The sequence below is a fragment of the Synechococcus sp. CCAP 1479/9 genome (assembly GCF_019038535.1).
Lineage (GTDB): Bacteria > Cyanobacteriota > Cyanobacteriia > PCC-6307 > Cyanobiaceae > Cyanobium.
The window spans coordinates 109,824-163,090 of record NZ_JAFKRK010000021.1 but is presented as its reverse complement, the minus strand read 5'-3'; the positions used below and the strand labels follow the sequence as shown (position 1 = coordinate 163,090).

At 68.0% G+C, this 53,267-nt stretch carries 67 protein-coding genes and 1 pseudogene (1 of these 68 only partly in view); 29 read left to right on the top strand and 39 right to left on the bottom strand.

All coding sequences use genetic code 11. The features are described 5' to 3' along the window. The 3 genes from KUG38_RS08370 to KUG38_RS08360 all read left to right on the top strand — a co-directional run. Positions 1-46: the 3' portion of an MSMEG_0567/Sll0786 family nitrogen starvation N-acetyltransferase gene (locus tag KUG38_RS08370; RefSeq protein ID WP_216920586.1), read on the top strand. Its footprint begins 587 nt before the window's first position; only the last 46 of its 633 coding nucleotides appear in the window; the start codon falls outside the window, past its left edge; it ends in the stop codon at positions 44-46. Beyond that, entirely contained in the window at positions 43-1,041 is a 999-nt protein-coding gene (locus KUG38_RS08365; protein ID WP_216920584.1) for a sll0787 family AIR synthase-like protein, read from the top strand. Before KUG38_RS08370 ends, KUG38_RS08365 begins: the two co-directional genes overlap by 4 nt. Before the next feature lie 61 nt (positions 1,042-1,102). Next, complete coding sequence (locus KUG38_RS08360) at positions 1,103-1,378, top strand: MSMEG_0570 family nitrogen starvation response protein (protein ID WP_216920582.1); 276 nt, start codon at positions 1,103-1,105, stop codon at positions 1,376-1,378. A 13-nt stretch (positions 1,379-1,391) separates the two neighbouring features. Here the strand turns inward: KUG38_RS08360 and KUG38_RS08355 are convergent, their stop codons facing one another. Then, on the bottom strand, positions 1,392-1,967 hold the full coding sequence (locus tag KUG38_RS08355; RefSeq protein ID WP_216920580.1) for a TMEM175 family protein: 576 nt from the start codon (positions 1,965-1,967) through the stop codon (positions 1,392-1,394). A gap of 184 nt (positions 1,968-2,151) precedes the next feature. Here KUG38_RS08355 and KUG38_RS16925 point away from each other — a divergent pair, with 184 nt between their 5' ends. Further along, entirely contained in the window at positions 2,152-2,529 is a 378-nt protein-coding gene (locus tag KUG38_RS16925) for a CsbD family protein (RefSeq protein WP_286195789.1), read from the top strand. A gap of 64 nt (positions 2,530-2,593) precedes the next feature. After that, entirely contained in the window at positions 2,594-2,740 is a 147-nt protein-coding gene (locus KUG38_RS08345) for a lmo0937 family membrane protein (RefSeq protein ID WP_216920578.1), read from the top strand. A gap of 19 nt (positions 2,741-2,759) precedes the next feature. On the opposite strand, the gene KUG38_RS08340 is transcribed toward KUG38_RS08345, so the two are convergent. Then, positions 2,760-3,566 carry a sigma-70 family RNA polymerase sigma factor gene (locus KUG38_RS08340; protein WP_216920576.1) on the bottom strand — a complete coding sequence of 269 codons (807 nt, stop codon included), beginning with the start codon at positions 3,564-3,566 and terminating at the stop codon, positions 2,760-2,762. Between the two features lie 183 nt (positions 3,567-3,749). Between KUG38_RS08340 and KUG38_RS08335 the strand changes: the two genes are divergently transcribed. Both KUG38_RS08335 and KUG38_RS08330 read left to right on the top strand, forming a co-directional pair. Next, on the top strand, positions 3,750-3,941 hold the full coding sequence (locus tag KUG38_RS08335; RefSeq protein WP_216920574.1) for a Thivi_2564 family membrane protein: 192 nt from the start codon (positions 3,750-3,752) through the stop codon (positions 3,939-3,941). 127 nt (positions 3,942-4,068) lie between these two features. Beyond that, positions 4,069-4,416, top strand: a complete 348-nt coding sequence (locus KUG38_RS08330; protein WP_353617753.1) for a DUF421 domain-containing protein — start codon at positions 4,069-4,071, stop codon at positions 4,414-4,416. On the opposite strand, the gene KUG38_RS08325 is transcribed toward KUG38_RS08330, so the two are convergent. Further along, the gene (locus KUG38_RS08325) at positions 4,404-4,940 is read right to left on the bottom strand and encodes a DUF3122 domain-containing protein (RefSeq protein ID WP_216920571.1); all 537 of its coding nucleotides are present in this window, start codon (positions 4,938-4,940) and stop codon (positions 4,404-4,406) included. The genes KUG38_RS08330 and KUG38_RS08325 overlap by 13 nt on opposite strands. Before the next feature lie 127 nt (positions 4,941-5,067). On the opposite strand from KUG38_RS08325, the gene psbA reads away from it, so the two are divergent. Together psbA and KUG38_RS08315 are read left to right on the top strand one after the other, a co-directional pair. Continuing rightward, on the top strand, positions 5,068-6,147 hold the full coding sequence (gene psbA / locus KUG38_RS08320; protein WP_216920569.1) for a photosystem II q(b) protein: 1,080 nt from the start codon (positions 5,068-5,070) through the stop codon (positions 6,145-6,147). 108 nt (positions 6,148-6,255) lie between these two features. Continuing rightward, on the top strand, positions 6,256-6,789 hold the full coding sequence (locus KUG38_RS08315; protein ID WP_216920567.1) for a cytochrome b/b6 domain-containing protein: 534 nt from the start codon (positions 6,256-6,258) through the stop codon (positions 6,787-6,789). Here KUG38_RS08315 and KUG38_RS08310 read toward each other — a convergent pair. The 4 genes from KUG38_RS08310 to KUG38_RS08295 are packed head-to-tail and all read right to left on the bottom strand — an operon-like array spanning position 6,783 to position 7,938. Continuing rightward, positions 6,783-7,037 carry a Txe/YoeB family addiction module toxin gene (locus KUG38_RS08310; RefSeq protein WP_216914013.1) on the bottom strand — a complete coding sequence of 85 codons (255 nt, stop codon included), beginning with the start codon at positions 7,035-7,037 and terminating at the stop codon, positions 6,783-6,785. The genes KUG38_RS08315 and KUG38_RS08310 overlap by 7 nt on opposite strands. Next, positions 7,034-7,300, bottom strand: a complete 267-nt coding sequence (locus tag KUG38_RS08305) for a type II toxin-antitoxin system Phd/YefM family antitoxin (protein ID WP_286195788.1) — start codon at positions 7,298-7,300, stop codon at positions 7,034-7,036. The genes KUG38_RS08310 and KUG38_RS08305 overlap by 4 nt, the downstream gene beginning before the upstream one ends. A gap of 40 nt (positions 7,301-7,340) precedes the next feature. Next, positions 7,341-7,709, bottom strand: a complete 369-nt coding sequence (locus KUG38_RS08300; RefSeq protein WP_216920564.1) for a hypothetical protein — start codon at positions 7,707-7,709, stop codon at positions 7,341-7,343. A 52-nt stretch (positions 7,710-7,761) separates the two neighbouring features. Beyond that, positions 7,762-7,938 carry a hypothetical protein gene (locus tag KUG38_RS08295; RefSeq protein ID WP_216920563.1) on the bottom strand — a complete coding sequence of 59 codons (177 nt, stop codon included), beginning with the start codon at positions 7,936-7,938 and terminating at the stop codon, positions 7,762-7,764. Between the two features lie 56 nt (positions 7,939-7,994). On the opposite strand from KUG38_RS08295, the gene KUG38_RS08290 reads away from it, so the two are divergent. The 6 genes from KUG38_RS08290 (at position 7,995) to KUG38_RS08265 (ending at position 11,640) form a co-directional block, all read left to right on the top strand. Further along, positions 7,995-8,213: a CopG family ribbon-helix-helix protein gene (locus tag KUG38_RS08290; RefSeq protein ID WP_216920561.1), complete on the top strand. Its 219-nt coding sequence runs from the start codon at positions 7,995-7,997 to the stop codon at positions 8,211-8,213. Beyond that, a complete protein-coding gene (locus tag KUG38_RS08285; RefSeq protein WP_216920559.1) occupies positions 8,210-8,623 on the top strand; it encodes a putative toxin-antitoxin system toxin component, PIN family in 414 nt (137 codons plus the stop codon). Before KUG38_RS08290 ends, KUG38_RS08285 begins: the two co-directional genes overlap by 4 nt. After that, positions 8,620-9,291, top strand: coding sequence for a pyridoxamine 5'-phosphate oxidase (gene pdxH / locus KUG38_RS08280; protein WP_216920557.1), 672 nt, complete (start codon positions 8,620-8,622; stop codon positions 9,289-9,291). The genes KUG38_RS08285 and pdxH overlap by 4 nt, the downstream gene beginning before the upstream one ends. Positions 9,292-9,405: 114 nt before the next feature. Continuing rightward, positions 9,406-9,858 (top strand): DUF4079 domain-containing protein, encoded by a 453-nt coding sequence (locus tag KUG38_RS08275; protein ID WP_216920555.1) that lies wholly within the window; start codon positions 9,406-9,408, stop codon positions 9,856-9,858. A gap of 51 nt (positions 9,859-9,909) precedes the next feature. After that, the gene (locus KUG38_RS08270) at positions 9,910-11,031 is read left to right on the top strand and encodes a rhodanese-like domain-containing protein (RefSeq protein ID WP_216920553.1); all 1,122 of its coding nucleotides are present in this window, start codon (positions 9,910-9,912) and stop codon (positions 11,029-11,031) included. Between the two features lie 57 nt (positions 11,032-11,088). After that, the gene (locus tag KUG38_RS08265; RefSeq protein WP_216920551.1) at positions 11,089-11,640 is read left to right on the top strand and encodes a rhodanese-like domain-containing protein; all 552 of its coding nucleotides are present in this window, start codon (positions 11,089-11,091) and stop codon (positions 11,638-11,640) included. On the opposite strand, the gene KUG38_RS08260 is transcribed toward KUG38_RS08265, so the two are convergent. Further along, positions 11,626-12,273, bottom strand: coding sequence for a methyltransferase domain-containing protein (locus KUG38_RS08260; protein WP_216920550.1), 648 nt, complete (start codon positions 12,271-12,273; stop codon positions 11,626-11,628). The two genes, KUG38_RS08265 and KUG38_RS08260, sit on opposite strands and share 15 nt — an antisense overlap. A 31-nt stretch (positions 12,274-12,304) precedes the next feature. Between KUG38_RS08260 and KUG38_RS08255 the strand changes: the two genes are divergently transcribed. Together KUG38_RS08255 and KUG38_RS08250 are read left to right on the top strand one after the other, a co-directional pair. Beyond that, on the top strand, positions 12,305-13,468 hold the full coding sequence (locus tag KUG38_RS08255) for an exonuclease SbcCD subunit D (RefSeq protein WP_216920548.1): 1,164 nt from the start codon (positions 12,305-12,307) through the stop codon (positions 13,466-13,468). After that, positions 13,465-16,485 carry an AAA family ATPase gene (locus KUG38_RS08250; protein WP_216920546.1) on the top strand — a complete coding sequence of 1,007 codons (3,021 nt, stop codon included), beginning with the start codon at positions 13,465-13,467 and terminating at the stop codon, positions 16,483-16,485. The genes KUG38_RS08255 and KUG38_RS08250 overlap by 4 nt, the downstream gene beginning before the upstream one ends. 28 nt (positions 16,486-16,513) lie before the next feature. On the opposite strand, the gene KUG38_RS08245 is transcribed toward KUG38_RS08250, so the two are convergent. Next, a complete protein-coding gene (locus tag KUG38_RS08245) occupies positions 16,514-17,101 on the bottom strand; it encodes a hypothetical protein (protein WP_216920545.1) in 588 nt (195 codons plus the stop codon). Between the two features lie 185 nt (positions 17,102-17,286). Here KUG38_RS08245 and KUG38_RS08240 point away from each other — a divergent pair, with 185 nt between their 5' ends. Together KUG38_RS08240 and KUG38_RS08235 are read left to right on the top strand one after the other, a co-directional pair. Continuing rightward, positions 17,287-19,020 (top strand): mechanosensitive ion channel family protein, encoded by a 1,734-nt coding sequence (locus KUG38_RS08240; RefSeq protein ID WP_216920543.1) that lies wholly within the window; start codon positions 17,287-17,289, stop codon positions 19,018-19,020. 54 nt (positions 19,021-19,074) lie between these two features. Beyond that, the gene (locus tag KUG38_RS08235; RefSeq protein ID WP_216920541.1) at positions 19,075-19,935 is read left to right on the top strand and encodes a dienelactone hydrolase family protein; all 861 of its coding nucleotides are present in this window, start codon (positions 19,075-19,077) and stop codon (positions 19,933-19,935) included. Positions 19,936-19,953: 18 nt separating this feature from the next. Here the strand turns inward: KUG38_RS08235 and glmM are convergent, their stop codons facing one another. Beyond that, positions 19,954-21,354, bottom strand: a complete 1,401-nt coding sequence (gene glmM, locus KUG38_RS08230) for a phosphoglucosamine mutase (RefSeq protein ID WP_216920540.1) — start codon at positions 21,352-21,354, stop codon at positions 19,954-19,956. Positions 21,355-21,402: 48 nt separating this feature from the next. Further along, positions 21,403-21,627 (bottom strand): hypothetical protein, encoded by a 225-nt coding sequence (locus KUG38_RS08225; RefSeq protein ID WP_216920539.1) that lies wholly within the window; start codon positions 21,625-21,627, stop codon positions 21,403-21,405. Positions 21,628-21,680: 53 nt separating this feature from the next. Here KUG38_RS08225 and KUG38_RS08220 point away from each other — a divergent pair, with 53 nt between their 5' ends. Further along, the gene (locus KUG38_RS08220; protein ID WP_216920538.1) at positions 21,681-23,720 is read left to right on the top strand and encodes a lytic transglycosylase domain-containing protein; all 2,040 of its coding nucleotides are present in this window, start codon (positions 21,681-21,683) and stop codon (positions 23,718-23,720) included. 1 nt (position 23,721) lies between these two features. Here the strand turns inward: KUG38_RS08220 and KUG38_RS08215 are convergent, their stop codons facing one another. Further along, positions 23,722-24,189 carry a hypothetical protein gene (locus KUG38_RS08215; RefSeq protein WP_216920537.1) on the bottom strand — a complete coding sequence of 156 codons (468 nt, stop codon included), beginning with the start codon at positions 24,187-24,189 and terminating at the stop codon, positions 23,722-23,724. Then, a complete protein-coding gene (locus KUG38_RS08210; RefSeq protein WP_094584454.1) occupies positions 24,186-24,596 on the bottom strand; it encodes an NIL domain-containing protein in 411 nt (136 codons plus the stop codon). Before KUG38_RS08210 ends, KUG38_RS08215 begins: the two co-directional genes overlap by 4 nt. Positions 24,597-24,715: 119 nt before the next feature. Between KUG38_RS08210 and KUG38_RS08205 the strand changes: the two genes are divergently transcribed. The 3 genes from KUG38_RS08205 to KUG38_RS08195 are packed head-to-tail and all read left to right on the top strand — an operon-like array spanning position 24,716 to position 27,174. Next, a complete protein-coding gene (locus tag KUG38_RS08205; RefSeq protein WP_216920536.1) occupies positions 24,716-25,300 on the top strand; it encodes a thioredoxin domain-containing protein in 585 nt (194 codons plus the stop codon). Positions 25,301-25,333: 33 nt separating this feature from the next. Beyond that, positions 25,334-26,059: an FAD-dependent thymidylate synthase gene (thyX, locus tag KUG38_RS08200; RefSeq protein WP_216920535.1), complete on the top strand. Its 726-nt coding sequence runs from the start codon at positions 25,334-25,336 to the stop codon at positions 26,057-26,059. Then, complete coding sequence (locus tag KUG38_RS08195; RefSeq protein ID WP_216920534.1) at positions 26,059-27,174, top strand: substrate-binding periplasmic protein; 1,116 nt, start codon at positions 26,059-26,061, stop codon at positions 27,172-27,174. The genes thyX and KUG38_RS08195 overlap by 1 nt, the downstream gene beginning before the upstream one ends. Here the strand turns inward: KUG38_RS08195 and KUG38_RS08190 are convergent. From KUG38_RS08190 to KUG38_RS08150, 9 genes are all read right to left on the bottom strand, one after another. Next, positions 27,122-27,853: an esterase/lipase family protein gene (locus tag KUG38_RS08190; RefSeq protein WP_216920533.1), complete on the bottom strand. Its 732-nt coding sequence runs from the start codon at positions 27,851-27,853 to the stop codon at positions 27,122-27,124. The genes KUG38_RS08195 and KUG38_RS08190 overlap by 53 nt on opposite strands. After that, positions 27,850-28,491 carry a hypothetical protein gene (locus KUG38_RS08185; RefSeq protein WP_216920531.1) on the bottom strand — a complete coding sequence of 214 codons (642 nt, stop codon included), beginning with the start codon at positions 28,489-28,491 and terminating at the stop codon, positions 27,850-27,852. Before KUG38_RS08185 ends, KUG38_RS08190 begins: the two co-directional genes overlap by 4 nt. Positions 28,492-28,500: 9 nt before the next feature. Next, the gene (locus KUG38_RS08180) at positions 28,501-28,995 is read right to left on the bottom strand and encodes a VOC family protein (protein ID WP_216920529.1); all 495 of its coding nucleotides are present in this window, start codon (positions 28,993-28,995) and stop codon (positions 28,501-28,503) included. Positions 28,996-29,165: 170 nt separating this feature from the next. Then, positions 29,166-29,741, bottom strand: coding sequence for an antibiotic biosynthesis monooxygenase (locus KUG38_RS08175; protein ID WP_216920526.1), 576 nt, complete (start codon positions 29,739-29,741; stop codon positions 29,166-29,168). Continuing rightward, complete coding sequence (locus KUG38_RS08170) at positions 29,738-30,643, bottom strand: SMP-30/gluconolactonase/LRE family protein (RefSeq protein ID WP_286195786.1); 906 nt, start codon at positions 30,641-30,643, stop codon at positions 29,738-29,740. Before KUG38_RS08170 ends, KUG38_RS08175 begins: the two co-directional genes overlap by 4 nt. Positions 30,644-30,786: 143 nt before the next feature. Continuing rightward, a complete protein-coding gene (locus KUG38_RS08165) occupies positions 30,787-31,716 on the bottom strand; it encodes a helix-turn-helix transcriptional regulator (RefSeq protein WP_216920523.1) in 930 nt (309 codons plus the stop codon). A gap of 104 nt (positions 31,717-31,820) precedes the next feature. After that, positions 31,821-32,576 (bottom strand): class I SAM-dependent methyltransferase, encoded by a 756-nt coding sequence (locus tag KUG38_RS08160; RefSeq protein ID WP_216920522.1) that lies wholly within the window; start codon positions 32,574-32,576, stop codon positions 31,821-31,823. A gap of 10 nt (positions 32,577-32,586) precedes the next feature. Then, positions 32,587-32,832, bottom strand: a complete 246-nt coding sequence (locus tag KUG38_RS08155; protein ID WP_286195785.1) for a hypothetical protein — start codon at positions 32,830-32,832, stop codon at positions 32,587-32,589. Positions 32,833-33,119: 287 nt separating this feature from the next. Then, positions 33,120-33,599 carry a cupin domain-containing protein gene (locus KUG38_RS08150; protein ID WP_286195784.1) on the bottom strand — a complete coding sequence of 160 codons (480 nt, stop codon included), beginning with the start codon at positions 33,597-33,599 and terminating at the stop codon, positions 33,120-33,122. Positions 33,600-33,634: 35 nt separating this feature from the next. Between KUG38_RS08150 and KUG38_RS17140 the strand changes: the two genes are divergently transcribed. Next, positions 33,635-34,327: a helix-turn-helix transcriptional regulator gene (locus tag KUG38_RS17140; RefSeq protein WP_216920520.1), complete on the top strand. Its 693-nt coding sequence runs from the start codon at positions 33,635-33,637 to the stop codon at positions 34,325-34,327. Between the two features lie 96 nt (positions 34,328-34,423). Beyond that, positions 34,424-36,904 carry a glycoside hydrolase family 9 protein gene (locus KUG38_RS08140; protein ID WP_216920519.1) on the top strand — a complete coding sequence of 827 codons (2,481 nt, stop codon included), beginning with the start codon at positions 34,424-34,426 and terminating at the stop codon, positions 36,902-36,904. A gap of 8 nt (positions 36,905-36,912) precedes the next feature. Here the strand turns inward: KUG38_RS08140 and KUG38_RS08135 are convergent, their stop codons facing one another. The 3 genes from KUG38_RS08135 to KUG38_RS08125 are packed head-to-tail and all read right to left on the bottom strand — an operon-like array spanning position 36,913 to position 38,328. Further along, entirely contained in the window at positions 36,913-37,254 is a 342-nt protein-coding gene (locus KUG38_RS08135; protein WP_216920518.1) for a type II toxin-antitoxin system PemK/MazF family toxin, read from the bottom strand. After that, positions 37,242-37,481, bottom strand: a complete 240-nt coding sequence (locus tag KUG38_RS08130) for an AbrB/MazE/SpoVT family DNA-binding domain-containing protein (RefSeq protein WP_353617752.1) — start codon at positions 37,479-37,481, stop codon at positions 37,242-37,244. The genes KUG38_RS08135 and KUG38_RS08130 overlap by 13 nt, the downstream gene beginning before the upstream one ends. Before the next feature lie 22 nt (positions 37,482-37,503). Then, entirely contained in the window at positions 37,504-38,328 is an 825-nt protein-coding gene (locus tag KUG38_RS08125) for a CPBP family intramembrane glutamic endopeptidase (protein ID WP_216920514.1), read from the bottom strand. A 119-nt stretch (positions 38,329-38,447) separates the two neighbouring features. Between KUG38_RS08125 and KUG38_RS08120 the strand changes: the two genes are divergently transcribed. Beyond that, positions 38,448-39,032, top strand: a complete 585-nt coding sequence (locus tag KUG38_RS08120) for a hypothetical protein (protein WP_216920512.1) — start codon at positions 38,448-38,450, stop codon at positions 39,030-39,032. Between the two features lie 21 nt (positions 39,033-39,053). On the opposite strand, the gene KUG38_RS08115 is transcribed toward KUG38_RS08120, so the two are convergent. The 9 genes and pseudogenes from KUG38_RS08115 to KUG38_RS08075 all read right to left on the bottom strand — a co-directional run bounded on the left by KUG38_RS08115 (position 39,054) and on the right by KUG38_RS08075 (position 45,052). Further along, complete coding sequence (locus KUG38_RS08115; protein WP_216920511.1) at positions 39,054-39,512, bottom strand: hypothetical protein; 459 nt, start codon at positions 39,510-39,512, stop codon at positions 39,054-39,056. Positions 39,513-39,582: 70 nt separating this feature from the next. Then, positions 39,583-40,035: a GNAT family N-acetyltransferase gene (locus tag KUG38_RS08110; protein ID WP_216920509.1), complete on the bottom strand. Its 453-nt coding sequence runs from the start codon at positions 40,033-40,035 to the stop codon at positions 39,583-39,585. Between the two features lie 20 nt (positions 40,036-40,055). Next, the gene (locus KUG38_RS08105) at positions 40,056-40,418 is read right to left on the bottom strand and encodes a hypothetical protein (RefSeq protein ID WP_216920507.1); all 363 of its coding nucleotides are present in this window, start codon (positions 40,416-40,418) and stop codon (positions 40,056-40,058) included. A gap of 49 nt (positions 40,419-40,467) precedes the next feature. After that, positions 40,468-40,695: pseudogene (locus tag KUG38_RS08100) on the bottom strand (tautomerase family protein); the annotation flags it as partial. A 169-nt stretch (positions 40,696-40,864) separates the two neighbouring features. Continuing rightward, a complete protein-coding gene (locus KUG38_RS08095) occupies positions 40,865-41,539 on the bottom strand; it encodes a DUF429 domain-containing protein (protein ID WP_216920503.1) in 675 nt (224 codons plus the stop codon). A gap of 34 nt (positions 41,540-41,573) precedes the next feature. Further along, positions 41,574-42,947, bottom strand: a complete 1,374-nt coding sequence (locus tag KUG38_RS08090) for a flavin monoamine oxidase family protein (protein ID WP_216920501.1) — start codon at positions 42,945-42,947, stop codon at positions 41,574-41,576. 60 nt (positions 42,948-43,007) lie between these two features. Beyond that, entirely contained in the window at positions 43,008-43,628 is a 621-nt protein-coding gene (locus KUG38_RS08085; protein ID WP_216920500.1) for a GNAT family N-acetyltransferase, read from the bottom strand. 27 nt (positions 43,629-43,655) lie between these two features. Beyond that, complete coding sequence (locus KUG38_RS08080) at positions 43,656-44,144, bottom strand: DUF2721 domain-containing protein (RefSeq protein WP_094584429.1); 489 nt, start codon at positions 44,142-44,144, stop codon at positions 43,656-43,658. Next, positions 44,141-45,052, bottom strand: coding sequence for a sterol desaturase family protein (locus KUG38_RS08075; RefSeq protein WP_216920498.1), 912 nt, complete (start codon positions 45,050-45,052; stop codon positions 44,141-44,143). The genes KUG38_RS08080 and KUG38_RS08075 overlap by 4 nt, the downstream gene beginning before the upstream one ends. Positions 45,053-45,201: 149 nt before the next feature. Between KUG38_RS08075 and KUG38_RS08070 the strand changes: the two genes are divergently transcribed. After that, the gene (locus KUG38_RS08070; protein WP_216920497.1) at positions 45,202-45,855 is read left to right on the top strand and encodes a TetR/AcrR family transcriptional regulator; all 654 of its coding nucleotides are present in this window, start codon (positions 45,202-45,204) and stop codon (positions 45,853-45,855) included. Between the two features lie 150 nt (positions 45,856-46,005). Beyond that, complete coding sequence (locus tag KUG38_RS08065) at positions 46,006-47,241, top strand: alpha/beta hydrolase family protein (protein ID WP_216920495.1); 1,236 nt, start codon at positions 46,006-46,008, stop codon at positions 47,239-47,241. A gap of 88 nt (positions 47,242-47,329) precedes the next feature. On the opposite strand, the gene KUG38_RS08060 is transcribed toward KUG38_RS08065, so the two are convergent. The 5 genes from KUG38_RS08060 to KUG38_RS08040 form a co-directional block, all read right to left on the bottom strand. Beyond that, positions 47,330-48,055 (bottom strand): PaeR7I family type II restriction endonuclease, encoded by a 726-nt coding sequence (locus KUG38_RS08060; protein WP_286195782.1) that lies wholly within the window; start codon positions 48,053-48,055, stop codon positions 47,330-47,332. Positions 48,056-48,063: 8 nt separating this feature from the next. Then, entirely contained in the window at positions 48,064-49,734 is a 1,671-nt protein-coding gene (locus tag KUG38_RS08055) for an Eco57I restriction-modification methylase domain-containing protein (RefSeq protein ID WP_353617751.1), read from the bottom strand. A gap of 281 nt (positions 49,735-50,015) precedes the next feature. Continuing rightward, positions 50,016-50,882 (bottom strand): hypothetical protein, encoded by an 867-nt coding sequence (locus KUG38_RS08050; RefSeq protein ID WP_216920491.1) that lies wholly within the window; start codon positions 50,880-50,882, stop codon positions 50,016-50,018. Positions 50,883-51,137: 255 nt separating this feature from the next. Next, the gene (gene dcd, locus KUG38_RS08045; protein WP_094584423.1) at positions 51,138-51,731 is read right to left on the bottom strand and encodes a dCTP deaminase; all 594 of its coding nucleotides are present in this window, start codon (positions 51,729-51,731) and stop codon (positions 51,138-51,140) included. 4 nt (positions 51,732-51,735) lie between these two features. Beyond that, positions 51,736-52,335 (bottom strand): cob(I)yrinic acid a,c-diamide adenosyltransferase, encoded by a 600-nt coding sequence (locus tag KUG38_RS08040; protein WP_216920483.1) that lies wholly within the window; start codon positions 52,333-52,335, stop codon positions 51,736-51,738. Between the two features lie 163 nt (positions 52,336-52,498). On the opposite strand from KUG38_RS08040, the gene rph reads away from it, so the two are divergent. Continuing rightward, complete coding sequence (rph, locus tag KUG38_RS08035) at positions 52,499-53,251, top strand: ribonuclease PH (protein WP_216920480.1); 753 nt, start codon at positions 52,499-52,501, stop codon at positions 53,249-53,251. Positions 53,252-53,267 lie beyond the last annotated feature (16 nt).

Sequence of the window (53,267 nt, the reverse complement as noted above, 5' to 3'; positions counted from 1 at the left end):
CTACCAGCCCGGCCACGAACGGCGCCCCCTGGCGGCGGCGGCGTGAGTCGCCCCGGGCCGCGGGGTCCTGATCTGGCGGCCCTGGCCGCCCGGTTGCGCCAGCTCAGCGGCCTCACCGGCAAGACCGACATCCAGTCCCCGGCGGCCACCTTCCCCCACCAGCCCTTTCCCGCCCTGGGGCCCGCCGCCGCCCTCGGCGACGACGCCGCCCTGCTGCCGGCGGTGGCCACGCCGCTGCTGCTGGCCAGTGAGGGCCTCGACCCGGCCCTGGTGGCCAACGACCCCTGGTTCGCCGGCTGGTGCGGGGTGCTGGTGAACCTCAGCGACATCGCGGCCATGGGCGGCACCCCGATCGCGGTGGTGAACAGCCTCTGGTGCCGCAGCCCCGCCCAGGCGGAACAGGTCCTGGCGGGCCTGCGCCGGGCCTCGGAGGTGTTCGGGGTGCCGGTGGTGGGGGGCCACACCAACCTGCACAGTCCCTACGACGCCCTGGCGGTGGCGGTGCTGGGCACGGCCGCCGGCCCGGTGCTCTCAGCCCGCGCCGCCCGTCCCGTCGACCACTGCCACCTGCTGATCGACCCCAACGGCGGCTTCCGCGGCGCCTCCCTCTGCTGGGATGCGGCCACCAACGCCGAGCCCGCCCGGCTGCGGCGCCAGCTGGCCCTGATGGCAGAACTGGCGGCCGACGCCAGCGTCCACGCCGCCAAGGACATCAGCATGGGCGGCCTGGTGGGCACCGCCGCCATGTTCTGCGAGGCGGCCGGCTGCGGCCTGAGCCTGGATCTGGCGGCGATCCAGCCCCCCGATGGGGTGGAGCTGGAGCCCTGGCTGACCTGCTTCCCCAGCTTCGGCTTCCTGCTGGCCGCCCGGCCCGATCAGGAGAACCGGCTGGCGGAGCGGGTGGCCGCCTGCGGCGGCCTGCTGCTGGCGCGGATCGGCACGTTCACGGCGGAGCGACGGCTGGTGCTGGAGGCGGAAGGCCGGCAGGAGACGATCTGGCGCGGTGAGGCGCCGCTCACCGGTTTCGGGGCGCTGTCGTGATCGCCACCGCAGCCGGGGCGGCCCCGGCGCACAATGATCCCAATGGGTGGTGGGGGGCGCCATGCCGGAAGTGGAGCTGACGCTGGAATGGCCGGATGGGGGCAGGAGCCGCCTCTATTCCCCGTCCACCGTGATTCTTGAGCACCTGGCCCCGGGCCAGACCGTGACGGTGGCGGAGCTGCGCAGCAAGGGCACCCTGGCGCTGCGGCAGGCCTCCGAGCGGGTGCGGGCCCGCTACGGCTTCGCCTGCACCCGGGCCGATGAGGAGGAACGGCGCCTGCTGGAGCAGGCGGCAGCCTTCGCCGCCGAGGAGCTGGTGAGCGTCCAGGCCGCCTAATTGGCCGGAGCGCCTAGTCGGAGAGCACCCGCTCGATGCGGCGATCGGGGATCAGCCACATCAGGGCCACCAGCGCATAGACGGCCTGGCCAACGGCCGGAGAGAGCAGGCTGGCCAGCATCGCCACCAGATAGAGGCTCAGGGATGTGTGCCCCTTCCAGTCGCGGCCCACGGCCCGGCGCAGCAGGGAGTCGGGGCCCTGGCTGGCGATGATCCGGCCCTGAAGGATGAAATAGGCCATGGCCGCCATCACCATCACGGCGCCATAGAGGAACGCAGGGGCGATCGCCCGATGGTTCTGGCCCATCCAGCCGGTGGCGAAGGGCACCAGCGACAACCAGAACAGCAGATGCAGGTTGGCCAGCAGCACCGGGCCGCTGACGCGCTGCAGGGTGTGGAGCATGTGGTGGTGGTTGTTCCAGTAGATGCCGATATAGATGAAGCTCAGCAGATAGCTCAGGAAGACGGGGATCAGGGGCACCAGGGCCGCCGGTTGGGTGTCGTGGGGCACCTTGATCTCCAGCACCATGATCGTGATGACGATGGCCAGCACACCGTCGCTGAAGGCCTCCAGGCGGGTGGTGTTCATGGGGGCCTGTGGGTGGATCTGGCTGCTTATGGCAGAAACGACGCAGAGTGCTGCAGAAAGGACATGAATCGCTACATCGTCCAGACAGCCTGGCACCACTCAACAGGTGAGGGATGCCGCCTCCTGCCGCCGCAGATGGGGAGAAAAGAAATCTTCGCGGGGCACCGCGCTCAATAGAGAAGGGTTGACCACCTCGAAGCAAGATCCGATGAGATTTCGCATCCGCAGACGCCTGTTGTCGCTGGCCTCCATGGCCGCCCTGGTTGTCTCCCTGATGATCCAGTGGCCAGCCACGGCCATGGCCAGCCATGCCCCCTCTCTCACCCCCATCACCATCGCCGCCATGACAGACAAGATGTCCGCCAAAGCCAAGGAAGCCGAAGGCAAGATGCAATCCGCCTATGGCGAAGTCACAGGTGACACAGGCCAACAGATCAAGGGCAAAGCCAAGCAGGTTCAGGCCTCCGCCATGAACACGGCCGAAGCCGTCAAGGACGGCACCAAGTCCGCGGCCCGCAAGGCCAGTGATGCCGCCGACAAACTGGCCGACAAGATCAAGTAACCGGCCCATTCACCCACGCGTCCCTGACGCGTCACCAACGCATCACCATTGAAAGGAGGACCCCATGCTGGAATCACTCGCCGTCATTCTGGTGATTCTCTGGCTGCTCGGATTGGTGACGTCCTACACCTTGGGCGGCCTGATCCATCTGCTTCTGGTCGTTGCCCTGATCGTGATTGCGGCCCGACTGATCAGTGGTCGGACCGTATGACGTGCCCTCGGCGCGCGGATCAGGGTTCCTCGGCCAGACATCGGCGCAGCTTCAGCAGGGCCTTGCGCTCCACATGCTGCACCTTGTGCTTGGACAGTCCGATGCCCTCGCCGATCTTCGCCAGCGACGGAGAATCGGCGCCTGCATAGCGAAGCCGCAACACCCGGCGCTCCAGAGGGGTCAACTGGAGCAGGGCACGGTGCAGCCACAGGTAATCGTCCTGAAGGCCGGGCTCGCTGGGATCGCCGATCAGATCCGTCAGACTCACCTCCCCGTCAGTGCTCCCCAGGGTCTGGTCGAGGGAGAGGGTCTGCAGGTCATGGGAAGCCTGAAGCACGGTCTCCAGCCGTCTCGGGCTCTCCCCCAGCTGGACGCCGATCGCGGCCAGCGTCAGGGGATCCGGGGAGGCATGGCGCAGGGCATGCACCTTGCGGGCCAGGGCCGCCATCTGGGGCGGGATCCGGATCAGACCGGCCGTTTCCTGGAGATGGCGGTGCACCGCCTGGCGGATCCACCAGGAGCCGTAGGTGGAGAACCGGTAGCCGCGCTCCGGCAGGAAGCGCTCCACCGCATGGATCAGGCCGAGGTTGCCGGCCTGCACCACATCCATCGGATCCAGATGCATCTGGCGGATGCGGTTGTGCTGCTGCTTGCAGAGCGACACCACCAGGCGCAGGTTGCCCGTCACCATGCGGGCAAAGGCACGTCGCCCCCGCCGTTCCTCGCGGGGGGCCGGGGCCGGCTGGGAGCGCCAGTCCTGAACCAGGGCGCCGAGGTGCAATTCCTCGGCAGGCGTGAGCAGGGGGATGCGGCCGATGCTGCGCAAATAGTCCCCAAAACAATCTGACATGGCAACCAGAAAAGAGGGGCGCCTACGAGTTTAGGAATGGCAGAGACATCGCCACGATCGACATTCGATTCTGCGGCAGATCTGCAGCATCCAGGTGCATGAACCGATAGAGACGTAGCCTGGCTTTTGTATCCGTTGCAACCCACAGGAGAACACATCATGTCGCTGATTTCGCTCATCATCACCCTGATCGTCGTCGGGGTTCTGCTGTGGCTCGTCAACAACTACATCCCCATGGACGGGAAGATCAAACGCATCCTGAACATTGTGGTGGTGGTCGCCGTTGTGGTGTGGCTCCTCAACATCCTGGGCCTGATGGATTCGCTGCGCAGCATCCGCATCGGCCGATGAGATGGCGCATCTGTCCATCCCCATCTGGGAATTCGTCTTTCGTGGTGCCGTTGTCTATCTCTTTCTGCTGTTGCTCCTGCGGCTGACAGGGAAACGCCAGGTCGGCCAGCTCGCCACCTTTGATCTGGTGCTGCTGCTGATCCTGTCGAATGCCGTGCAGAACTCCATGAACGGCGGCGACAACTCGCTGGTCGGAGGTCTGATCTCCGCCGTCACGCTGATTGGCCTGAACCATCTCGTTGGGGCGGCGACCAGTTCCAGCAAAGCCATCGAGATGTTCGTGGAGGGTCGACCCCAGGTGCTGGTCCACAACGGCAGGGTCTATGGCGACGTGCTCCGGCGCTCGCAGCTGACCCGGAATGAACTGGATGCGGCGATCCGATCGGCCGGCTGCACCGCTGTGGACAACGTGCACCTGGCCATCCTGGAGAACAACGGCTCGATCACGGTGCTCCCCAGATCTCACCCCTCCTGAGCCGTGGCCGCGGGAATGGACGCGGCGTGCAGGGCCAGGGTCTCCTCCGGGCCCAGCACCAGCTCCGCTGACGCCTCTCCCGCCAGAGGCAGGCTGAGGACCAGGGGCAGGGCGTCGCTGGGGCGGGGCAGCAGGTCGGCCAGGTCGAACTGGGCCGAGCTCTCCGGCAGGGCCCCGGCCCCGGCCGCCACCAGCTCCTCGCTGCGGTTGGCCAGGGTCCACGAGCCGCCGACGCCGTCGCTGAGCAGCAGGGGCCGGCTGTGGTCGACGGCGATCCCCGGGGTGAGGGCGCTGAGGCGCAGGCGCTCGCCACTGGGGTAGGCGGGATCGGGCTGCTCAAAGATCCTCATCGACCAGCGGTTGTCGCCCCGGTCGCGCAGGCTCCAGCGCTGGCCGTCGTCGGCCCGGGCCAGGCCAGGCGCCAGGGTCAGCAGCAGCACCAGCAGCAGGGCCGCCAGGGCCGCCGCCCAGGGCCGGGCGCCGCTGCCGGGGGAGCCCGGAACAGGTTGAGCAGAAGCACGCATGGGGAGCAGTCCCGCCACGGGGTCATTCAACGTTATCGTTTTATCGTCCGGCAGCGGCAAGCGGCATGGCCGCAAGGCGATCTCGCCGCCCGTCGCTCCCGGTCTGTCCATCTTCGGATGTCCTGCCATGACTCTCACCACCCTGTCGCGTTCCGGGGTCCATCCCTGGGATCGCTTCAAGAACTGGGTCACCAGCACCAAGAACCGCCTCTACGTGGGCTGGTTCGGCGTGCTGATGATCCCCACCCTGCTCACGGCCACCGTCTGCTTCGTGATCGCCTTCATCGGAGCCCCGCCCGTCGACATCGACGGCATCCGCGAGCCCGTCTCCGGCGGCCTGCTCTACGGCAACAACATCATCACCGCCGCCGTCGTGCCCTCGAGCAACGCCATCGGCCTGCACTTCTACCCCATCTGGGAAGCCGCCAGCCTCGACGAGTGGCTCTACAACGGCGGCCCCTACCAGCTGATCATCTTCCACTTCCTGATCGGCATCTTCTGCTGGATGGGCCGGGAGTGGGAGCTCAGCTACCGCCTGGGGATGCGCCCCTGGATCGCCGTGGCCTACTCCGCCCCGGTGGCCGCCGCCACGGCCGTGCTGCTGATCTATGCGATCGGCCAGGGCTCCTTCTCCGATGCCATGCCCCTGGGCATCTCCGGCACCTTCAACTTCATGCTGGTGCTGCAGGCGGAGCACAACGTGCTCATGCACCCCTTCCACATGCTCGGGGTGGTGGGGATCTTCGGCGGCGCCCTGTTTTCCGCCATGCACGGCTCACTCGTCACCAGCTCCCTGGTGCGGGAGACCACCGAGACCGAGTCCCAGAACCGGGGCTACAAGTTCGGCCAGGAGGAGGAGACCTACAACATCGTGGCCGCCCACGGCTATTTCGGCCGGCTGATCTTCCAGTACGCCTCCTTCAACAACAGCCGCAGCCTCCACTTCCTCCTGGCCGCCTGGCCGGTGGTGGGGATCTGGTTCGCGGCTCTGGCGGTGGTGAGCTTCTCGTTCAACCTCAACGGGCTGAACTTCAACCACTCGGTCCTGGATCACCAGGGCCGGGTGGTCGACACCTGGGCCGACATCCTCAACCGCGGCGGCCTGGGCATCGAGGCGATGCACGAGCGCAACGTGCACAACTTCCCCCTCGATCTGGCGGCCGCCGCCAGCACCCCCGTGGCTCTCAGCGCACCGTCGATCGGTTAGTGGGGCTTTGAACCCCGCCCAGCCATCGGCGCCCTGAGCCCCTGCCGGGCCCGGAGAGATCCGGGCCCTTTTGCCGTGACACGCTATTGATCTTCGCCGGCTGAGTCGATGGCGCGCCCCCCCTACCAACCCTCCCTGCTGCGGCTGAGCCATGGCGTCACGGCGGTGCTGGTGCTGGCCGCCTGGCTGAGCGGGCTGTTCGTCTACAGCCGCTACGACGGCCGCTGGGGGCGGCTGCCCTTCACCCCGCCCGGCAGCTGGATCGACCTGCACGGCCAGGCGGGCTTTCTGCTGCTGCCCCTGGGCCTGGTCTTCGCCGCCTACGCCCTCACCCTGGGCCGGGCGCGCCTGCGGCGAGCCACCAACGCCATGGCCCTGGGGGCTCTGGTGCTGGCGGTGGCCACGGGCAAGCTGATGCAGGAGGACTGGCTGCGGGACGGCCAGCTGCACCACCTGGCCTACAGCCTGCACCTGGTGGCCTGGCTGCTGATCGGCCTGGCCGTGGTGCTGCACGTGGGCGACAGCCTGCGGCTGGGGGGCACGCCGCTGCTGGTCTCGATGGCCAGCACGACCCTGCGGCCAGGTGATCTGCCGGGGGACTGGCCGGGCCAGGTGCGGCGGTTTCTGAAGCGGGGTCAATAGTGATACCGAAGCTGGGCCAGCAGCAGAGCGTCACCGTCAACCTTGTAGACCATGCGGTGCTCGTCGTTGATGCGGCGTGACCAGTAGCCAGCGAGGGCGTGTTTCAGGGCTTCCGGCTTGCCGGTGCCTGAAAACGGCGTCCGAGACGCTTCCTTGATCAGTGCGTTGATGCGCTTGAGCAGGACCTTGTCGGTGGCCTGCCAGTGGAGGTAATCCTCCCAGGCCTGCTCAGCGAAGATCAACCTCATTCGCTGAGGCTCCGCTCCTGGCCCTGGCCCGCGTCCAGGCTGGCCGTCGCCTGCAGCAGACGCCTGGCATTCTCAGGGACCCGCAGCAGATAGGCGGTTTCCTCGAGGGCTTTGAAGTCCTCCAGTGACATCATCACCACGGATTTCTGTCCATTGCGGGTAATGATCAACGGCTCATGGTCGGCGCAAACCCGGTTCATCGTCTGGGCCAGGTTGGCGCGGGCCGCTGTGTAGGTGATGGCGTCCATCGGCAGACCTTTCATCATGTACGCGTTACTGTACGGCTGGCGGCCTGCCGACGCTTCACACCGGATCCCCTGGCAGGAAGCGCCGGATGAAAAGCTCCAGGGCCATCGGGCCGCAACGGGGCTGCCAGGTGGTGCCGCCCGGCAGCCGCCGCCAGCAGGCCACCTGCAGCGCGCCTCCTCCGGCCAGCAGCTGCACCCGGTAGCGGTACTCGGCATCGGCGGCCTGGGCAGGGGCGGCCAGGGGTTCGGCGCCGGGCTGGCTGGCCAGGAACGCCGCCGCAAAGGCCTCCGGCTCGGGCCGTTGGCGCAGGGCCGTGGCGAAACGCCAGGCGGCGCCGGTGGGGTAGCCGTCGTGGTGGAGATAGAGGTGGCGCTCCGGCACGCCGGGGAAACCGGTGAACGAATAGACGGCGCGGGTGGCCAAGGGGTTTGGGCGACTGCACAGGGAAGTGCCACCGGTGTCTCACACTCAGGCGTCACTGAGCCGTTCCACCTTGGGTTTGGGCGATTAAGGGGCTGGACATGTTCTGCGAGTTCAGCTCGCCGTCGTCGCCCTGCTGCAGGGCCTGCAGGCGTTCACGGCGTTCTGCGGCGCTGAGCTTCTTGTGGGTGGAACCCTTCGCAGCGCTGCCGGTGTTGCTGCGGCTGTCCACGCCAGCCGACCTCCCGTCCACCTGTGCCAGGATCTGGCACAGGTGGCAGGTGTTCCATGCGGGAAAGCATTTCCATCAGCCTGCCGGCGGATCTCAAGGACGAGCTCGACCAGGCCACGGCCGCCGAGGGGATCTCTCGCAGCGATCTGGTCCGCGACGCCCTGCGGGCCTACCTCCTGGCACTCCGCTTCAGGGCCTTGCGGGCCACCATGCGTCCGTACGCCGAGGCCCAGGGGGTCTTCACCGATGAAGACGTCTTCCGCCTGATGTCGTGAGGCTGGTGCTCGACACCAATGTGCTGCTGGCCGCCTTCCTGTCCCGTGGCGCTTGCCACGATCTGCTTGAGCATGCCCAGCAACACCATCAGATCGTGATTTCCGCCTTCATTGTTGAGGAGTTCAGCTCCAAGCTGGCCGGCAAATTTCGTGTGCCATGGCCTGTCATCGACTCCGCAACCCAGCTGCTGACGGCGACGGCGGAACTCGTTGTGCCCGTGCCTTTGGCTGCACCCGTCTGCCGCGATCCGGACGACGACTGGATTCTGGCCACGGCCCTGGCTGGTGCCTGTGGCTGTCTCGTCACCGGTGACAAGGATCTCCTCGCCATCGAGGAGCATGCCGGCTGCAGGATCCTCGCCCCTGCGGCGTTCTGGCGCTTCGAGGCCGATCAGTCAGAAGGTCAATGAGCGTGCCCCCCACCGACCCCGCCCAGCTGCGCCGCGACTACCGGCGCCAGGACCTGCGGCGGAGGGATCTGGCGGCCGATCCGGTGGCGCAGTTCCGGCGCTGGTTCGATCAGGCGGTGGCCGCCGCTCTGGACGAGCCCAACGCCATGGTGCTGGGCACCAGCGATGGCCGCCGCCCCAGCGCCCGCACCGTGCTGCTCAAGGCCTTCGACGAACGGGGCTTCGTCTTCTTCACCCACTACGAAAGCCGCAAGGCCACCGAGATCGGCGCCCATCCGGAGGTGAGCCTGCTGTTTCCCTGGTACGGGCTGGAGCGGCAGGTGGCCATCCTGGGCCGGGCCGAGCGGATCAGCGCCGCCGAATCGCTGGCCTACTTCCTCTCGCGCCCCGTCGGCAGCCGGCTGGGGGCCTGGGTGTCCCAGCAGAGCGCCGTGATCGGCTCCCGCTCGATCCTGGAGATGCAGTGGGACGCCATGAAGCGCCGCTTCGCCGATGGCCAGGTGCCGCTGCCGCCGGCCTGGGGCGGCCTGCGGGTGGTGCCGTTCGAGTTCGAGTTCTGGCAGGGCCGCAGCAACCGCCTGCACGATCGCTTCCGCTACCGGCCCGAGGGCGGGGCCAATGGGGAGGCGGGCGCCACGGCCTGGACCATCGAGCGGCTGGCGCCCTGAGAGCCGATTCCGGCCGCCGGCAATCTCCAGGTTGGCAGCGGAATCACCCCAGGACCCCCTGCCAAGAGTGAAGGGGATGCCGCCGGAGCGGATCCCCTCCCTTGCGCCGGTGCCATGCCCTTCGCCCTCAACTTCGTCCACCCCGTGCTGATGTGGGGGCTGCTGGGCCTGATGCTCTATTCGGGTTTCCTCGGCCTCAAGGCCAGCCAGATCCGCAAGGTGGGCCCGGACGATCGCAAGGCGATGCTGCCGCTGCGCTACGGCCAGCGGCACGCCCGGCTCGGGCTGGTGATCCTGGCTGTCACCCTGCTCGGGGCCGCCGGTGGGATGGGAGCCACGTTCCTGAAGAACGGCAAGCTGATCCTGGGTCCCCACCTGTTCGTCGGCCTGGCCGTCGCCGTGCTCGTGGGCGCCACCGCCTCCCTGGGACACTCCCTGCAGAAGGGCAAGGACTGGGCCCGGGGCCTGCACGTTGCCCTCAATGGGACCGTGCTGGTCCTGTTCGGCTGGCAGGCGCTCAGCGGGGTGGCCATCGTCCAGAAGCTGCTGACCCCAGCGCCCCTGTGATCTTTTCGCAGCTATGCGGCTATGCTCATAGCACTTGATGCCTGAGCACCCATGGCCGTTGCGCCCGCGCCCTCCCTCTGCCTCGCCGCCGCCGCCGGGGGAGCCCCGCTGCTGTTCCGCCAGCTGTTCGACGCCGACACCGGCACCTTCACCTATCTGCTGGCGGAGGTGGCCAGCCGCAGGGCCCTGCTGATCGATTCGGTCTTCGAGCAGCACGACCGCGACCTCTCCCTGATCCGGGAGCTGGGCCTCGAACTGGTGGCCGCGATCGACACCCACGCCCATGCCGACCACGTGACCGGCAGCTGGCTGATGCACGGGGCCACCGGCTGCGCCATCGGCCTGGCCGCCTGCGTCGGCGCCGAGAACGTCACCCGCCCCCTGAAGCAGGGCGACCGCGTCCTCTTCGGCGGCCGCCATGTGGAGGTGCGCGCCACCCCCGGCCACACCGACGGCTGCCTCACCTTCGTCCTCGACGACCACACGATGGCCTTCACCGGCGACGCACTGCTGGTGCGCGGCTGCGGCCGCTGCGACTTCCAGCAGGGCAACGCCCACACCCTCTGGGCCTCGATCACCGAACAGATCCTGACCCTGCCGGATCACTGCCTGCTCTACCCAGGGCACGACTACACCGGCCGCAGCGTCACCTCCGTCACCGAGGAGAAGGCCTTCAACGCCCGCCTCGGCGGCAACGCCACCGAGCGGGACTTCGTGGGCCACATGGAGAACATGCGCCTGCCCCACCCCCACCGGATCGCCCAGGCCCTGCCCGGCAACATGCGCTCCGGCAAACCCCGTGATGCCAGCGCCGCGCCCGCCTGGGCGCCCATGACCCGCAGCTATGCCGGACTGCCGGAACTCAGCCCGGCCTGGGTGGCCGCCCATCGCGGCGATGTCACGGTGCTGGATGTGCGCTCCGCCGAGGAATTCGAGGGGCCCGACGGCCACGTGGCCGGCAGCCTGCTGGTGCCCCTGCCGGAGCTGGAGAGCCGCTCCGGCGAGATTCCCGCCGATCGGCCGCTGGTGGTGGTCTGCCATTCGGGCAGCCGCTCGGCCCTGGCCACCCAGCAGCTGCTCAAGGCCGGCCGGACCCAGGTGGCCAACCTCCACGGCGGCCTGAGCCGCTGGGCCGCCGAGGGCTTCCCGCTGGAGGGGGTCGTCCAGGCCTGAAGCGCTTGCCAGGTGAATTCCATCCCATCCCTTCCTCCCTCCATGACCCCCACGACCATGACCAGCACACCCATGACCACCCCCAGCCGCCTGGGCGCCCACGACCTGGCCGAACGGCTGGCGGCCGGCGAGGTCACCGTGATCGATGTGCGCGAGCCGATGGAGTTCGCCACCGGCCACATCGCCGGCAGCCTCAACGTGCCCCTCTCCCGCCTGGCCCAGGCCGACCTGCCCCGCGGCCCGCTCGTGCTGGTCTGCCAGAGCGGTAACCGCAGCGGCAAGGGCCTCGCCCAGCTGCTCGGTCAGGGCCATCCCCACCCCGTCGCCGACCTGCTCGGTGGCCTGCCCGCCTGGCAGCAGGCCGGCCTGCCGGTGCGCCAGCTCAAGGGGGCGCCGCTGCCCCTGATGCGCCAGGTGCAGATCGTCGCCGGCAGCCTGGTGCTGCTGGGGGTGATCCTGTCCCAGGCCGTGGCCCCCGGCTGGATCTGGCTGAGCGGCTTCGTGGGGGCCGGGCTCACTTTTGCCGGCATCTCCGGCTTCTGCGGCATGGCCCGGCTGCTGGCCGTGATGCCCTGGAACCGGGTGTCGCTCGGCTCAGCCCGGGGCTGAGCTCCGGCGCCACAGGCCCAGCCATTCGTCCTGGCGCTGGTCCACCGAACCGCTGGCCGGCTCCCAGAGCTCGGCCACCAGGCCCGCCTGGCCCAGCTGGGTGGCCACCACCTCGGGGTCGCTGCCCCAGGGCGGACCGCCCGGGTTGCCGTGGCACCAGAACAGCCCCAGCAGCCAGCCGCCCGGCGCCAGCAGCCGGCAGACGGTGGCGATGTAGGCCTCGCGGCGGCCCGGATCGATGGCGCAGAAGCAGGTGTGCTCCACGACCCCGCTGAGGCTGCCGGGCGCCAGACCCGCCGCCTCCAGGGCCTGCTGGTCGAACAGGTCGGCCTGCAGCCAGCGCAGGCCGGGCCGGTCGTCACCGTGCCGCGCCCGCGCTTCGGCCACCGCCTCGCCGCTGAAGTCCAGGCCGATGGCAGAGAAGCCGAGCTGCTCCAGCAGGGCGGCCTCATGGCCGCGGCCGCAGCCCGGCACCAGCACCGTCCCCGGCGGCCGGGGCGCCAGCGGATGGCTGCGCAGAAACTGCTCCAACGGCGGGGCGGGCCGGCCCAGTTCCCAGGCGTCCGTGCCCTGCTGGTAGCGCTGGTCCCAGTGGCCTGGCTCAGCGGTGGAGGCCGACTTGGAGGGGTTCATGGCTCCAGCATGGCCCCCCTAGCCTGTCGCGATGCGCCTGCTGCACACCTCCGACTGGCACCTGGGCCGCAGTTTTCACGGTGCCTCGCTGCTGGAGGAGCAGGCGGCGGCGATCGAGCGGATCGCCGAACTGGCCAAGGAGCACGCCGTCGATGCGGTGCTGATCGCCGGCGACCTCTACGACCGGGCCATCCCGCCGGCCGAGGCAGTGGAGCTGTTCAACAAGGCCCTGGCCCGGCTGAGCCGCAATGGCACCGCCGTGGTGGCCATCGCCGGCAACCACGATTCCCATGTGCGGGTGTCGGTGTACGACCCGCTGCTGTCGGCCTTCGGGGTGACGGTGCGGGGCGACGTGGGCCGGGCAACCGAGCCGGTGCTGGTGACACCCCGCGACGGCGGCACGCCGGTGGCCATCTATCCCCTGCCCTACCTGGAGCCGGCGGTGGTCGGGCCCGTCCTGGCCGGGGCACCGGTGCGCCTGCGCCACGAGGAGGTGACCCGTCTCGCCATCGAGCGGATCCACGCCGATCGGCGCGAACGGCCAGCGCACCGTTCGGTGCTGGTGGCCCACACCTTCGTGGCGGGCGGCGAGACGTCGGAATCGGAGCGGGAGCTCACCATCGGCAACGTCGACCGGGTGAGCGTGGCCGCCTTCGAGGGCTTCGATTACGTGGCCCTCGGGCACCTGCACTGCTCCCAACAGCTGGACGGCCCCCGGGTGGCCTATTCAGGCACTCCGCTGGCCTATTCCTTCTCCGAGGAGCGGCAGGTCAAGTCGGTGCGGATCGTGGAGCTGGCCGCCGACGGCACGCCCAGGGTGGAGGTGGTGCCCCTGGGGGTGGGCCGGCGCCTGTGCACCCTCCGTGGGCCTATCGAGGAGCTCTGCTCAGACCCTGCCCACGCCGCCGCCAGCGAGGCGCGGGTGCGGGCGATCCTCACCGACGACACCCTGCCCCTGCAGGCCATGGCCCGGCTGCGGGCCCGCTTTCCCCACATCGCTGAGCTGCGCCACGAGCCCCCCGAGGTGGCCCGGGCCGGCGAGGCCGAGCGCCACCGCCAGGTGCGCCAGGCCCGCTCGCCGCTGGAGCTGGCCACCGCCTTCTTCAGCGACCAGCAGGGCCAGCCCCCCGGCGAGCCGGAGGCCGAGCTGCTGCGGGCGGCCCTGGCGGCGGCGGAGCGGGGAGGGGAGCGGTGAAGCCGCACCGGCTGGCGATCGAGGCCTTCGGGCCCTATGCCGATCCGGTGGCGATCGACTTCGACGAGCTGGCCGCCGAGGGGCTGTTCCTGATCCACGGCACCACCGGCGCCGGCAAGACCTTCCTGCTCGATGCCCTCTGCTTCGCCCTCTACGGCGAGGTGTCGGGCGACCGCAGCGTCAAGGGGCTGCGCTCCGACCACGCCGCCCCCGGCGCCGTGCCCCGGGTGAGCCTGGAGTTCTCCTGCGGCACCGCCCGCTACCGGGTGGAGCGCACCCCTGCCCACACAGCACCGAAGGCCCGGGGCCAGGGCACCACCGAGAAGCCGCCCCAGGCGGTCCTGTTCCGCCTGGACGCCGGGGCACCGGAGCAGCCCATCGCCGCCAAGACCACCGAGGTGACCCGGGAGGTGGAAGGCCTGGTGGGGCTCAGCGCTGCCCAGTTCCGCCAGGTGATCCTGCTGCCCCAGGGGCGCTTCGCCGAGGTGCTGCGGGCGAAGGCCGAGGAGCGCGAAGCCCTGCTCAAGACACTCTTCGACACGGTGATCTACGAGCGGGCCGGCTGGTGGCTGGAGGACCGGGCCCGGGAGGCGAAGAACCTGGCGCTGGAGCAGGCCCGGGAGCAGGAGGTGCTGCGGCGCCGGGCGGCCGACGCCTGGGGCCCCCACGCCCCCGAGCCGCCGGAGGGGACCGAGCCGCCACCACCACCCGCCGACCAGGGGGGCCTGGAAGCGCTGGTGGCGGACATCGCCGCGGTGGTGCAGGGCACCGAGGCCGCCCTGCGGTCGGCCTCCGCCAGCCTGCAGGAGGCCCAGGCAAGCCAGGCGGCCCTGGCGGCGCAGGCGGACCGGTTCGACCGGCGCGCCGCCGCCACCACCCTGCTGGGCGAGCTGGAGGCCAAAAAGGAGACGGTGGAGGCGTATCGCCAGAAGCTCGCCCTGGCGGAGCAGGCCGAACGCCTGCGCTCCAGCCTGGGGGCCGAGCAGGGGGCCCGCCAGTCCCTCGCCCTGGTGGAGCAGGGGCTGCAGGAGCAGCTGCGCGCCGCACGCCAGGCCAGGGACGTCGCCCAGGCGCTGCCGCCGACGGTGCTGGGGCTGGATCTGGTGGCCTTGCCGTCCGCCGAAGCCCTCGCGTCGGCCGGTGCCGACCTGGCCGCCCGGGGGGCCGAGGTGCGGGAGCTGGCGAAGAAGGCCGAGGAGGCCGCCCAGGCCGGGGGGGCGGCGGCCGCCGCCAGCCAGCGGGCCGGCGAGGTCGAGGCCGGGCGGGCCACGGCCGTCACCCAGCAGGGGCTCCTGGCGGCGGAGCAGGAGCGGGAACTGGCCCTGCTCAGCCAGGCCCGCAGCGCCCGCGACCAGCTCGAGGGCCTGCAGCGGGCCGCCCGGGAGGCCGAAGGCCGTGCCGTGGCCGCCGAAGCCATCGCCCCGGCCCGGGAGCGACAGCACGCGGCCGAGGTCGCCAGGAACGGGGCCGATCGCCAGGTCAACACGGCGGCCGCCGGCCTCAACGAGCTGCGGCGGCGCCAGATCGAGGGCATGGCCGCCCGGCTGGCCGGGGGTCTGGCCGCCGGAGCCCCCTGCCCGGTCTGCGGTGCCACCGACCACCCGGCACCGGCCCGGCCCTCGGCCGACGCGGTCGATGACGGGGCGATCGCCGCCGCCGAACGGACCCTGGCTGCGGCCAACCAGGCAGCACAGGCGTCTGCGGTGGCCCTGGCCAACGCCCAGGCCGCCCTCGCCGCCGTGCTGGAGAAGGCGGGCGACGGCGCCGATCCGCTCGCCGCCCGCCAGGCCGCCGGCAGCGCCGCTGCGGCCCAGCTGGCGGCCCAGGCCCTGGCCGACGGTCTGCCGGCGCTGGAGCAGCGCACCGCCGATCGGGAGCAGCAACGCCAGCAGCTGGCCAAGGCCATCGAGGCGGCCGCCACGGCCATCGCCCTGGATCGCCGGGCCGCCGGCGAGGCCAGCCAGCGGCAGCGGACCCTGGCTGAGCAGGTGGTCCGGGAGCTGGGGGAGGGGCTGGAGCCCGGTACGGTGCTGCGGGCCTTCGGGCCCCTGGAGGCCGCCCTCAAGGCCCTGGTGGCCGGGGCCGGCGCCCACACCCGCGCCAGCAGCGAGCTGGAGCAGGCGGCCCGGCGACTGGGCCAGGAGCTGGCCGCCTCAGCGTTCGCCACGGCGGCGGACGCCGCGGCGGCCTTGCAGGAGGAGAGCTGGCGCCTGAAGCTGGTCGAGCGGATCGCGGCCTACGAGGCGGCGGTGATCGAGCAGCGCAACCTCCTGGCCGCACCCGATCTGGCCGATCTGCCGGAGCAGCGCCCCGACACCGTCGCCGCCGGCGAGGCCGTGACCCGCGCCGATGCGGTCCGCACCCGGGCGGTGGAGCGCCACAGCGAAGCCCGGGCCGCCCAGCGGGAGATCACCCGCCTCACCGCGGAGCACCGGGCCGGCGCCACCGCCCTGGCGGAAAAGCAGGAAAAGGCCGAGCGGCTCAGCGCCGTGGCCAACCGCTGCCAGGGCAAGGCGGCCCCCTACATCTCCCTGCAGCGCTGGGTGCTCTCGGCCTACCTCGCCGACATCTGCGGCTACGCCAACCAGCGGCTCACCCTGATGACCTCCGGCCGCTACCAGCTGCGGCTCACCGACGAGGGCGGCCACGGCGGCCGCAACGCCGGCCTGGGTCTGCGGGTGCTGGATGCCTACACCGGCGAGGAGCGGGAGGTGAGCAGCCTCTCCGGCGGCGAAACCTTCCAGGCCTCCCTGGCCCTGGCCCTGGGGGTGGCCGACACGGTGCAGGCCCACGCCGGTGGCGTGCCCCTGGAGGCCCTGTTCATCGACGAGGGCTTCGGCAGCCTCGACCCCGACAACCTGCAGCTGGCCATGGACGAACTCGACCGCCTGCGGGAGGGGGGCCGGCTGATCGGCCTGATCAGCCACGTCGGCGCCCTGCGGGAGCGCATCCGCGGCGGCATCGAGGTGATCGCGGGCGAGCGGGGCTCGAGCCTGCGGGTGGGTGTCACCGCCTGAGGCAGGCCCGGGTGCCGGCTGGCCGGCCTCAGGCGGAGGTGTGGAACTGTTCCGCCAGCAGGCGGCGCTGATACTCCACCGAGAGCGCCTCAAGGTGGGAGCGGGCCTGCTCCTGCAGGCCAGGATCCAGCTGGTCGAGCACCAGACCCTTGGGCACCCCCATGCGCATCACCAGCGCCAGGGCGTCAAAGATGCGCACCTGGTCGCCCTGCCAGCCCTGGTACTCGGCGGCGAGGGCCATCAGGGACTCCCCCGACGCCTGGCCTTCGATCACCCGGGGGCGCAGTTCCTGCACCTGGGCCAGCCGGGCGGAGCTGATCAGGGCATGGGCGGCACCCAGGGCCGCCAGGGAATCGGCGGCTTCCCGCTTGAGCACGGTCATGTCCCGGCTGAGCACGGCGGTCTCCACCGACAGGGGCTCCCGCACCCCGGGGCAGAGGGCGGCGTCCCGATCGACCGGTGGGGCCGGAGGAGCGGGCGGGCGCACCGGCGCAGGGGCCAGGGGCGGGCTGCTGACGGCCAGCGGGGGCGGGGATGGCTCCTGCCACAGTGCGGCGGCCGCCGCCCGCAGGCGCCGTGCCAGCCATTGCCTGACGTTGGTTGCGAGGCGTGCCATGGACGTGGGCAGCTAAGTGGTTTCAATCTGCCCCTCATTCATCGGCGGGGATGACGGCAAACTCACCCGCCGGGCGACGGATTGCCGGCCCTTCCCGGGATCAGCGCGGCAGCCCCCGGGCATCGGCATCGGTGATGCGGGCGCTCTTGCCAGAGTCTGGGGGGATTGCAGCCGACGCCACCCCGATGACCCGAGCCCTGCAACCGTTGCACTCCCCCCGCCAGGGCCCGCTGGTCCGGCGGGCGATGGCCCTGCTGATGGCCCTGGGCCTGGCGCTGTCCATCGGCCTGGCGGTGCTCCAGCCCCACCCCACGGCCGCAGCGACAGCCGCCGCGGAGGCCCCCGCCGCGGTTGATACGGGCAACTCCGGCAGCTTCCGCCTCGGCACGGTGCGGATCCTGGGGGTGCCCGTCATCACCGTGGCCTCATCGGCGGTGGGTTCCGGCAGCGACAGCGGGCCGGAGGCCGCCGAGCGGGCCCGGGTGATCGAGGGCAACCTGAGCCAGCTCTACGAACCCAGCAATCCCTGCACGCCGGGGGAACGGCTCGGTGAGGCGCTGCTGGATCACCTCAGCGTCGAGGGGACCAAGGCCGCCTGTGACCCCAACCATCTGGGGCTGCAGGGGCCACCGGAGGCCCTGCGGGTGGTGGTGCTGCGGGAGCCCGGTGGAGGGCAGCGGCTGGAGGCGCTGGTGCCGGGCCGCGCCAGCCCCTTCCCCCTGCTCACGGTCACCGAGCAGGACGCCGCGTTCAACGGCCTGCCCGCCGATGCCCTGGCCGAACGGTGGCGCGGTCTGCTGGAACGCCGCCTGCGCAGCGCCCGCGGCGTGTTCGGACAGGAGCAGCTCGACAGACGCCTGCGGACCGCCCTGGTGTCCCTGGCCGGACTGGCCCTGCTGATGGCCCTGGCGGTGGTGTTGTGGCGCTTCAGCCAGCGGTCGCTGCCCCGCCTGCAACGGCGCGTCGCCGAGGGGTCGGGACGCTTCGATCGCCTGCTGCTCCAGCTCACCCACACCGTCAGCCGGCTGCTGACGGCGTTGGTGCTGCTGCTGGGGGTGGCGATGGGCGCCGTGCTGCTGCTGGCCTGGCCCGGCCAGATCCCGGCGGCCATCGATGTGCTGCTGCAGCCCCTGGTGGTGCTGATGAAAGCGCTGTCGCTGGCGGCCGTGGCCGTGGTGGTGCGGGGCCTGGTGGGGCTGCTGCTGACCCAGTGGGCCAGCCATCTGGCCGTGAACCCCGACCACCGGGCCCGACGCCGGCAGCGCTACCTCAGCCTGCTGCGGGTGCTGGGCCGGCTGGTGAACCTGGTCTGCCTGCTGCTGTTCGCGATCTGGACGGTGCTCGGGATCCCCGTGTTGCGGGATCTCTCCAGCAATGCCGTCCTGGCCAGTGGGGCCGTGCTCGGCGCCCTGGCGCTGGTGTTCCAGGGGTTGCTGCGGGATTTCGTCGCCGGGCTGGTGCTGCTGCTCGACGACCGCTACGCCATCGGCGATGTGGTGGAGATCGGTGGTCGCTCCGGCGAGGTGGTGGATGTGGGGGTGCTGAGCACGGAACTGCGCTGCGCCGATCAACGGGTGGTGGTGGTGCCCAACAGCCACTGCGAGCAGGTGGTGAACCACACCAAGCTGCGCTCGGGGGCGGAGGTGACGGTGCTGCTCTCGCGCAGCCTCACCGATCTGGCGGGCGCCATGGCCCTGATCGCCGAGGAACTGGCCGCCTTCGGTGCCGATCCACGCTGGGCCCCGAAGCTGCTGGAGCCCCCCCGCCTGCTGGGCATCGACGCGATGACCGAGGACGACCTGCAGGTGAAGGCCCTGCTGATCACCGAGGCGGGCCAGCAGGGTCCGGCCCGGCGGGAGCTGCTGGGGCGGCTGGTGCAGCGGCTGCAGGGCTGGCCGCAGCACCAGGGCAAGCCCTGAAGGATCCCGTTCCTAGGATCGCCTTTACGTACCAGCCCGATCGGGCCCTTTGCCATGGCCCCGTTCTCTTCTCTTCCCGGCACGGATCTCCGCCTCGGCCGCCGCCAGCTGTTGCTGGGAGGTGCGGCCGCCGGCTTCGCCCTGGCGGTGCGGCCGGTGGCGGCGTCCACCGTCACCACTTCCACCCAGGGGCTGACGGCCGGCTGGGTGTCGGTGCCGGCGGCGGGTGGCGCCGTGCGGGCCTATCGGGCCCGCCCCGCCAAGGGTTCGGGCTTCCCGGTGGTGCTGGTGGTGCAGGAGATCTTCGGCATCCATGCCTACATCCAGGACGTCTGCAAGCGCCTGGCCCAGCTGGGCTACCTGGCCATCGCCCCGAGCCTGTTCGATCGCCAGGGCGATGTGACCGTGCTGCCGGACATCCCCTCGATCCTGCCGCTGGTGGCGACGGTGCCCGATGCCCAGGTGATGGCTGATCTGGATGCCACCGCCGCCTGGGTGGCCGCCAGCGGTGAAGGGGACGTGGCACGGCTCGGCATCACCGGCTTCTGCTGGGGCGGACGGATCACCTGGCTCTATGCCGCCCACAACCCGAAGCTCAAGGCCGGGGTGGCCTGGTACGGGCGGCTGGTGGGCACGGCCAACGATCTCCAGCCCCTCTATCCGATTGACGTGATTCCCAAACTCAAGGCCCCGGTGCTGGGGCTCTATGCCGGCGAGGACGACGGCATTCCGATGGCGTCGGTGGAGCGGATGCAGGCGGCCCTCAAGGCGGCCGGCAGCCCCAGCCGCATCGAGGTGTTCCCTGGCGTGCCCCACGGCTTCCACGCCGACTACCGCCCCACCTACCGCCAGGCCGCCGCGGCCGCCGGCTGGAAGCAGATGCGGGCATGGTTCCGCGCCAACGGCGTGGTGTGACGAGGCACTGAGGCGACCTCAGGCCCGGTTGAGGTGCTCCTCGGCGGCGGCCGCCAGGCTCTCACTCCAGTGGTCGACCTGGCTCTGCTCGGCCGCCTCCACCATCACCCGCAGCAGCGGTTCGGTGCCGCTGGCCCGCACCAGCACCCGGCCGTGGCCCTCCATGGCCGCCTCCGCCTCGGCCACCGCCCGCCGCAGTGGTTCGCACTCCTGCCACTGCTGGCGCCGCTGCCGGTCGGGCACGGTCACGTTCACCAGCCGCTGGGGGTAGGGCTGGAAGCTGCCGTCCATCCACTCGGCCAGCTTCAGGCCGCCGCCGTGGATCAGGGTGGCCACCTGCAGGGCGGTGAGCAGGCCGTCGCCGCTCATGCCGTGGCGCGCCGAGAGGATGTGCCCCGACTGCTCGCCCCCCAGGCCAGCCCCCAGGGCCTCCATGGCGGCGTGCACGTGCTGATCGCCCACGTCGGTGCGCTCCAGCACCCCGCCGCTGGCCTGCCAGGCCCGCTCGAAACCCAGGTTCGACATCACCGTCGCCACCAGGCGGTCGTCGGGCAGCTGGCCCTCGCGGCGCAGGGCGGAGCCCCACAGATAGAGGGTGTGGTCACCGTCCACCACCCGGCCGCGGCCGTCCACCGCCAGCATCCGGTCGGCGTCGCCGTCGAAGGCGAAGCCCATGTCGGCGCCGCTCTCCAGCACCGCCCGCTTCAGGGGCTCCAGGTGGGTGCTGCCGCAGCCCTGGTTGATGCGCTCGCCATCCGGCTCGCCGTGCAGCACCAGCACCTCCGCCCCCAGGGAGCGGAACAGCTCCTCGCCGCAGGCGGTCGCCGAACCCCAGCAGAGGTCGAGCACCACACGAGCGCCATCGAGGCTCTGGCCGCCGGTGCTGGCCCGCAGAGACTCCACATAGGCCGCCAGCAGGTCGGGCCGAAGCACTTCCCGGCCGCTGCCCGCCAGCGGCGGCAGGGCGGTGCGGCCCTGGAGTCCGGCTTCGATCGCCTGCTGGCGCGCGGCCACGAGCTTGGCTCCGGTGGCGCCGAACACCTTGATGCCGTTGTCGTGGGGGGGGTTGTGGCTGGCCGAGACCATCAGGCCGCCGGCGGCCCCCTGGCGCCGGATCGTGCCCGGCACGGCCGGGGTGGGGCACAGCCCCAGCTGCCACACCTCGCGGCCGGCGGCCATCAGGCCGGCGCTGAGGGCCGCCACCAGCATCGGCCCGCTGCGGCGCGAGTCGGTGCCGATCACCACCGGCCCGTCGGCCTGGAGCACCACGCCGGTCCAGTAGCCCACCTGCAGGGCCAGGGCGGGGGTGACGCTGGTGCCGACGCGGCCGCGGATGCCGTCGGTGCCGAAGCGGGCCACTCCCTCGGCCAGGGGGGCCCCGAGGGGGAACCCCGCCGGATGCGAAGCCGCTTCTCCCATGCCGCTGCCATCACTGGCGAGCAGGCTACGTGCCGTGCCAGGAGGGGCTCAACGCCAGCGGGGCGGCCACCAGCGCCAGCGCAGCAGTTCGGCGGTGGCCCAGAGCAGCAGCAGGCCCAGGCACCAGCCCGGCAGCAGCCGGACGGGCCAGAGGGGCCGCAGCAGCAGGGCGAGCAGGGCCACCGCGCTCACCACCACGGCGCGGCGGCGCTGGCCCGCCCCGGGCAGGCGGTCGAACAGGGGCGACAGGGCGGGGAGGGAGGGCAGTCGCACCGGGGGCGGCGCAGGCGGATGCCCAGAATGCCCCGGACGCCGTCCCCCGGCCATTGGCCCGACTCCCGCTGCTGCTGTCCCTCTCCTGCCTGGGCACCGGCCTGGCACTGGTGGGGGGCCGGGCCCTGCTGGCGCGCCAGCCGGCGCCCACCCCGGCCACCGCCACCGACCGGCTGGAGTGGCTGCAGCACTGGGATGCCGATCCCTGGCGGCGCCGGGAGGCCAGCCTGCTGCTGGCGGCCCGCAGCAAGGATCCCCAGGAGCAGCGCCAGTGGCTGCGGGGCCAGGGCTGGGGTCCCGATCCCCTGGCCGCCCTGGTGCTGAAGCAGGACGCCCTGGCCGCCGCGGCCCTGGGACGCCCCGACACAGCCCTGGCCCTCTGGCGCCAGCTGCAGCGGCGCTTCCCCGGCGATCCGGCCAGCGCCGATGCCCTCTATGCCCTCGGCGGCGACGATCCGGCCAAACGCCGGCAGCTGCTGCAGCGCTTCCCGGCCCACCCAGCGGCTCTGGCCGCCGCCCTCGCCGCCGGCCCGGAAGCGGCCGAACGCCGCCGCGGCGCCCTGCACCTGGCCCGCTGGGGCGCCCGCTGGCCCGGCGCCGAGGCCCGCCTGCGGCAGGTCTGCAAGGAGGACCGCCCGGACCTGAGCGCCCAGCAGCGGGGGCAACTGGCGGAAGGCCTGGCCGAGCTGGGCGATGCCGAAGGGGCCCTGCGCTGCCTGGGTCCCACACTCAACGGCCTGGGGGCCAGCGGCCGGCTGAGCCTGGGCCGGGCCCTGCTGGCGGGGAACGGGCAGCAGCAGGGCCAGGCGGAGCGACTGCTGCTGGATCTGGTCCGCAGCGCCCCCACCACGCCCGAGGCCGAGGCGGCCGTGCGCCTGCTGGCCCAGCAGGGCAGCCCCGCCGCCGCCGCCTCCCTGGCCCGGCTGCCGCCCCGCTGGCGCGACAGTGCCCCGGTGCTGGCCCGGCGGATCCTGGAGGCCGAGCCCAAGGGGGACGGCCCCCACCCCGCCACCGACGCCGCCGCCCTCGACCTGCTGCGCCGCTGGCCCCTCGACCCCGCCAGCCGCACGCTGCAGTGGGATCTCGTGCGGGAGCGGCTGCTCGCCGGCCGCTGGCGGGCGGCCCTGGCCCTGCTGGAGGCCATCCCGACCGACCAACTGCCGCCGCCCCTGGCCGCCCGCCAGAGCTTCTGGATCGGCTTCGTGCAGCAGCAGCTCGGGGACAGCGCCGCCGCCCGGGCCACCTGGGAGGCGCTGCTGCGCCGCCATCCCGGCGGTTACTACGGCTGGCGTGCTGCGGTGCGCCTGGGCCAGGGGGATCTGCAGTTGAGCGCCGGTCCCCACCTGCCGGCCGGTGCCGACGGCCCGGGAGGGGGCAGCGGCTGGCGGCCCCTGGCCAGCGGCGACGCGACCCTCGATCGGCTCTGGCGACTGGACCAGCGCACCGAGGCCTGGGAGACCTGGCGCCACCGCCGCGGGCGCCGCGCCCCGGAGGGCAGCCGGGAGCTGCTGCTCGAGGGGCGGCTGCGCCAGGGGGTCGGCGATGACTGGACCGGCTTCGGCCTGCTGGAGCAGGCCAGCCTGAAGCTGGACGGCAACCAGTGCGCCCTGGAGCGCGAGCTGGAGCGCAGCCTGCATCCGCTGCGTTTCGAGGCGGCCTTCCGGGCGGCTGCCAACCAGGGCGGGCTGCCGATGGAGCTGCTGCTGGGGGTGGCCAAGCAGGAGTCGCGCTTCACCCCGGCGGTGCGCTCACCGGTGGGGGCCACGGGCCTGATGCAGCTGATGCCGGAGACCGCCGCCGAGCTGGCCGGTGGGCCGGTGCCGGAGTCGGTGCTGGAGGACCCGGCCGGCAACGCCAGCCTCGGCAGCCGGTACCTGGCGAAAATGCTGCGCCAGTGGGACGGCGACCCGCTGCTGGCGGTGGCCAGCTACAACGCCGGGCCCGGCGCCGTGGCCGGCTGGGTGAACCCCCAGCTGCGCAGCGACCCGGAACTGTGGGTGGAGGCGATCCCCTACCCCGAAACCCGCCTGTACGTGAAGAAGGTGCTGGGCAACGTCTGGAGCTACCAGCAGGGCAGCGAACCGGGCTGCTGAATCAGCGCACCAGCAGGCGGCCGAAGTTGGCGCCGCCGAGCACCAGCAGGGTGAGCACCCCGGCCAGCACCAGCGGCGGCGGCACCACCCGCACCCGCAGCAGATCGAGCCGGGCCAGCAGCACCGCCGAGCCCATGATCAGCACGTTGGCCAGCACGTTGAGGTGCAGCAGGTAGAGGCCACCGACGGTGACCAGCAGCAGGGTGACCACCAGGCTCACCACCCGGCTGGCGGCCATCACGATCGACAGCTGCCGGATCACCAGGTCGGGCATGGTGCAGACGAACACGATCAACATCGCCTGCAGGCACTCCGCTGACCAGATCAGGGTGGTGAGTTCCTGCATCTGGGAACCGCCGTTTTCGAGGGCATGGCTCCAGTGCATGCCCTGGTAGGTGCTCACCCCCATCAGCACCAGCAGCATGGGCGCCTGCAGCGGCAGCAGCATGAGCCGGAAGATCTCCTTCATGGCTGCAGCACCAGGGTGATGGCCTCCAGCGGGCAGCTGGGGATGCACTGCTCGCACACCAGGCAGCGGGAGGCCTCGAAGTGGAGCCGCTGGGTCACCGGTGTGTAGTGGAGAGCGCCGCTGGGGCAGACACTGGAGCAGATGCCGCAGTCGACGCAGCGCTCCGGATCGATGCGGATCTCACCGGGGGCGCGGTTGAGCCCCAGCCCCTGGCTCTCCAGCCAGTCTTCGGCCGCATCGAGCTCGTCGATGTCGCCGGAGAGCTCCACCACCATGGTGCCGCTCTGGTTGGGGGCGATCTGGGCCCGCAGGATCTTGGCGGCGATGTCGAAATCGACCGCGAGGCGGTAGGTGATCGGCTGGTGCACCGCCTCGGAGGGGAAATGGAGAGTGAGGCGCCGTTTCACCGCTCCAGGCCGGGAAAGCTGACGCTAGCAACGATGTCCGGAGCCAGCCCCCGCCCGCAGGTGCCCGGTGGGAGGGTCGACGCTGCCAGAGTGGGCGCCGTTCCGTGTCGCCGCCGCCCATGGCCCCGTCGGGCAGTTCCCCCCCCTCCACCCTCGGCCGCACCGAGCGCATGGTGCTGGCGGCCGTGGCGGCCGTGCTGGTGGTGCTGATGGTGTGGCTGCGGGGCGGCCTGCATCCGAAAGCGCCCTTGGAGCGCCTCGCCCGCCAGTCGCCCGAGTTCAACGTGGCCCTGGCCGACGGCCGGCCCACCCTGGTGGAGTTCTACGCCGACTGGTGCGAGGCCTGCCGCTCGATGGCGCCGGCGATGGAGCGGATCGAGCGCCAGCAGCACGGCCGGATGGATGTGGTGCTGCTCAATGTCGACAATCCCCGCTGGCAGCCGGAGCTGGAGCGCTACGACGTCAACGGCATCCCCCAGCTGGAGTTCTTCGACGCCGCCGGCGCCCCCGTGGGTCGCTCGCTCGGCGCCCGCAGCGGCGCCGAGCTCGACGCCCTCACCACCGCCCTTGTCGACGGCACGCCCCTGCCCCTGCTGGCGGGCGTGGGGGCGGTGAGCAGCCTGCCGGAAGCGGCCGGGACCGAGGGTGCCGCGCCAGCGGCCACCTTGCCCACCCCCCAGGCCGGCCCCCGCAGCCACGGCTGATCCCGCCACCTCCCTTCCCCCCGCACCCTGCCCATGGATCCCCGCTTCCGGGTCGAGCTGATCGCCGCCACGCCGAACCCGCAGCAGTGCGTCTACGCCGGGATGCACCAGGACTACAGCGAGGGCTTCGTGGCCGCCGACCGTCCCGACTGGCCCGACGAGCGCAAGGCCGGGGAGATCTGCGTCAAGCGGCTGCTGGCCGGCGAGCGGGGCCACTACGGCCCCCTGGAGCACGCCCAGATCGTGCTCAACGTGGGCTGGTTTCCCCATTCGGTGATGCAGCAGGCCCGCACCCACCGGGTGGGGGTGAGCTTCGACGTGCAGTCGATGCGCTACACGGGCGACCGCATCCGCCGGGCCGCCAACGGCGAGCTCGACCTGGAGGAGGTGTTCTACCTGCGGCCGGTGGGGCCCTACAGCGACCGCCAGGGCAAGAAGTACCTCTACGACGAAGGGCAGCGGGCCATTGATCTGGAGCTCTGCCGGGCGGCGGCGGAGCGCTACCGCGACCTGCTCGATGCCGGCTACGCCGAGGAGCATGCGCGCGGCATCCTGCCCTTCGACTACCGCCAGCACTTCGTGGTGAGCTTCACCCTGCGGGCGTTCCTGCACTTCCTCGACCTGCGGGCCAAGCTCGATGCCCAGCAGGAGATCCGCGAACTCTGCGACCTGATGTGGCCCCACCTGCAGCAGTGGGTGCCGGAATTCGCCGACTGGTACGAGAAGAGCCGGCTGCACAAGGCCAGGCTGGCGCCCTGATGAAACGCCTCAGCTGGGCCCTGGCCCTCTGCCTGGCCCTGGGCCTGCCGGGTGCGGCGGCAGCGGCACCGGTGCTGCGGGTGGGCCTGGTGGATGGCTCGCCGCCCTGCAGCTACCGGGAGGCGGGGGTCTGGCGGGGGCTGGGCGTCGATCTGTGGAACCGGGTGGCCACGCTCGAGGAGATCCCCTACGTCGTCTCCCAGTGGCCCTCGGTGCGGCAGATGCTGGAGGCCAGCCGCGAGGGCAAGGTGGATGTGGCGGTGGGCTGCATCAACGTCTCGCCGGACCGCCTGAAGCGCTACCGCTTCAGCCTCCCCTTCCAGGAGGACGGCCTGGCGGTGATGGTGGTGAAGAGCCGTCTGGATCTGGGGCGCTCCTTCCTTGCCGCCCTGCTGACGCCGACCCTGCTGCAGCTGCTGGGCGGCTACCTGCTGGCGATCGCGGCGCTCACCTGGCTCACCCTGCGCCTCGAGGTCCGGCACCATCCCGCGACGGCCGGCCGGCGCAACTCCCTGCGCCACTGCAGCAAGGTGTTCCAGGTGCTGGCCACCGGGCCGGGCAGCAACACGATCGTGACCACCACCCGCGGCAACGGGATCGTGATCCTGGCCTACCTGGTGCGGATCGTCTCGGCGTCGCTGCTGGTGGGCTATCTCACCGTCAATGTGGCCGGGGAGATCCAGGACACGGCCAGCGGCGCGATCCGCTCTCCGGCCGATCTGCGCGGCCTGCGGGTGGGGGTGCGCAGCGGCACCGTCAGCGAGTCGCTGCTGAAGGAACTCAACGCCTCCAGCCCCGGCCCCAAGGCCACGATCGTGCCGCTGAAGAGCATCAGCGAGGGGGGCGAACTGCTGGCCGAGCGCAGGGTCGACGCCCTGCTGGGGGACAACCTGCAGCTCAGCTACCTGCTGCTCCAGGAGGATGCCAAGGGCTTCCTGCCCAGCCTGGCGCTGGAGGGGGTCCGGCCCGAATCCCAGGCGTTCGCCTACGCGCCGACCTTGCCGGTGGCCACCGCCGACCGCATCGACCAGGCCATCAGCGCCCTCAAGCGCAGCGGCGTGGTCAGTGAGCTGCGCCAGCAGGCGACGACCCGGGGGAACGCCCAGAGGCGCTGAAGCCGGCGCTCCACCAGCGCTCCACCACCGTGGGGCTGCCGTACCAGGAGGGGCCGAAGGCACCGCCATGGGCCACCCCCGGCAGCACCACGGGGGTGGAGCCTTCCAGCAGGGCCGAGGCCACCGGCACCAGGCCGTCGCCCCGGTCATCGGCGTCACCAGTGCTGTTGCGGTAGGCGGTGGGGGCCAGGCGCCGGGCCATGGGGGAGGCCGCCTGCAGGTCCAGGTCGCCGGCCACCGAGACGTAGCGCACCCGATCGGCGAAGGGGGAACCGGGCAGCCGCTCCGCCACCATCCGGCGCAGCACCGTGGCCTTGAGGGCGGTGTGGGGGCTGCCCAGCATCAACAGGTTGTCCGCCAGGGCTTTGCCGTCGTAGCGGCGCCCCTGGAACGGCGCGTCATCCAGGAACAGCCGCAGCATGATGCCGCCGGAGCTGTGGCCGATCAGCGTCACCTTGCCCGTGGGGGACTGGCGGGCCAGCTCCGCCGCGGTGGCCTGCACCCGATCGAGGATCCCGGCCCAGGCGAAGGCGAACACGGTGAGCAGCCACTCGGGCTTGCCCACCGGCACCAGCCGCACCGGCTGGCCGCTGAGCTGCTCCAGCCGCGCCACCATCGGGGCATAGGCCTCGGGGCTGATCAGGAAACCCCCGAGAATCACGATCGGCTGGCGGGTCATGGGCGCTGGCTGGCGTCGCTCTGCAGCTGAATACAAGCAAGGAAGTGATCGCGCACCCGGATCGCTTCGGGAAGGGCGGTGGTGGGGACGGGCACGATCAGGTTGTTGCAGGAGGGGGCGCCGCCGTCGCCCCGGATCCCGGCGTAGAGGTAGAGGCAGCAGGGGTGATCGCCCCCCAGGCTCGCCTGGGTCACCGTCCAGTCGCCGCCCCAGTGGCGCACGCGGCCATCCACCACGGCGGTGCGGTTGAACAACTCCACCTGATCGCCGACCAGCAGGGCGGTGGGACTGACGATCACCCGGAGACCCCGGGCGGGGATCCTGGAGGGCACCGCGATCTGGTTGCTGCTGAAGCTGCGATTCAGGGCGACGAACTGCTGCCAGAGGTCGGGGTCGATGTGCCAGCGGCCGATGACCTCCCGGCCCTGGAGCAGGGCCCGTTCCGCCGCGCAGGCGGCCCTGGCCCACAGGAAGGTCAGCGTGCCGATGAGGAGGCCGAGCCAACCCGCGCCGGCCAAGGCCAGCTGAAGAACGAGATAGCGCGGCTGATCCGGAAGCAGGACGGCAACGGCCACAGCCGCGAGGCCCACCACCACCGCTGTGGCTGCGCGCAGGATCTGACGGCGGGGGCGGCGCACGGCTGGGCCCTAGCCGCGGCGGGCCGCCTCGATCGCCGCGATGTCGATCCTGGTCATCTGCATCATGGCCTCGAAGGCCCGCCGGGCCGCGGCCCGATCGGGATCGGCAATGGCAGCGGTGAGGGCGCGCGGGGTGATCTGCCACGACAGTCCCCATTTGTCTTTGCACCAGCCGCAGGCGCTCTCCTCGCCGCCATTGCCAACAATCGCGTTCCAGAGCCGATCGGTTTCAGCCTGATCGTCCGTGGCGATCTGGAACGAGAACGCCTCGCTGTGCTTGAACGCCGGGCCGCCATTGAGGCCCAGGCAGGAGAGGCCGGCGACGGTGAACAGGACCGTCAGCACATCACCCTGCTGGCCCGAGGGATAATCGGCCGGCGCCCGGAAGATCTCTCCCACCGCACTGTCCGGGAAAGTTTCGGCGTAGAACGTGGCCGCCTCCAGGGCGGTGCCGTCGTACCAGAGGCAGATCGTGTTGCGGGAGATCGTGTTCGGGGGCACCATCCGCACGCTCCATGGATCCGCCTGGCGATCCTAAGCGGCGATTCTGAACCAACGGATTCGTCGCAAGACATCACGCCACTCAGCAGAGGCAAGCCGGCCGGAGGGCTGACGGAAGCTGTACAACCTGGACAGGCCTGCTCCGTGGAGCCTCGTCTCCATGAACAGCGTCATTACATCCGCCTGGCTGGATACAGCCAGCCCCTGAAGAGTTTCGTCATGCGGGGCATGGCGACGTAGGTCATGACGGCAACCATCACCACCGTCACCACCAACGTCCGCAACAAGACGGGGAGAGGGCCGATCAGCGGCACCAGGATGACATTGATCAGATTGATCAGCACATAGATCGTGATTCCAGAGATCACCATCATCTTGTGGCGAGGCGGGGCAGGCAGGCCAGGCCGATGGGGCAGGGTGAACCAGGTTTCCAGGCCGGTGAGCGTCGCGTACTGGCCAGGGCCCTCCGTGAACTGACGGGCGCGGTTCAACAGGCGTTGGCGAATCGGAGACGCTTCCCATTGCTTGAGCCTGCTGATGCGGTCGAACTTGAACACAATGCGGTACTCCGGATGGTCCGGATCGGATGGGCGGAACACGTTGACGCCCAGGTGCCCCTCACAGGCCATGGCCGCTTCAATCAGCTCAGCAAGAACCGCTTCGAAGGCCGCTTCGCATCCCGGTTTGATCCGTTGCAGCACATCCACCGTCGTTGGTGGATCAGAATCCAGGCGTTCAGGAGCGCTCATGGCGACAGGAGATGGTGCCCGGCGATGCCAATATGCAGGCGCACAACCTTGGCAGTTTCCAGTCCCGACGACAATGGGAACGACAGGCCTCCGTTGGTGACGACGTAAAGGCTGGTGCGATCGTCCGCTCCGGCGCCAAAGGCCAGCGCCGTGCTCCCGGCCATCCCCTGTTCGGCCTCGGCGATGGTGGTGATCCGGCCATCGGGCGTGATCCTGACCACACTGTTGTAGATGTGGGTGGTGCCATAGAGATTCCCCTCCCGGTCAAAGGCAAAGTCATCGAGATTGACGGGTTCGACAACGATCTCGGGTTCACCAGGTTCCCCATTGGGCTGAATCGGTATCCTGATCAGCTGCATTCTTTCCGTATTGGATGCGTAGAGCATCTGCCCAAAGATCTTGAGTCCGTTGACCGCCGGAAACTCCCTGTCCTCGGAACGGCGCGCCAACAGAGGATGCTCCAGCCACAAGCCGACCGACTGATCCGCCAGATTCAAGTGCCAGATGGCACCGCGATAGGAGTCGGCAATCAGATAGGTGGATGGCGAGAGGGGTGTCAATCCATTCAGGAAGATGGCATCGGGCAGGCTCACCAGTACCGCCACAACGCCCTGGGGGGAGATCGTGTAGAGGGTGGGAAGGCCGTCAGCATCCCAGGCTGTCAGCAACAAGTCGCCCGCAGGGGTCAGGGCCAGTCCCGTGGCCTTGCCGGCGATGGCCGCATGCACCACGGGCACACCATCGGCGCCCATCCGAAGCACCTTGCCATCCAGATGGCTGCTGACGAACAACGTGCCATCGGCGCTGACCGCAATGCTTTCCAGGAATGTGCCGGGTGGAAACTCTGCGACCCGATGTGATGGAGCGATCGCCACAGGCACCGCGGCGAAAATCGGCGGCAATCCGGCTGGGGTAGACATTCAGAATCCTCGCAACGCGAGCCATTGAAATGGAACCGGGGTCAGGCTAGCCATCAAGCCCGCATGGATCTTTCCTGATCTTTTGAACGATGGCACAATCTTTTGATCTGGGATGCAGGCGCGGGCTATTTCACGGACATTCGGTAGGCCCTGGGGGTCGTGCCCAGGTGCTGGCGAAACACGCGCGTCAGATGGCTCTGGCTGGAGAAGCCACATTGCAGGGCAATAGTGGCGATGGCTGCATCGGAGCGCGCCAGCAGCTGCCGCGATCGCTGCAGACGGCACTGCACGATGAACTGGTGGGGCGATGTACCCGTTGATTGCTTGAACAAGGAGGCAAAGTAGCAGGCACTCAGGCCCACCAAGGCCGCCAGATCCGCCAACGACAGTGCCTGGTCAAGATGGTCCTGGATGTAGCCGGTCACCAGGGCAAGCGAGGACGGCGGCAATGGCCCCGCGGCAGGGAATCGGGGTGGAACCGCCGCGTATGTCTTCAGCAGATGCACGGCCAGGCAATTCAGAAGCGATTCCACGTACAGGTGATCGCGTCCTCCGTTCAGCTCCAACTCCGAGCGAAGCGCAAGTCCCAACTGCCGAACCAATGCATCCACCCGGGGTAGATCCGGCACCAGATCAACCCGATCGGGGGCGATCGCCTCATAGGCAACCTGGCGGAGAACATCGGGCTTGAGGGTGAGGATCAGGAACTCCGCGTCCTGATCCCACTGAACCTGATGCGTCACCCCGGCAGGGACGACGATCACCTGCTCGGCAACAACCTGCTCAACCTGCACCCGTCCATCCAACGTCCGTTTGACCTGGAGATCTTCCGGGATGCGGGTATGGATGGCAAGTTTGTGATCGGGATAGGCATACTCCGGTGTTTCGAACGGAGGGCAGCGGAACTGCTCCAGCGTGATCCCCTGCCACCCAGCCCCAGCACTGGAAAGCAAGGGAACGTTCGGCAGAATGGGCGCCAGATTGTCGGTTCTGATGGTGGGTGAATCAGCTCCGGTGGGGGGTGAATCAGCTTTGGTTGTGCGCGAATCAGCCATACCCAGGCCTGAGCCGTCTGCGAAGGCCACGACAGCGAGTCTATGGATGGTTCCCATCCGTCACTGTGTCTGACCTCACCCGATCGCCGTTCCGTGGGGCCGCTCTACGAGACCCTTCGGGCCACAACCATCCCATAGCCGAAGTGGGAGCCGTGGGCTTCGTAGAGACGGATCTCGTCCTCCACGGCGCTGACGATGGCCCGGGCGGCCTCACTGTGGCCGTGCCGTCGCAGGAAATCATCGAAGCGGGCCTGCAGGGGCCGGTAGTAGTGATCCAGCCAGCAGTGCGGCGGCAGCACGACGTAGCCGGTCGGCGCGTAACCGTGCCGTTCCAGAAGGGCGATCCTGGCCGAGGCCATGTCGATTTCGGGGTACGCCGCCTGCCAGTGCCGCTGCAGGTCCGCCGGCCGGGAAGCGGTGGTCCAGGTGATGTCGGACACCACCAGCAGGCCGCCCGGTTTCAGGAAACGGCGCCATCCGGCGATGCCCTTGGCGAAGCCGATGCTGTAGATCGCACCCTCCGACCAGATGACATCCAGCTCCCCATCGGCGAAGGGCAGGCTGTCCATCGAGCAGGCGCACGGGCTGATCGCGTCGGCCACCCCGAGCTGGCGCGCCCGGACCTGGAGAACGTCGAGAAACTCCGGCCGCAGATCCACCGCCGTGATCCGGGCGTTCCCCAGCAGGCGGGCCAGCAGCAGGGTGGACGCACCGGTGCCGCAGCCGATATCGGCCAGCTGCAGCGGCGCCGTGCGGTCGACCCCAGCCAGCTGCAGCGCCAGCTCCGTCTCGGCGTCCCCGCCCGGCCCCTGCCGCGCCCCATCCCGGTGCAGATCGATCAGCAGGTCGAGGGGGTCCACGGGCTAACGGCTATCGGTTGTGGAGGAAAGCCAGGCTGGCCTCCTCGACCCGGATGGCCGGCAGGAACAGCCAGTACTCCCAGCTGTCCCCGGGGGGACGGTCGCGCCGGGTGATGAAGTCCTGCCGTGGGGGGCCCTTCCCTTCCGGGCCGCCGTAACGCTCCACGGCGTGGAAGATGGACACCCGGGCCACGCCGTAGCCCAGCACATAGGCGCCCAGGAGGCCAGCCAGGAGGGGACGGAGATGCCTGGCCACGTGGCCCAGCTCCCTGCGCAGAACTGGGGCCCATCCAACACCAAACCCAAGGCTTGGGGCGAACAACCTTCCGGGGCTTCCTGGACTTGCGGGACTTCCGGGGCTTGCGGGGCTTCCGGGGGGCGGCAGGGGCTCAACAGGGCAGCGCACAAAGCTGTACAGCCTGTACAGGTCTGCTCCGCGCTCCGAAAGAGACATCAAGGTCGCCGATCAGGCGCCAGAGCCCTTCAACGCAGCGGCCCCTCGGCAACGGCTCTTCGGCAACGGCCCTTCGGCGAGGCCCCCCCTCAACGGGATCGACCCGCCGCCGGCGCCGGCACGGTGATCGGCTGGCCCTTCACCCCCGCGTAGACCACCACGATCTCGGCGGGTTCGGTGCCGTTGTTGGTGCCGTAGTGGGGCTGGTTCACCATCTCGATCAACCCCTGGCCCGCCTGGAGCTGCACGCTGGCGCCGGCCGCACTGGTCACCAGGAGCCTGCCGCGGATCAGCATGCCGGCGTTGATCACCGGGTGCTGGTGCATGGGCAGCGCCACCCCCGGCGGAATCGTGATCAGCAGCACGGTGACGTTCGGCTGGCCGCTGGGGTAGGCGGGCAGGGGGGTGCCGTTCCACGACCTGGTGGATTGCACCAGCGTCCGCACCGTGACGCCGGCCGGTTCACCATCGGCCCGGGCTGGCAGCACGGCCAGCAGCAGGCCGCCGGCGAGCAGCAGCGGCGCCAGGGCGCACCGCCGGCTCCGACGTGTCGCCCGGAATCGGTCCATCCCCATAGCCTGCCCCACAGCACCCACCGGTCCCTGTGGATTTCACCGCCGATCTGCCCGTCGTCCAGGTCCGGCGGGCGGTGATGCGCCGGGCCCTGATCGCCACGGATCTGCCGCCGCGGGTGGCGCTGGCGATGGGCGACGAGCCGCAGCTGTTGCGCTACACGGTGGGGCTGTTCGGCTACGGCCTGATCGGCTGCGCCGTCACCGATGCGGAGAGCTGCCTGCGCCGCCTGACGGAGCAGCCCCACGGGCTGCTGGTGTGCTCCGACAGCCTCGAGGGCGGCGACGTGCTCAGCCTCACCGCCACGGTGAAGGAGCGCCATCCCCAGCTGAAGGTGATCGTAATCGGCACCGCCCCGGTCCAGGACCCGGCGCTGGTGCGGGCGGCCTGGGTGAACGGGCTGGTGGCGGAGCGCGACATGACCTTCCGCAGCGGCGCCCTGCAGGCGGCGGTGCTGGCGGCGCTGGGCGGACACCACTTCCGCAGCGCCTCGATGCGCGGCCTGCCGGTGCCGGCGCCGATCAGCGAACTCAGCCCGCGCGACTACGAAATCCTCGAGGGCCTGGCCGACGGCCTCACCGACCGGGAGATCGCCGAGCGGCTGATGATCAGCCCGAGCACGGCCAAGTCGTACACCAAGCGCCTGCTGCAGAACATGGGCGCCCGCAACCGGCTGCAGGCCCTGGTGATGGCGCTGCGGCAGGGCCTGATCCGGCTGCGCTGAAAATCACCCTCCGATGCGCCGCCAACCACCCTCCGAAGGGGGTCGCCCCCGCGAGGTGGGGCGCCGTAAACCGTTGGGGGTGATCTGTTCTGAGCGATGGCGTCCGTCGATCCGCTGACCGGTGTGGGGTTCAACTACGCCGAGGCCCTGCAGAAAAGCTTCCTCTTCTATGAGGCCCAGCGCTCCGGCGACCTGGACGAGGCCCGCAAACGGATCGACTGGCGCGGCGATTCCGGCCTGCGGGATGGGGCCGACGGGGTGTACTTCGGCGGGCGCACGGCAGCCAACCTGCAGAGCGGGCTGACGCTCAACCTCACGGGCGGCTACCACGATGCCGGCGACCACGTGAAGTTCGGGCTGCCGCTGGCCTCCACCCTCGCCACCCTCGCCTGGGGCGGCATCGAGTTCTCCGATGGCTATGCCGTCACCGGGCAGACCGATGAGCTGCTCGATGCGGTGCGCTGGGGCACCGACTATCTGCTCAAGGCCCACGGCGTCGACGCCGCCGGCACCACCCTCTACTTCGTGGCCCAGGTGGGCGATGCAGGGGCCGACCACGCCCTGTGGAGCGCGCCCGAAAGCCAGACGATCGCCCGGCCGGCGATGGCGGTGACGCCGAGCAAACCCGGCTCCGATGTGGCGGCGGGCTCGGCGGCGGCGCTGGCCTCGGCGTCGGTGCTGTTCCGGCAGAACGGCGATGCCGCCTATGCCGACGTGCTGCTCAACCGCGCCCGCTCCCTCTACGACTTCGCCGACCGCTACCGGGGCAGCTACGCCGATGCGATCCCCGAGGTGCGCTCCTTCTACAACTCCTGGAGCGGCTACAACGACGAGCTGGCCTACGGCGCCGCCTGGCTGTCGCGGGCGGTGGGCGCGGCGGGGGGCAACGGCACGTCCTACCGGGACAAGGCCCTGTCGATCTACACCGGCAGCATCGGCGGCCTCTCGCGCGGCTGGACGGGCAACTGGGACGACGCCTCCTACGCCACGGCGGTGATCCTGGCGGAGGACACCGGCTCGGCCCGCATCCAGCAGGACGTGGAGGGCTGGCTGAACAACTGGGTGAGCGGCGGCAACGGCGTGACGATCAGCGCCGGCGGCCTGCGCCACATCAGCCAGTGGGGTTCGCTGCGCTACGCCGCCAACACGGCCTTCCTGGCCGATGTCTACGCCGACAACGTGCGCGATCCCGGCGGCGCCTACGGCCGTCTTTCGCAGGGAACGGTGGACTACATCCTCGGGGCCAATCCGCGCCAGTCGAGCTACCTGGTGGGCTTCGGGGCCAACGCGCCCCGGCAGCCCCACCACCGGGCGGCCTCGGGGGTGGGCTGGGACGGGTTCCGCAATGGCCTGCCCAACACCCACACCCTCTACGGCGCCCTGGTGGGCGGTCCCACCAGCGCCAACGACTTCGCCTACCAGGACCGCCGCGACGACTACGTCGCCAACGAGGTGGCCCTCGACTACAACGCCGCCCTCACCGGCGCCTTCGCCCGCAGCGTCGAACGCCGCGGCGGCGTGCCGCTCACCGATGCCCAGCTCGACGCCCTGCCTGGCATCACGGTGCGGCCGGGCAGCGGCGGAACCCCGGTGCCCCCCGTCCCGACGCCAACTCCAACACCAACGCCCACACCGACACCCACGCCAACGCCAACGCCGACCCCCACTCCCACTCCCACTCCCACTCCCACTCCCACTCCCACTCCCACACCGCCGCCACCGATTCCCACGCCCATTCCCACCCCCGGCGCCCCCCTGCCGGCGACCCTCAACGGCATTCCGCTCACCTCCAGCCCGGATCTGGCGGTGGTGGTGGGCGGCTCGATCTGGACCGGCGGGATGACGGTGCAGCTCACCCTCAGCAACACCGGCGCGGCGCCGCTGAACGGCTGGACCTTCAGCTTCGAGAGCCCGCACCGTCCCAGCGGCACGCCCTGGGGGGTGCGGATCAGCAGCACGGCGCTGGCGGGCGGCCTGTTCCGCCACACCGTCAGCGGCGATGCCTGGGCCGGCGCGATCCAGCCCGGCCGCAGCGTCACCGTGGGCTTCAACGCCAGCCAGGGCCGGGCCCTGGGCCACAGCGGCGCCCTCACGGCGGCGGCCCTGTTCGGCGGCGCCGGCCGGCTGGCCTTCAGCGCCGCCAACCCCCGCTTCCTCACGGGCAACGCCGCCGCCAATGCCCTCAGCAGCGGCCCCGGCGCCGATGTGCTCACCGGCCTGGGGGGCGCCGACACGTTCCGCCTCGCCAACCTGCGCGATTCCCTGCTGGGCGCCCCCGACCAGATCACCGATCTGGTGATCGGCAGCGACCGCATCGATGGCCCCCAGGCGGTGTCGGCCGCCGCCCTGCGCGAACTGGGGGCCGTGGCAGACCTCACCCCCACCGCCCTGGCCGCGGTGCTCACCCCCGCCACCTTCGCCGCCAACGGCGGGGCCACCTTCACCCTGGCCGCCGCGGGCGGCAGCCGCACCTTCCTGGCCCTCAACGACGGGACCGCCGGTTTCCAGGCCGCCAGCGACGCCCTCATCGAGATCACCGGCTACAGCGGTTCACTCACGGCGCTGGCGGTGGTGTGAGGCGGCCATCAGACCGCAAACATCTCCTGCAGGATGGTCAGCAGCTGGAGCAGGGTGTCGTTCGGCAGGGTGCCCAGCCGCTGCACCAGCCGTTCGCGATCAACCGTGCGCAGCTGGTCAGGCACGACGTGGCCCTCTTTGCCCTGGAACGAACAAGGAACGCGGAAGGGGTAGGGGTGAGCACCGGTCGTCAACGGCGCCACGATGAACGTGCCCATGTGGGCGTTGAGTTCATCGGGCGACACGACCACGCAGGGCCGGGTCTTGCGGATCTCCTGGCCGCGGGTGGGATTCAACGCCACCAGAAAGATGTCCCCGCGGCAGACGGCGACGTCCGTCACCACTCCCATTCCCCATCGTCAAAGCGGGTGGGCGTGGCCGGATCCAGGAGACCCTCGGGCGCCACGGCAGCTGCTGCCTCGGCCCAACCGGCCCGCGGCGCCGCCACAGGCGTGATGGTCAGCACACCAGGGGCGGCGTGGATGTCCACCTCATCGGTGAGGCCGGCTTCCTCGAGCAGCGGCTTGGCCAGGCGAAGACCGCGTGAATTGCCGATCCTGACCAGCTTGGCCCTCACACGCCCGGCCCCAACCATGTAGTCACATTGTAGTCACTTGGCCAGCAGGAATCACCACCGTGCCCCGGTCGCTGCGGTAGAGGCCCACGTAGACGAGCAGGCCCAGCACCACGAAGACCCCCTGGGCCGCCAGGGAGACCTGCATCAGCCAGCGGTGGGCATAGCCACCGGAAAGGAAGGTGGAGATGTCCCAGAGGCCATGGGCCACCATCGCCGGCCAGATGAGGCCCGTGTAGCGGCGGAAGACGTACAGGAGGATGCCGCTCAGGGCCGCCAGCACCACCTGGATCGCACCGAACCAGCCCATCCCCATGAACACGTTGGGGAGATGGAACAGGCCGAAGCAGACGCCGGTCCAGATCGCGGCGCTGGCTTCCGAGCGGCCGCCCTGGCGCAGGCAGCGCAGGAACAGGCCGCGGAACAGCAGCTCCTCGGCGAAGCCCACGCCGACGCCGGCGGCAAGGATGGCCAGGAGCAGGTCCGGCGGCACTGCGCCCCACTGGATGCCCACCAGGCGGAAGGCAATCATCGCCATCCAGGCCAGCATCGACAGCTTCATCAGGCCGGTGCAGCGCAGTCGCACCGGATCCCGCCAGACATGGTCCCAACGGCACCAGCGGCTGAAGGCCAGCAGCGCCAGGCCGCCGAGGCTGAGGGGGACAACCGCCGTGGCGAAGGCATTGCCGGCCGTCTTGAACCAGTCCGTGTAGGGAATGCCGGTGCGGAATTGCAGGACTCCGGCCAGGGCGCTGTAAGCGAGCCAGAGCGCGATCCCCAGGCGGATCGTCGGACGGATGCGCGGGCCCTTCGCGCCCTCCGATGCACCCTCCGTTGCGATCGTCTCCATCAACGCGCGGCGCCTCCCAGGGCACTGCTAGCGACAGCAGGGGGCCCTGTCACCCCAATCCAGCTGCACGGACGCCCACCGCCGCGATGAGTACGTTCAAAGCAGTAGCCACCCTGCCGATGCGCCGACTTCCGATCCAGCCGCTTCCGATCCTTGCCGCCTCCCTGCTGGGCCTGGCGTCCGTGGTGGCGGCGGCGCCGGCGCTGGCCGACACGGTGCAGGCCCGCTGCGATGTCTTCCCCGCCGGAGACGACAAAGCCACCTCCTCCGGGCTGTGCACCTTCTCCCAGCGGCAGGGATTCGTCAGCATCGAGCTCAAGGGCGGCCAGAGGATCGAGCTCAAGCCCAACGAAAGCACCCCCAACGCCTACTTCGATGGGCAAGGGGAACCGGCCAGGCGGGAGATCCTGGACGCCAACCGCGGCCAGGTGTACCGGCTGGAGAAGCAGTCGATCTTCGTCTTCTGGGATCCCGCCCCCTACGGCAAGGCAGCCAGCAGCACCACACCCACCCCGCCCGCGGCGAAGCCGCCGGAAATCGTGAAGCTGCTGCTGGGCATCCACCAGGTGAAGTTCGAAGGCGCCTGCCGGGTCAACTTCAACAAGGCCGGGAAACAGTTCAGCAAGACCTCCGCCTGCACCCCGGCCCAGGTGACCCAGGCCGAGGACGCCATCCAGCGCTTCTTCCGGGAACAGGGCCTCTGAGGCCCCGTTCCGGAGGGTGGATCACTGGCGACGGATGGGGCCCTTGGTCCGTGCGTCGGAATCGAACCAGCTGCTCTCGTTGGTGATCCGCGGGTCGCCCTGGATCGTGTAAGTGATGAAGCCTGACTTGAACACCAGGGCGCCATCGGAGAGCTTGCTGGCCACGGGCTTGCCGTTCACCAGCACCTTGTTCTTGCCGTCGATCCGGATGGAGGAGACGGTGCGGCCGTCCCCATTCCTGGCGACCCACTGGCCGGCATAGGGGGACACGGCTGTGCCCGCCGTGCCGAATCCGGCCTTGGCGTTCTGCTCTTTGGTCTTGTTGATGTCGCAGCCCTGCAGTTCGGTGACCTGGGTGCAGCCGGACTTCTCAAGCTTTTTGGCATAGGCCGGATCGATCGCATGGGCGGCGAGCGGCGAGGAGAGGCCGATCGCGGCGGCCGCGGCGGCCGTGGCGAGGAAGGTGTTGCCTGATGTCATGCGGAAAACCCCTGCGGGCGACTCTGCACAGCTACCACGGCAGTTCCCCGGCGATCCGCTGCGGCGCTGATCAGGCAAGGGCTCGCTGATAAACGCAGAACACCGCATCACGCTCCCAGCCGGCCGAGGCATACAGCGCCTGGGCGACGGTGTTGGTGAGGGCGGTGGAGAGGGAGAGGCGGATGGCGCCAGCCTCGCGGCCGTGGCGTACGGCGGCATCAAGAAGGAGGCGGGCCACCCCCGAGCGCCTGGCCTCGGGCACCACGAACAGGTCGTTGAGGATGAAGATCCGCGCCATCGACACCGAGGAGAACGACGGATAGAGCTGGGTGAAGCCCACCGCCCGGCCACCGGCTACGGCGATGAACAGCACCGAATCCCCCTGGGTCAGCCGTTCGTTCAGAAAGTCGCAGACCCGATCCCGTTCACAGGGCTGGCCGTAGAACTGGCGGTAGCCGTCGAACAGCGGAACGAGGGTCTCGAGGTCGGCGGAGGTGGCTTGGCGGACGGATGCGGGTTCCACAGGGCCGATGGGGGAAACGATCAGGAGGACGGTGGGGCCGCCTCTGCCGCTCTCATCTGCCGCAGGAACTCCCGGCCACAGGCCAGCTTGCTCGCCAGGTCGCCCTCGGGGTCAAGCGCGCGCCAGAACGGCGTGACCGGCTCCACACCGGCCTGCAGGCGGAGGTAGGAACGCTCGGCCACGACCCGCAGGGCGATCCCGGTCGTGACCGGACAGGCGTGGTCGGCCCCATGCCGCGCGGCCAGCCTCTGGCGCAGGCTCGCCGCTGCCATCACGGCCCCAGGCGCGATTTCGCACACCTCCGCATCGACGATCCGAGGGGTGACGACCAGCATCCGGGCACCGGCGGGGATGCCCGCGAACGATTTCTCCAGCACCTTCACCTGGGGCTCCCGGCTGGCCTGGAACCTCGCCTCCCAATCGGTGGCAGGTCTATCGGCCATGGCTGGATGTCCCCGCCTGCGCCGCCTTCCAGTCGTCCGTGAGCATGCCGGCGAACCCCCAGTTCTCGTCGTCGATCTCCTGGATGACGACATGGGTGTGCTCGGGCTTCTTGCCGAGCACACGAACGAGTGAGTCGGTGATGTCCCTGACGATCTCGGCCTTCTGCTGCCGCGATGCACCTCGGGTGATCTGAACGTTCACGTAGGGCAAGGTCTTGCTCCTGGAATGGGCGCTTCTTTCGCCTGCTGCCTATTCAAGGCCCCAGCAGCCAATGCAGGAAAAGCGGAGCCTCTGATGCAGGAAAAACGGAGCCACGTCCTGGCCCCACTCCAGATCGCCATCACCTCACGTGGGCCAAAGCCGTGGCCACGGTCAGCCTGCCTGATCAACTCCTGGCACTGGGCACCACGATCCAGCCGGTCTCCGGTTCGCCGTAGGCCATGCACGGGCCACCGCTGGCGGCGTGGTGGGCGGTGAGGGCGCAGAGGGCGGCATCGATCCAGTCGATGCTGGTGAGCGGTGCCAGGTCGATGCCCGCCTGCTGCAGCAACGCCCGGCGCTGCGCGCGCTTCTCGGAGGCCTGGGCGTGGCCGCCGCGCAGGTGCCAGGTGATGGCGTGGGGGAAGGTTTCAAAGCAGCCCGGCCCGTGGATGGGCAGGCGAGCGACCAGGGGATGGGACGCCTCCAGGGCCTGATACAGCGCCTCTCCCTGCAGCATCCAGTCGTAGTAGCCGGTGGGGTGGGCGATGGCGGTCTGGTGGGTGGGCGAGGCGAAGCAGATGATCCCCTGCTGCCTCAGCTCCCGCTCGCAGGGTCGGGCGCGGCCTTCGCGGCTCCAGCGGCAGGGGGCATCGATGGCAATCACGCTCGCCTGCACCACGGACCGGCACCAAGTGGCGAGGGCTTCGGCATTGCTGGTGGCCATCTGGGCGGCGTAGGCGCCGCCGGTGAGGGCTACGGCATGGAAGCCCTTGCGGGGGCCGCCGACATCGATGCCGACGGTGGTGCATGGGGGGCCGCTGGTGGCGGGTGTGGCGAGAAAGGCTTGGGGTCCGGTCACAACGCGAGAGGCGAGCGGCGGGGAATCATCCGTTTCATGGCGACGCTGCCAGCACGGCCTGCGCTGCTGCTTCGCCCGCCGCGCAGGCCCCTTCCATGTAGCCCCGCCAGACGCGGGCCAGATGGGTGCCAGCCCAGAAGATCCGGCCGCAGGGTTGCCAGAGGCGATCACCGATCGTCGTGAGGGTCCCGGTCGTCATGTAGGAGCAGGCCCCGCCCTGCGACCAAGGTTCGTTGACCCACTGCTGGACCACCATCTCGACGGGATGGCGTCCTGGCTCGCCCAGGGCAAAGGCCACCTGATCGAGAATGATTCGGTCGCGTTCTTCCACGCTCACGTCCTCAAGCCGAAGCGACGGCTCACCGCCAAACAGAATCGAGATGGCCCCATGCCTGGCGTCGCCATCGCCAAGGTCAAAGATGCCCGTCATGCCGTTGTCGAGGCTCGTGGCGATACCCGACAGCCCTTGCTCACGCCAGAACGGTGTTTCGTAGGCAAGGATGGCCTTGGTGTAGCGACCGATGGGGCAGCGTTGGTGAAAAGCACGCCGATAAGCAGGTAGGGGTGGCTCAAACTCCAACCGATTGATCATCACCGGCGGCAGTGCACAGATCAACCGCTTGCCCTGCCAGGTGGAATCGTGGCACTCCACGATGACACCTTGATCGTTCTGAAGGATCCGGCGCACAGGAGACTGGAGGGAAACAACCCCGTTGACGGTGGCGGCCAGCCCCTCGGAGATCAACTGGCTGCCCATCATGTGGGCGGCCTGTCCACCGGTGAGGGTATCCCCCATGAAGATGATGTCCCCGCACGTTTTCAACAGATGCAGGGTTTCGAGGAAGGAGACTTCCGCTGGCATCACCCCGAAGTAAGCATTCGTACTCATCGCCAGGAGCTCGCGCGTGGCCGGTGTCTCCACGTTCTGCTGTAGCCAGGTGGCAAAGGTGATGGCATCAAAGTCCTTGGCCATCGGGTGGTTCCAGGGCGCATCAAGGTCGATGCCAGAGAGGGCCTCCTCCAGCCTGGTGATGGCCGCCTGGAGTTCCGGCAGGGCCGCATCTCGACCGGGAAAGCTGCCGACCTCTCCGGCATGGGCTGTCGTTCCGTCAACCGCCACCTCTTGCCCGGTCTTGAACTGGCGAATCAGTGGCACAGAGAATTCGCGCACAAGTTCATGCATGCGCGTGTGGTTGTCGGCGAGCCAGGCACCGCCCAGGTCGATGCGTTCGCCGAGGTACTCGCTGTATGGGGAGCAGGTGAGCCCACCCACCCGATCGCGCGCCTCCAGGACGGCGACCCGCTGCCCGGCCTTTGACAGCACACGGGCTGCATAGAGCCCCGAAAGACCTGCTCCAACGATGATCGTGTCAAAGATCGGCTGATCTGACGATGCTTGTGTTGCCATGATCGATGCTCGTCGTGTGATTGATGAAGGTGAGTTGTCGGGACGTGTGTGATCGCAGGGTCAGGAGGCGCTTCGCAGCATTCCCCAGTTCTTCAGGCCCGTGATTCCAGGAACCGAGTCTTCGATGGCGACGTTGAAGCCAAAGCGCCGATAAAGATCCAGGTTGCGCTCGCTTTGGGTCTCCAGGTAGACAGGCATGGACTCCTGCTCGGCACGTTCAAGCAGGTGATTCATGAGGATCTTGCCAACACCCTTGCCTTGCGCCTGAGGATGCACACCAAGCATCAGAAGGTAGTAGTGATGCGAAGGCGCAGATTGCTTGTGCATGGTGTCCATGTGCTCCATGAAGCCCAGGACCCTTGCCAGGGTGGCGAAACCCAACCGAAAGGGTGCCAGCACCAAGCCGGTGCGGGCCATGGTTCGGAGGCTGATGTTGGTATTCCCAGGGGGGAGCCAGAGAGCGACACCTTGACGGGTGCTGGTGGTGTATACCTCCCCGGAATGGAGCGCATAGGCGCAGGCACAACGCACGAACTCCCTGGTCTGGCTTTCGCGTCGAGCGCCTGTGAAGAGGTGGCTCATGGGCGGTTCGTTGAGGAAGGCTGCGCCCAGCAGGGCGGTTGCCCAGTCCAGGTCTGCACCGGTGAGCCTTACAACGCTGGGTTCCTGTTGCATCGTCATGGTGGTGATGGGTCGTTGCGTTACCGCTTACTGGTCTGGCCTCAGGGACATGGCCCACCGGACTTCCGCTCGCACCGCTCGATGGGAGACCGAAACCTCCGACATGGCAAGGATGATGGCGGTCAGGAGGGCAAGCGATCCAAGCAGGAACATCGCCATCGCCAGGAAGGAGAAGAAGAGGGGGTACAGATTGATCGACAAACCAATCGCCATCATGCTGAGCAGAAACAGGACGATCGAGACGTAAAGCACCAGGCTCGCCTTCTGGAGAGAGGAATAGCGATCCGCCAGCTGAATCAGTTGCTTGTCGATCAGGCTCAGGCCATCGCGATACGCATGATCCTGGGGGTCGTACCTGTTGAGGATGTCAATGCGCTCCCTCGTCATGCCGCGGAGGCGATCACTGATCTTCAGGTAGCGCCCCAGGGTCAGGTTCAGAAAGACGATGCAGCTAGACAGCATCACGGACGGAGCAATGACGAGTTGAATGGCCTGGGCAACACTATTGGCGTTCATGCGGCAGCCTCCGGGATGGAGGCAGAAGTGGCTGGCGCGGTGAGTTGCAGCTGGACGTCCGGGGTCGCGCTCTCATCAGCGGCCTGCCGGTGCTGGCGGATCCGCTCGTAGACAGACTGCAGCTTCTGCGGATAATCCTTGAATTCCGTGCCCATCCACACATCCCAGAATCGGAAGTAAAGGGTGTAGTTCCCGTTCACATGGGAGTGGTGCATGTTGTGGTGCGTGGAGGGGGTCTTCCACTTCAGCAACCAGTGGCCGCTCCAGCCCTCGGGAATGATTTCATAGCCCAGGTGTCCGATCACGTTCATGATCAGCGACAGCACCTGATAGACAATCAACGCCGACCAGTGCACCGGGAAGAGGAAAGGAAAGATGATGTTGGGGATTCCTTCCACAACGGCCTCAACCAGGCTGAACGAGTACGCCGTGAAGGGGCTGGTGTCGATGCTTTCGTGATGAACCCTGTGGCTCCAGCGGTACAAGGGCTTCCAATGCATCAGCCGGTGAGCCCAGTAGAAGAACGTGTCCTGAATCACAATCATCAGGACAACACTGGCCGCCAGGTAGGCGAGGCCATGGTCCCCAATGTTCTGATAGATCGTTGTGAAGCCCGATCGATCGGCCAGAAAGATTCCCACGTCGATGAGCGTGAAGATCGCCACGCTCGACAGAGATTGGCGAATCTCCCTGGTCCACTGGGCAGCCGTGCTGCGCTGCTTGGGCTGAATCCGCCGCGGCTGCACCGACTGGCGGCGCCAGACCCAGAAGACAAGGAAGAAGGGAACGGTGATCAGGGCGTAGATGGCCACAGCCGGCAGGGCGCTGTCGAACAGCGCAAAGTCGCCGAGAGAGAGGAGGTCCGAGAGCCACGGGGCGCGCTCAAGGCCGAGCAGGAGGTCTTGCATGGGGGAGGGTGCCGCAGGGGCGTGGAGGATGTGAGCTTTGCTCATGCCACAGACCGTACGAGCTTTGCTCACATCTGTCAACCAGGCAGGCCCTGCCGCGTCGGGCGGGGGTGTAGGACTCCCGTACTGCTCTGTTCGAAGGGGAGCCCATGGCCAGCCGCCAGACCCGGGTCAGTGGGATCCGCAGGAAGCCGCAACAGGCCAGTAGCCAGGAGCGCGTCAACCACATCCTTGACGTGGCCGAGGAGCTTTTCGTGGCCCAGGGCTTCGGTGCCACCTCCACCAACGAAATCGCCAAAAAGGCCCAGGTGCCGATCGGTTCGCTGTACCAGTTCTTTTCCGACAAGAAGGCGATCGTTCTCCTGCTGATGGAGCGGTACAACCGTCTGCTCCACGAGCGGCTTGCCCTGGCCGACAACGCCGAACTGGTGCAGCTGTCCTTACCGGAGTACGTCAGCCGCCTGATTGACATCACGTCCCGCTTCTTCGACGACCATCCCGGGTATCACGCGATGTTCATGGAAACCCAGGGCTCGGTACCGGAACTCCGCGAGACCGAAGACGCCGCCGATGCACAGCTCATCGTTGACCTCGCCGCCTCACTCGCCGGGCGCGGCATCGGCGACGGCAAGAGCCCGAGCACCAGCCCATCCACGGCGGATCTGGAGCTGATGGCCCTCGTGCTGGTCAAGGCCATCACACCGCTGATCTGGCTGTCCCGCCTGCAAGAACCCGAGAAGCGACTCCGGATGGTTGCCGAGATCAAGCGGCTTGCCCTGGGCTATCTGAGCTTTTCCGCCTGAGGATCGCTTTGCTGTGCGGCTGATGCAGACGCCGCCGATGCCGAACGGATCCCGCTTGTTCAGGTAGACCGGTCGCCTCAGCGCTCTGGCCCGCCGTGCGCATGAGGACTCCGAAGTCCTCGGTGATGATGCAGACCGTATTGGGTCGTCTTGCAGCGGCCGCCGGAGATCGTCTCGATGGGACTCTTCTTTCAAGATCCGCTGTTTGAGCGGTTTGCCGTCCGCGCCCTGTCGCACGCGCTCTATGGGGGTGCTGATTTCGGTGAGTGCTTCGTCACGGCTGCGCAGATCACGCCCGCGGATCCGGACAGCTGGTATCGGGCCTGGACCGCCACCGCCGACCGTGTGGTTCACATCGCCGAATCCTGTTCTGCGGCCGGCCGCTCGGTGAGTGCCCGCGAGGCCTACCTGCGGGCCAGCAACTACTACCGCACCTCCTATCTGCCGCTCTTCGGTGCGCCTGTGGACGTCCGGTTGGTGGAGGCCTTCGACCGGGAGGCTGAGGCGTTCGCCAGAGCAGCCGCCCGAATGTCGCCCGCGGTGGAGGCCGTGGAAATCCCCTACGAGGGCACGAGCCTGCCCGGCTACTTCCACCGTGCCGATGACTCGGACCAGCCGCGCCCCACGGTGATCGCCACCAACGGCTACGACGCCACCGTGCATGAGGCGCACTTTGCCCATGCCGTGGCCGCCGTGCGCCGCGGCTACCACTGCCTCACCTTCGACGGCCCCGGCCAGGGCCGACCCCTCATCCACCAGGGCCTGGTGTTCCGCCCCGACTGGGAGAACGTGGTGCGCCCGGTTGTCGACTACGCGCTCTCCCGCCCGGAGGTGGACCCGCAGCGGATGGCGCTGATCGGCTGGAGTTTCGGCGGCTATCTGGCGCCCCGTGCAGCCAGCGGGGAGCACCGCCTGGCGGCCTGCATCGCCGACCCCGGCCAGTGGGATCTCCTCGAAGCGTTGCGGGCGAACCTGCCGCTCCCCTCTGCCGTGCGCGAACGCCTGCCCGAGATCGCCCCCGCCGATCTTGAAGCCCTGCAGGGCCAGATCCGCTCCAATCCATCCCTGCACTGGACCTTCCAGCGGGCCCTCTGGGTGCATGGCCTCGATTCCCTCGCCGATTACTTCCGGATCGCCGGTGACTACAGCCTCAGGGGGCGCGCGGAACAGATCCGCTGCCCCACGCTGGTGGCCTGGGCGGAAGGCGATCCGATCGCGCGCTTCGCGGAGCAGCTGCATGATGCGCTGCAGTGTCCCCGGACCCTCGTGCGCTTCTCTACAGCCGAAGGCGCCGGCGGCCATTGCGAGGAGATGGCGCGTTCACTGTTCCATCAGCGGGCTTACGACTGGCTAGAGGCCGTGTTCGCCAGCTCTACGCCCGGATGAACGCCCAAGATCAGCGGCGGGCGGAAGTTGTGAATCAACCAAGCTATTCACTGCTCCCGTCCGCTGGATCTTGAAGATAGATCCTTCTTCAGGCTAATCGAGAAGCTTCTGAAGCGATGTGACCGGCTAGTGAAGTGATGAATGTCTTGAGGCTAGTCATTGGAGAGAGTTCAGAGAACTCTCCTGAAAGGGCAGCCTCGCGGGGTGAGGCCAGTAGGCAAGCAGAACTGTATAGTCCTTCCCTCATTAGCTTCTGACATAGGAGATCATATCTGCTGAGATAAGAAGCACCTTGAAACTCTTCAAGGACAGGAAAGTGTGGCGAGGCGTCTCGCACAGCTCTCCGTGAACCAGGGGCATCTTCGACCATCATGAGCCACCCTACGAAAGGTCTTGGCTGGTTGCCAAGAGCCCCTTCCCTGTATGCGGTCCAAAGATCATGAGCAGTGCCTATAGCTTCTTCTGTTCGATTGTTAAAGTTGTTACCAAAGGATCCCACTTGGCTCTTCAGTTCAACAGCGGCAATGAGCTCACCTCTATGTAGAACCAACAAATCCCACAGCTTCGTAGGCCGGAAGAAACCAGGCAGAGTAAGCATTGCTCGATTCATATGGATATCTGCATGTGATAGGCCGTTTGAGTTGACGATGTCAATAATCAGCGAGAGGAAGCCGTCCATATTCTTCCCTGATGTAACACCAGCTCGCTCCCCTTGATCTGCTTTGCCCAAGGCGAGTTGACGTTCTTTGGCTGCATCGCGATTGCCCCAAAATTCCTTAACCGCCTTGTGAGCCTTCTGCTTGTAGTCTGCCAAGTCTAACGTCATCTGGTTGCAGTCATCTCCAGGGAATCCAAATCATCAAGAGATAAGCCGAAAAGCGTGCAAACGGCTTCATCGCAGGCGGCTATATCCCTAGAAACGGCTGCATCGGCGAGCGCCATCTTCATTGAATCAGACAAGGAGCTCCATTCTGGAATCCGAATTCGCCGCAAGTATTGGGCCTGGAATCGCAGGAAGCCACCTCTCATCTTTGTAGAATAGACAGAAATAAAGGCACGAGATAGCGAAGACAACAGGACGGCTTGAAGACTACGCAGGTCCCACTCTTCTGAAACGATGTAGTACAGGTTGTGGTGAGGATAGAACCTGCCATCTTCGTAGACAATATGAGATTGGCCTTTGATATCTGGCACTAGAAGCTTAGGCTTGCGCAAAAGAGAGGGGGTGATTCTATCAATTGTGCGATACCAGTTCCTGGGATTCTTCTGCGCGCAATGACGTCCAGAGATGATTGGCCTTCGGGCTTCAAGATAACGGTTTAGCCTTGGATACTCTGATAAGTCAACTAAACCTCCGTCATCTTTGAAAGGATTGACAATTCCCTTGCCCAGCCAACCAACCTCCCCACTTGCTATGTCTCTAGTCCTTACAAGCGGCAGTTTGCGATCATCTTCAACATCAAGCTTCTCATAATCAGCAATAAAAGCCCGATCAGCACCAGTTGCAACGCCAATTCCAACCTTGCAGCCTGCCTCTTCGAGCGTTGGAAACTTTTCCTCTAGGCGTCTGATTAGTTCAATCTGACTGGAACCGCTCAGAAGCCATGGATCTGAATCATTCGTAATACCAGAGGCAAAGCGGACCCTCTCCTTTGTGCCATGATTGTCAGTAGTAAGTTCCACCGCAAGGGCTTCTAGGGCCTCTTGAGTAATGACAGGATGCCGTGCGATATGCGTAGGCCCAGGAGTTCCTCTTTCAATAATTGTTATGGCAGGATAAGCGGTTACATCAGACTGGAATGCCTGAGTGTCAGACATGTCGACATAGATTTTTAAGTGATAATCCCCAGATACCAATTTTCTCAACGGACCTCCATATTTATTCTTCATCCAGCGATCTGCACATATAAAACCAAGTACGCCACTTGGTCCAAGTAGACCTAGAGACCGCTCAATAAATGGAATATAGATATCCGCTCGATCGTAAAGTGTACTGAACCGACTTCGGTATTCTCTTAGTAGCGGTGCAGGGATTAGCTCTTGACGAACATACGGAGGATTCCCGACTACGAAATCAAACCTTCCATCGATAGGCGCAAGTAGATAATCATCATTCTGCAACCACTTGTCTACTAGAGGCCCTGCGTCCTTCTCTGTAATACCTTCCTGGGTCAGAAGTTCACGAATTGCGTCTCGCGTGTCTTCGAATGTCTTCTTGTGAAGCTCAAATGCAACTATTGAATCTTGAAGCTCCATTCTAGTCGGATTCCGCGACTTATGTATTCGCCAAGATCCCAAGAGTCTCTTTATTGCTGGAATCAGGAAGTCTCCACCACCAAAGGAGGGTTCTAACATCCTCAGTTGCGAAAGATCAGATGTAGCCTTGTAGCCAGATAAATCCAGAATAAAGTTAACTACTTCTGGCTTGGTGAAAACCGCCCCTCTGGCCTCAATTCCATCTCCGGCCGCCAATTGGTTTATCGCTTCTCGCACCTTGGAGGACCGGCTAGCGGGAGGCATGGAAGGGAAAGAAAGCTTCAGCTCGCCTTGCCGTGCTTGCATCACTGCTGAGCCCCGTGGTAGTCCAAGTGTACCATCGCCTCGTTATTTGGATTCATTTTGCGATGATGACCATCCAAGTACTGTTTAGACTGCGGTGGTAGTTCATCAAGCTTGGTTCCAACCCACCCGTTCAGAATGGATCTAACGCCGCGCTCACCGGAAAACTAGGAGCGCCACGAGTAATTTTTCCGAGTGCAGCACTTTGTTATGACTTATACGACTAGCCATTTCAATTTCGTCACATTACAAAACAAATTGAAGGCAGAGTAATGGATGGTTTCTTCAATCTCATACAGTTCATCCAATCGCATAAGTCGTCCGTGAAGTCGAAGATAGTATTTTGCAATTGGATTGTGATCTTGGATTTCTTGACACGCTTCAACGGTCATTTTATGTAGATACCGGAGGTTTTCAGGAGCATTTTCGCTCTCTTGCCCGAACTCACGCATTTGCTCAATCATAGAATTTAGTGAAACATCCTCAATGAACTCTGGCTCAGAATGTGCGATGCCACTCGTCCCAGCCTGATAGTAGTTCCATTGTCTATGATTATGTAATCGCTCTACTTTAACAAAATTGGAGTTTTCAACGACCGTTTGGGCTTCAGTATGGCTATAAAGGTCATCTAGTGTGCAGAATGCCGGAGCTGCGTATATAACAAGGGCTTTACGGCGCAAATGATGAGACACCTTTTCAAGAATTCCTTGTTGGTGCTCTGCAATCTCAAATCGCCAGTAATTAGAGCTAAAGCCGTAACCTTTTAGAAGCGATGACGCTCTTCTCAGAGGAGTTGGCCGCTTTGCTTGAATTAGTAGGTTAGTGTTAAACGTAGGCAAACGTCGCTTCCTACCAAGCTTGCGCCACATAAAACCCCACCTTAGATGATCGAGAACTACACCCTTTGGTATGTCGTAGTAGCCAAATAAGTCCCAAAATAAAGGGTGCTCAGCCTCTAACGCAGCATCAATTCCAAATTTACCTTCAAACACTTGGCCTGGGGTGGCAATTCGGTGGCTTCCAAACCTTAATTCGTTGTATAGAGGAGCTTCAAAGTCCTTTTCTTCAAATTCAGCCTTCATATTTCCCTGATATTAGGTATCGATAGTGCCATAACTCTTTATTGGGCGGTTCCGATAACCACCCAAAAGCCAGACTCCCAACCGCATAAGGAAAAGTTGCAGCGCAGGCCATTCCCTTGGAAGCCTTCCGCCGCAGCTACTGAGTGCAATAGCGCCGCTCCAGCCAAGCGAGATAGAAGGACCTGATAACCACCTGTCCGCTTCGCTACAAAAGCCCCTTCCCTGCCTTTTCTGATCCATCCCCCCAAGCCCCCCTCAAACCTTCGCCAGCGTCACCCTTTCAGGCTGGTGCTGGTACTTGCCCTGGCGGTCGTTGTAGGTGGTGGCGCAGGGGTCGCCCTCGAAGAACAGCAGCTGGCAGATGCCTTCGCCGGCGTAGATGCGGCAGTCGGCGCCGGAGGAATTGCTGAACTCCAGGGTGAGGTGGCCCTCCCAGCCGGCTTCGGCGGGGGTGGTGTTCACGATGATGCCCAGCCGCGCGTAGGTGCTCTTGCCCAGGCAGATCACCGTGATGTTCGAGGGCACCTTCATCTTTTCCAGCGCCACCCCCAGTCCGTAGGAATGGGCCGGCAGGATGAAGTAATCGCCGTCCTCGTCGCTGTGCATCGGCGCCGGCTCCAGGTTCGCCGGGTTGAACCGCTTCGGGTTCATCACCGTGCCCGGCACGTGGCGGAAGATCAGGAACTCCTTCGGCGACAGCCGCAGGTCGTACCCGTACGACGAGCACCCGAAGCTCAGCACCGGGCCCGTGCGGCCCTCCGGATCCAGGTGGCGCACCAGCGTCGGCTGGAAGGGCTCCAGCATCCCGGCCGCGGCCTGTTCGTTGATCCAGTGGTCGTTCTTGAGCATGGCGTCAGCCGCCGCGGCGCAACTGGGTGACCTGATCGGCCATCGCCATCAGGCTGGCCGGCATCGAGGGGCCCGTCAGGATGACATCCAGATGGGCCGGCCGCTGTTCAAGCGCATCGATCACCGCCTCCGTGCTCAGGTAGCCCAGGGCGATCGCCAGGCCCAGCTCATCGAGCACCAGCAGATCCAGATCCCCCGTGAGCAGCCGCTCGCGGCTCACCTCCCACACCTCGGCCACCGCTTCGAGCGCCTCCTCGGCCGTGGCCCCCTCGGGCCCCTGGGAACCCGGCGGCCCATCGAGGCAGTGGGGCGTGCCCGGCCGCAGCCACTCCAGCCGGCCGCATAGCCGCAGGCTGCCCGCCGGCCCCTGCTCCACGCCCCCCTTGAGGAACTGGCTCACCAGCACCCGGCTGCCCAGCCCGGCGCTGCGCAGGGCCTGGCTGAACACCGCCGCGAAGCTGCCCCGGAACGGCGCCGTATGGATCTGCAGCAGCCCCTCCGGCTGGCTCACCAGCCTTAGCGGCGGCACCAGGGCCAGCGGCTCGGTGCGCGCCGGGGTGGCCGTACGCCGGGGGTGGCCGGGGTCGACGAGGCTGGCGGTCATGGACACCCCACGGAAGCGTTGGTGTGAAAGGTCCGGACGGATCGCCCAGCCGCTCACCTCCCGAATGTAGCGGCCCCCGCCAGCCCGGCACACCATCGGTAGTGGCTGGGAACAGACGTACCACCGGCGCCGCCTACGCTGGCCCGGCTCCGCCAAAGGCCGCGTGACCACTCCCGCCGACGCCCCCCGCAACGACGGCCGCCCCGCCGACGCCCTGCGCCCGGTGGCCGTCGACTGGGATCCGATGGGCTTCGCCCTCAGCTCGGTGCTGTTCGCCGCCGGCCGCACCCGCGTGCTCTGCAGCGTCTGCCTCGATCCCGAGGTGCCCCGCTGGCGCAAGGGCTCCGGCAGCGGCTGGCTCAGCGCCGAATACCGCCTCCTGCCCGCCTCCACCCCCAGCCGCCAGGGCCGCGAGCTGATGAAGCTCTCCGGCCGCACCCAGGAGATCCAGCGCCTCATCGGCCGCAGCCTGCGGGCCGCCCTCGATCTGGAGGCCCTCGGCGAGCGCACCCTGCTGGTCGACTGCGACGTGCTCCAGGCCGACGCCGGCACCCGCACCGCCTCGATCACCGGCGCCTGGATCGCCCTGGCCGCCGCCCTGGAGCGCCTCCAGCGCCAGGGCGTGCTGGCCGCCTCGCCCCTGCGCCAGCAGGTGTCCGCCGTGTCGGTGGGCCTGGTGGACGGTGTGGCCCTGCTGGATCTCGACTATTCCGAGGATTCCCGCGCCGAGGTCGACCTCAACGTGGTGATGGACGAGCAGGGCCGGCTGCTGGAGATCCAGGGCACCGCCGAGGGCGCCCCCTTCTCCCGCTCCCGCCTGGACGCCCTGCTGGATCTGGCCGAACCGGGGCTGCGGGCCCTGCAGGGGGCCCAGCGCCAGGCCCTGGCTGTGGCGCCAGGCACCACGACCGGTTAAAGAGTGTCATTGGCTA

Excerpts from the sequence above, each read along its gene's own strand:
- KUG38_RS08360 (WP_216920582.1), top strand. The coding sequence starts at position 1,103 with ATGCCGGAAGTGGAGCTGACGCTGGAATGGCCGGATGGGGGCAGGAGC.
- KUG38_RS08260 (WP_216920550.1), bottom strand. The coding sequence starts at position 12,273 with ATGAACCCCTCCAAGTCGGCCTCCACCGCTGAGCCAGGCCACTGGGAC.
- KUG38_RS08275 (WP_216920555.1), top strand. The coding sequence starts at position 9,406 with ATGCCCTTCGCCCTCAACTTCGTCCACCCCGTGCTGATGTGGGGGCTG.
- KUG38_RS08075 (WP_216920498.1), bottom strand. The coding sequence starts at position 45,052 with ATGCAAGACCTCCTGCTCGGCCTTGAGCGCGCCCCGTGGCTCTCGGAC.
- KUG38_RS08270 (WP_216920553.1), top strand. The coding sequence starts at position 9,910 with ATGGCCGTTGCGCCCGCGCCCTCCCTCTGCCTCGCCGCCGCCGCCGGG.
- KUG38_RS08135 (WP_216920518.1), bottom strand. The coding sequence starts at position 37,254 with ATGGGAGTGGTGACGGACGTCGCCGTCTGCCGCGGGGACATCTTTCTG.
- KUG38_RS08245 (WP_216920545.1), bottom strand. The coding sequence starts at position 17,101 with ATGGCACGCCTCGCAACCAACGTCAGGCAATGGCTGGCACGGCGCCTG.
- KUG38_RS08150 (WP_286195784.1), bottom strand. The coding sequence starts at position 33,599 with ATGGACCGATTCCGGGCGACACGTCGGAGCCGGCGGTGCGCCCTGGCG.
- KUG38_RS08165 (WP_216920523.1), bottom strand. The coding sequence starts at position 31,716 with ATGGCTGATTCGCGCACAACCAAAGCTGATTCACCCCCCACCGGAGCT.
- KUG38_RS08090 (WP_216920501.1), bottom strand. The coding sequence starts at position 42,947 with ATGGCAACACAAGCATCGTCAGATCAGCCGATCTTTGACACGATCATC.
- KUG38_RS08240 (WP_216920543.1), top strand. The coding sequence starts at position 17,287 with ATGACCCGAGCCCTGCAACCGTTGCACTCCCCCCGCCAGGGCCCGCTG.
- KUG38_RS08070 (WP_216920497.1), top strand. The coding sequence starts at position 45,202 with ATGGCCAGCCGCCAGACCCGGGTCAGTGGGATCCGCAGGAAGCCGCAA.
- KUG38_RS08265 (WP_216920551.1), top strand. The coding sequence starts at position 11,089 with ATGACCAGCACACCCATGACCACCCCCAGCCGCCTGGGCGCCCACGAC.
- KUG38_RS08120 (WP_216920512.1), top strand. The coding sequence starts at position 38,448 with ATGCGCCGACTTCCGATCCAGCCGCTTCCGATCCTTGCCGCCTCCCTG.
- dcd (WP_094584423.1), bottom strand. The coding sequence starts at position 51,731 with ATGCTCAAGAACGACCACTGGATCAACGAACAGGCCGCGGCCGGGATG.
- KUG38_RS08085 (WP_216920500.1), bottom strand. The coding sequence starts at position 43,628 with ATGACGATGCAACAGGAACCCAGCGTTGTAAGGCTCACCGGTGCAGAC.
- KUG38_RS08195 (WP_216920534.1), top strand. The coding sequence starts at position 26,059 with ATGAAACGCCTCAGCTGGGCCCTGGCCCTCTGCCTGGCCCTGGGCCTG.
- KUG38_RS08175 (WP_216920526.1), bottom strand. The coding sequence starts at position 29,741 with ATGAGCGCTCCTGAACGCCTGGATTCTGATCCACCAACGACGGTGGAT.
- KUG38_RS08335 (WP_216920574.1), top strand. The coding sequence starts at position 3,750 with ATGTCGCTGATTTCGCTCATCATCACCCTGATCGTCGTCGGGGTTCTG.
- KUG38_RS08190 (WP_216920533.1), bottom strand. The coding sequence starts at position 27,853 with ATGACCCGCCAGCCGATCGTGATTCTCGGGGGTTTCCTGATCAGCCCC.
- KUG38_RS08040 (WP_216920483.1), bottom strand. The coding sequence starts at position 52,335 with ATGACCGCCAGCCTCGTCGACCCCGGCCACCCCCGGCGTACGGCCACC.
- KUG38_RS08125 (WP_216920514.1), bottom strand. The coding sequence starts at position 38,328 with ATGGAGACGATCGCAACGGAGGGTGCATCGGAGGGCGCGAAGGGCCCG.
- KUG38_RS08255 (WP_216920548.1), top strand. The coding sequence starts at position 12,305 with ATGCGCCTGCTGCACACCTCCGACTGGCACCTGGGCCGCAGTTTTCAC.
- thyX (WP_216920535.1), top strand. The coding sequence starts at position 25,334 with ATGGATCCCCGCTTCCGGGTCGAGCTGATCGCCGCCACGCCGAACCCG.
- KUG38_RS08235 (WP_216920541.1), top strand. The coding sequence starts at position 19,075 with ATGGCCCCGTTCTCTTCTCTTCCCGGCACGGATCTCCGCCTCGGCCGC.
- pdxH (WP_216920557.1), top strand. The coding sequence starts at position 8,620 with ATGAGCGTGCCCCCCACCGACCCCGCCCAGCTGCGCCGCGACTACCGG.
- KUG38_RS08315 (WP_216920567.1), top strand. The coding sequence starts at position 6,256 with ATGGCGCGCCCCCCCTACCAACCCTCCCTGCTGCGGCTGAGCCATGGC.
- KUG38_RS08205 (WP_216920536.1), top strand. The coding sequence starts at position 24,716 with ATGGCCCCGTCGGGCAGTTCCCCCCCCTCCACCCTCGGCCGCACCGAG.
- KUG38_RS08115 (WP_216920511.1), bottom strand. The coding sequence starts at position 39,512 with ATGACATCAGGCAACACCTTCCTCGCCACGGCCGCCGCGGCCGCCGCG.
- KUG38_RS08140 (WP_216920519.1), top strand. The coding sequence starts at position 34,424 with ATGGCGTCCGTCGATCCGCTGACCGGTGTGGGGTTCAACTACGCCGAG.
- KUG38_RS08325 (WP_216920571.1), bottom strand. The coding sequence starts at position 4,940 with ATGCGTGCTTCTGCTCAACCTGTTCCGGGCTCCCCCGGCAGCGGCGCC.
- KUG38_RS08050 (WP_216920491.1), bottom strand. The coding sequence starts at position 50,882 with ATGAAGGCTGAATTTGAAGAAAAGGACTTTGAAGCTCCTCTATACAAC.
- glmM (WP_216920540.1), bottom strand. The coding sequence starts at position 21,354 with ATGGGAGAAGCGGCTTCGCATCCGGCGGGGTTCCCCCTCGGGGCCCCC.
- KUG38_RS08345 (WP_216920578.1), top strand. The coding sequence starts at position 2,594 with ATGCTGGAATCACTCGCCGTCATTCTGGTGATTCTCTGGCTGCTCGGA.
- KUG38_RS08215 (WP_216920537.1), bottom strand. The coding sequence starts at position 24,189 with ATGAAGGAGATCTTCCGGCTCATGCTGCTGCCGCTGCAGGCGCCCATG.
- KUG38_RS08180 (WP_216920529.1), bottom strand. The coding sequence starts at position 28,995 with ATGGTGCCCCCGAACACGATCTCCCGCAACACGATCTGCCTCTGGTAC.
- psbA (WP_216920569.1), top strand. The coding sequence starts at position 5,068 with ATGACTCTCACCACCCTGTCGCGTTCCGGGGTCCATCCCTGGGATCGC.
- KUG38_RS08290 (WP_216920561.1), top strand. The coding sequence starts at position 7,995 with ATGCGGGAAAGCATTTCCATCAGCCTGCCGGCGGATCTCAAGGACGAG.
- KUG38_RS08080 (WP_094584429.1), bottom strand. The coding sequence starts at position 44,144 with ATGAACGCCAATAGTGTTGCCCAGGCCATTCAACTCGTCATTGCTCCG.
- KUG38_RS08355 (WP_216920580.1), bottom strand. The coding sequence starts at position 1,967 with ATGAACACCACCCGCCTGGAGGCCTTCAGCGACGGTGTGCTGGCCATC.
- KUG38_RS08310 (WP_216914013.1), bottom strand. The coding sequence starts at position 7,037 with ATGAGGTTGATCTTCGCTGAGCAGGCCTGGGAGGATTACCTCCACTGG.
- KUG38_RS08305 (WP_286195788.1), bottom strand. The coding sequence starts at position 7,300 with ATGAAAGGTCTGCCGATGGACGCCATCACCTACACAGCGGCCCGCGCC.